Origin of the sequence: Cellulomonas sp. Root485, from assembly GCF_001426705.1 — a bacterium.
Taxonomy (GTDB): Bacteria; Actinomycetota; Actinomycetes; order Actinomycetales; family Cellulomonadaceae; genus Cellulomonas.
Genome location: NZ_LMFC01000001.1, coordinates 1022285 through 1077394, shown reverse-complemented (window position 1 = coordinate 1077394; position 55110 = coordinate 1022285). Strand labels below are relative to the sequence as shown.

Annotated in this window: 58 protein-coding genes, 2 tRNA genes and 1 riboswitch (2 of these 61 only partly in view); of the genes, 38 read left to right on the top strand and 22 right to left on the bottom strand. The window is 72.4% G+C overall.

Going from position 1 to position 55110, the window contains the following annotated elements:
- From ASD16_RS04960 to ASD16_RS04940, 5 genes are all read left to right on the top strand, one after another.
- A protein-coding gene (locus ASD16_RS04960; protein WP_055913601.1) for an ACP S-malonyltransferase crosses the window boundary here: on the top strand, positions 1-640 show its 3' portion. The gene continues 338 nt to the left of window position 1, outside the view; only the last 640 of its 978 coding nucleotides appear in the window; its start codon lies beyond the left edge, outside the window; its stop codon occupies positions 638-640.
- On the top strand, positions 637-1641 hold the full coding sequence (locus tag ASD16_RS04955) for a beta-ketoacyl-ACP synthase III (RefSeq protein WP_055913598.1): 1005 nt from the start codon (positions 637-639) through the stop codon (positions 1639-1641). The genes ASD16_RS04960 and ASD16_RS04955 overlap by 4 nt, the downstream gene beginning before the upstream one ends.
- A 76-nt stretch (positions 1642-1717) precedes the next feature.
- A complete protein-coding gene (locus ASD16_RS04950) occupies positions 1718-1966 on the top strand; it encodes an acyl carrier protein (protein WP_055913595.1) in 249 nt (82 codons plus the stop codon).
- A 76-nt stretch (positions 1967-2042) separates the two neighbouring features.
- Positions 2043-3290, top strand: coding sequence for a beta-ketoacyl synthase (locus ASD16_RS04945; RefSeq protein ID WP_055913592.1), 1248 nt, complete (start codon positions 2043-2045; stop codon positions 3288-3290).
- A gap of 48 nt (positions 3291-3338) precedes the next feature.
- Positions 3339-3623 (top strand): hypothetical protein, encoded by a 285-nt coding sequence (locus tag ASD16_RS04940; RefSeq protein WP_055913589.1) that lies wholly within the window; start codon positions 3339-3341, stop codon positions 3621-3623.
- 12 nt (positions 3624-3635) lie between these two features.
- Here ASD16_RS04940 and ASD16_RS04935 read toward each other — a convergent pair whose 3' ends face one another.
- The 5 genes from ASD16_RS04935 to def all read right to left on the bottom strand — a co-directional run bounded on the left by ASD16_RS04935 (position 3636) and on the right by def (position 7703).
- On the bottom strand, positions 3636-5153 hold the full coding sequence (locus tag ASD16_RS04935; RefSeq protein WP_055913586.1) for an FAD-dependent oxidoreductase: 1518 nt from the start codon (positions 5151-5153) through the stop codon (positions 3636-3638).
- Complete coding sequence (locus tag ASD16_RS04930; RefSeq protein ID WP_055913583.1) at positions 5150-6013, bottom strand: FAD:protein FMN transferase; 864 nt, start codon at positions 6011-6013, stop codon at positions 5150-5152. The genes ASD16_RS04935 and ASD16_RS04930 overlap by 4 nt, the downstream gene beginning before the upstream one ends.
- On the bottom strand, positions 6000-6440 hold the full coding sequence (locus ASD16_RS04925; protein ID WP_055913580.1) for an FMN-binding protein: 441 nt from the start codon (positions 6438-6440) through the stop codon (positions 6000-6002). The genes ASD16_RS04930 and ASD16_RS04925 overlap by 14 nt, the downstream gene beginning before the upstream one ends.
- 136 nt (positions 6441-6576) lie before the next feature.
- Positions 6577-7077 (bottom strand): DUF3145 domain-containing protein, encoded by a 501-nt coding sequence (locus tag ASD16_RS04920; protein ID WP_055913577.1) that lies wholly within the window; start codon positions 7075-7077, stop codon positions 6577-6579.
- Between the two features lie 137 nt (positions 7078-7214).
- The gene (gene def, locus ASD16_RS04915; protein ID WP_055913574.1) at positions 7215-7703 is read right to left on the bottom strand and encodes a peptide deformylase; all 489 of its coding nucleotides are present in this window, start codon (positions 7701-7703) and stop codon (positions 7215-7217) included.
- Between the two features lie 157 nt (positions 7704-7860).
- On the opposite strand from def, the gene ASD16_RS04910 reads away from it, so the two are divergent.
- The 4 genes from ASD16_RS04910 to ASD16_RS04895 are packed head-to-tail and all read left to right on the top strand — an operon-like array spanning position 7861 to position 12369.
- Entirely contained in the window at positions 7861-8544 is a 684-nt protein-coding gene (locus tag ASD16_RS04910) for an ATP-binding cassette domain-containing protein (RefSeq protein WP_082570594.1), read from the top strand.
- 9 nt (positions 8545-8553) lie between these two features.
- The gene (locus ASD16_RS04905) at positions 8554-10554 is read left to right on the top strand and encodes a YhgE/Pip domain-containing protein (RefSeq protein ID WP_055913571.1); all 2001 of its coding nucleotides are present in this window, start codon (positions 8554-8556) and stop codon (positions 10552-10554) included.
- 13 nt (positions 10555-10567) lie between these two features.
- Entirely contained in the window at positions 10568-11110 is a 543-nt protein-coding gene (locus tag ASD16_RS04900) for a TetR/AcrR family transcriptional regulator (protein WP_055913570.1), read from the top strand.
- 20 nt (positions 11111-11130) lie between these two features.
- Positions 11131-12369, top strand: coding sequence for an arginine deiminase (locus ASD16_RS04895; protein WP_055913565.1), 1239 nt, complete (start codon positions 11131-11133; stop codon positions 12367-12369).
- Between the two features lie 67 nt (positions 12370-12436).
- On the opposite strand, the gene ASD16_RS04890 is transcribed toward ASD16_RS04895, so the two are convergent.
- The 3 genes from ASD16_RS04890 to ASD16_RS04880 all read right to left on the bottom strand — a co-directional run bounded on the left by ASD16_RS04890 (position 12437) and on the right by ASD16_RS04880 (position 13767).
- Complete coding sequence (locus ASD16_RS04890; RefSeq protein WP_055913562.1) at positions 12437-12655, bottom strand: BldC family transcriptional regulator; 219 nt, start codon at positions 12653-12655, stop codon at positions 12437-12439.
- Positions 12656-12671: 16 nt separating this feature from the next.
- Positions 12672-12746, bottom strand: a riboswitch (cyclic di-GMP riboswitch).
- Between the two features lie 75 nt (positions 12747-12821).
- A complete protein-coding gene (locus ASD16_RS04885; protein ID WP_162250280.1) occupies positions 12822-13610 on the bottom strand; it encodes a DUF1206 domain-containing protein in 789 nt (262 codons plus the stop codon).
- An 80-nt stretch (positions 13611-13690) separates the two neighbouring features.
- Positions 13691-13767: transfer RNA gene (locus ASD16_RS04880), tRNA-Ile, on the bottom strand.
- 266 nt (positions 13768-14033) lie between these two features.
- On the opposite strand from ASD16_RS04880, the gene ASD16_RS04875 reads away from it, so the two are divergent.
- The 3 genes from ASD16_RS04875 (at position 14034) to ASD16_RS04865 (ending at position 18874) form a co-directional block, all read left to right on the top strand.
- A complete protein-coding gene (locus ASD16_RS04875; protein WP_055913555.1) occupies positions 14034-18194 on the top strand; it encodes a S8 family serine peptidase in 4161 nt (1386 codons plus the stop codon).
- Positions 18195-18226: 32 nt separating this feature from the next.
- Positions 18227-18739, top strand: a complete 513-nt coding sequence (locus tag ASD16_RS04870) for a hypothetical protein (protein WP_055915720.1) — start codon at positions 18227-18229, stop codon at positions 18737-18739.
- A 59-nt stretch (positions 18740-18798) separates the two neighbouring features.
- Positions 18799-18874, top strand: a tRNA-Asn gene (locus tag ASD16_RS04865).
- Positions 18875-19004: 130 nt separating this feature from the next.
- On the opposite strand, the gene ASD16_RS04860 is transcribed toward ASD16_RS04865, so the two are convergent.
- The 3 genes from ASD16_RS04860 to ASD16_RS04855 form a co-directional block, all read right to left on the bottom strand.
- Positions 19005-20495 (bottom strand): HD-GYP domain-containing protein, encoded by a 1491-nt coding sequence (locus ASD16_RS04860; RefSeq protein ID WP_055913553.1) that lies wholly within the window; start codon positions 20493-20495, stop codon positions 19005-19007.
- A 90-nt stretch (positions 20496-20585) separates the two neighbouring features.
- The gene (locus ASD16_RS21670; RefSeq protein ID WP_157453794.1) at positions 20586-20732 is read right to left on the bottom strand and encodes a hypothetical protein; all 147 of its coding nucleotides are present in this window, start codon (positions 20730-20732) and stop codon (positions 20586-20588) included.
- A 39-nt stretch (positions 20733-20771) separates the two neighbouring features.
- Positions 20772-20960, bottom strand: coding sequence for a hypothetical protein (locus tag ASD16_RS04855; protein WP_055913551.1), 189 nt, complete (start codon positions 20958-20960; stop codon positions 20772-20774).
- Between the two features lie 219 nt (positions 20961-21179).
- Here ASD16_RS04855 and ASD16_RS04850 point away from each other — a divergent pair, with 219 nt between their 5' ends.
- The 15 genes from ASD16_RS04850 to ASD16_RS04785 all read left to right on the top strand — a co-directional run bounded on the left by ASD16_RS04850 (position 21180) and on the right by ASD16_RS04785 (position 34853).
- Complete coding sequence (locus tag ASD16_RS04850; RefSeq protein ID WP_055913548.1) at positions 21180-21953, top strand: histidine phosphatase family protein; 774 nt, start codon at positions 21180-21182, stop codon at positions 21951-21953.
- Complete coding sequence (locus tag ASD16_RS04845; RefSeq protein ID WP_200942839.1) at positions 21937-22800, top strand: NAD(P)H-hydrate dehydratase; 864 nt, start codon at positions 21937-21939, stop codon at positions 22798-22800. Before ASD16_RS04850 ends, ASD16_RS04845 begins: the two co-directional genes overlap by 17 nt.
- Positions 22801-22825: 25 nt before the next feature.
- On the top strand, positions 22826-23593 hold the full coding sequence (locus ASD16_RS04840) for a GAF and ANTAR domain-containing protein (protein WP_235523109.1): 768 nt from the start codon (positions 22826-22828) through the stop codon (positions 23591-23593).
- Positions 23594-23844: 251 nt separating this feature from the next.
- Entirely contained in the window at positions 23845-24525 is a 681-nt protein-coding gene (locus tag ASD16_RS04835) for a hypothetical protein (protein ID WP_055913543.1), read from the top strand.
- Positions 24522-24932, top strand: coding sequence for a phage holin family protein (locus ASD16_RS04830; RefSeq protein WP_055913541.1), 411 nt, complete (start codon positions 24522-24524; stop codon positions 24930-24932). The genes ASD16_RS04835 and ASD16_RS04830 overlap by 4 nt, the downstream gene beginning before the upstream one ends.
- Positions 24929-25555: a DUF3618 domain-containing protein gene (locus ASD16_RS04825; RefSeq protein WP_055913538.1), complete on the top strand. Its 627-nt coding sequence runs from the start codon at positions 24929-24931 to the stop codon at positions 25553-25555. Before ASD16_RS04830 ends, ASD16_RS04825 begins: the two co-directional genes overlap by 4 nt.
- A 71-nt stretch (positions 25556-25626) precedes the next feature.
- Complete coding sequence (locus tag ASD16_RS04820; protein WP_055913533.1) at positions 25627-26625, top strand: manganese catalase family protein; 999 nt, start codon at positions 25627-25629, stop codon at positions 26623-26625.
- Positions 26618-26770 (top strand): hypothetical protein, encoded by a 153-nt coding sequence (locus ASD16_RS21665; RefSeq protein WP_157453793.1) that lies wholly within the window; start codon positions 26618-26620, stop codon positions 26768-26770. Before ASD16_RS04820 ends, ASD16_RS21665 begins: the two co-directional genes overlap by 8 nt.
- 37 nt (positions 26771-26807) lie before the next feature.
- Positions 26808-28007, top strand: a complete 1200-nt coding sequence (locus ASD16_RS04815; protein WP_055913529.1) for a zinc-dependent alcohol dehydrogenase — start codon at positions 26808-26810, stop codon at positions 28005-28007.
- Positions 28008-28207: 200 nt separating this feature from the next.
- A complete protein-coding gene (locus ASD16_RS04810) occupies positions 28208-29317 on the top strand; it encodes a YihY/virulence factor BrkB family protein (protein WP_055913526.1) in 1110 nt (369 codons plus the stop codon).
- A gap of 217 nt (positions 29318-29534) precedes the next feature.
- Positions 29535-30716: a PP2C family protein-serine/threonine phosphatase gene (locus ASD16_RS04805; protein WP_162250279.1), complete on the top strand. Its 1182-nt coding sequence runs from the start codon at positions 29535-29537 to the stop codon at positions 30714-30716.
- 167 nt (positions 30717-30883) lie between these two features.
- Positions 30884-31675: a creatininase family protein gene (locus tag ASD16_RS04800; protein WP_162250278.1), complete on the top strand. Its 792-nt coding sequence runs from the start codon at positions 30884-30886 to the stop codon at positions 31673-31675.
- A gap of 77 nt (positions 31676-31752) precedes the next feature.
- Complete coding sequence (locus ASD16_RS04795) at positions 31753-32781, top strand: hypothetical protein (RefSeq protein WP_157453792.1); 1029 nt, start codon at positions 31753-31755, stop codon at positions 32779-32781.
- A 5-nt stretch (positions 32782-32786) separates the two neighbouring features.
- Positions 32787-34478, top strand: a complete 1692-nt coding sequence (locus tag ASD16_RS04790) for a carbamoyltransferase C-terminal domain-containing protein (RefSeq protein ID WP_055913514.1) — start codon at positions 32787-32789, stop codon at positions 34476-34478.
- Between the two features lie 144 nt (positions 34479-34622).
- On the top strand, positions 34623-34853 hold the full coding sequence (locus ASD16_RS04785; RefSeq protein ID WP_055913510.1) for a LuxR C-terminal-related transcriptional regulator: 231 nt from the start codon (positions 34623-34625) through the stop codon (positions 34851-34853).
- A 4-nt stretch (positions 34854-34857) separates the two neighbouring features.
- On the opposite strand, the gene ASD16_RS04780 is transcribed toward ASD16_RS04785, so the two are convergent.
- The 3 genes from ASD16_RS04780 to ASD16_RS04770 form a co-directional block, all read right to left on the bottom strand.
- The gene (locus tag ASD16_RS04780; RefSeq protein WP_055913507.1) at positions 34858-36531 is read right to left on the bottom strand and encodes a cation:proton antiporter family protein; all 1674 of its coding nucleotides are present in this window, start codon (positions 36529-36531) and stop codon (positions 34858-34860) included.
- Between the two features lie 61 nt (positions 36532-36592).
- Positions 36593-37291 (bottom strand): GAF and ANTAR domain-containing protein, encoded by a 699-nt coding sequence (locus ASD16_RS04775; RefSeq protein ID WP_055913504.1) that lies wholly within the window; start codon positions 37289-37291, stop codon positions 36593-36595.
- The gene (locus ASD16_RS04770) at positions 37288-38034 is read right to left on the bottom strand and encodes a GAF and ANTAR domain-containing protein (RefSeq protein WP_055913500.1); all 747 of its coding nucleotides are present in this window, start codon (positions 38032-38034) and stop codon (positions 37288-37290) included. The genes ASD16_RS04775 and ASD16_RS04770 overlap by 4 nt, the downstream gene beginning before the upstream one ends.
- A gap of 175 nt (positions 38035-38209) precedes the next feature.
- Between ASD16_RS04770 and ASD16_RS04765 the strand changes: the two genes are divergently transcribed.
- Entirely contained in the window at positions 38210-39142 is a 933-nt protein-coding gene (locus ASD16_RS04765) for an ANTAR domain-containing protein (RefSeq protein ID WP_055913497.1), read from the top strand.
- A gap of 74 nt (positions 39143-39216) precedes the next feature.
- Positions 39217-39579, top strand: coding sequence for a VOC family protein (locus ASD16_RS04760; RefSeq protein ID WP_055913494.1), 363 nt, complete (start codon positions 39217-39219; stop codon positions 39577-39579).
- On the opposite strand, the gene ASD16_RS04755 is transcribed toward ASD16_RS04760, so the two are convergent.
- Positions 39576-39926: a hypothetical protein gene (locus tag ASD16_RS04755; RefSeq protein ID WP_055913491.1), complete on the bottom strand. Its 351-nt coding sequence runs from the start codon at positions 39924-39926 to the stop codon at positions 39576-39578. The two genes, ASD16_RS04760 and ASD16_RS04755, sit on opposite strands and share 4 nt — an antisense overlap.
- Positions 39927-39947: 21 nt before the next feature.
- Entirely contained in the window at positions 39948-40391 is a 444-nt protein-coding gene (locus ASD16_RS04750) for a hypothetical protein (protein WP_055913487.1), read from the bottom strand.
- A 31-nt stretch (positions 40392-40422) separates the two neighbouring features.
- On the opposite strand from ASD16_RS04750, the gene ASD16_RS04745 reads away from it, so the two are divergent.
- Positions 40423-41184 carry a class I SAM-dependent methyltransferase gene (locus tag ASD16_RS04745; protein ID WP_055913484.1) on the top strand — a complete coding sequence of 254 codons (762 nt, stop codon included), beginning with the start codon at positions 40423-40425 and terminating at the stop codon, positions 41182-41184.
- A gap of 45 nt (positions 41185-41229) precedes the next feature.
- Here the strand turns inward: ASD16_RS04745 and ASD16_RS04740 are convergent, their stop codons facing one another.
- On the bottom strand, positions 41230-42129 hold the full coding sequence (locus ASD16_RS04740) for an alpha/beta fold hydrolase (protein ID WP_055913481.1): 900 nt from the start codon (positions 42127-42129) through the stop codon (positions 41230-41232).
- Positions 42130-42191: 62 nt separating this feature from the next.
- On the opposite strand from ASD16_RS04740, the gene ASD16_RS04735 reads away from it, so the two are divergent.
- Complete coding sequence (locus tag ASD16_RS04735; RefSeq protein ID WP_055913478.1) at positions 42192-42872, top strand: TetR/AcrR family transcriptional regulator; 681 nt, start codon at positions 42192-42194, stop codon at positions 42870-42872.
- 13 nt (positions 42873-42885) lie between these two features.
- On the opposite strand, the gene ASD16_RS04730 is transcribed toward ASD16_RS04735, so the two are convergent.
- Complete coding sequence (locus ASD16_RS04730) at positions 42886-43314, bottom strand: hypothetical protein (RefSeq protein ID WP_055913476.1); 429 nt, start codon at positions 43312-43314, stop codon at positions 42886-42888.
- Between the two features lie 106 nt (positions 43315-43420).
- On the opposite strand from ASD16_RS04730, the gene ASD16_RS04725 reads away from it, so the two are divergent.
- Complete coding sequence (locus ASD16_RS04725; protein WP_055913473.1) at positions 43421-44050, top strand: 4'-phosphopantetheinyl transferase; 630 nt, start codon at positions 43421-43423, stop codon at positions 44048-44050.
- A gap of 9 nt (positions 44051-44059) precedes the next feature.
- Here ASD16_RS04725 and ASD16_RS04720 read toward each other — a convergent pair whose 3' ends face one another.
- On the bottom strand, positions 44060-45079 hold the full coding sequence (locus tag ASD16_RS04720; protein WP_055913470.1) for an ABC transporter substrate-binding protein: 1020 nt from the start codon (positions 45077-45079) through the stop codon (positions 44060-44062).
- Between the two features lie 285 nt (positions 45080-45364).
- On the opposite strand from ASD16_RS04720, the gene ASD16_RS04715 reads away from it, so the two are divergent.
- The 6 genes from ASD16_RS04715 (at position 45365) to ASD16_RS04690 (ending at position 51729) form a co-directional block, all read left to right on the top strand.
- Positions 45365-46417 carry a LacI family DNA-binding transcriptional regulator gene (locus tag ASD16_RS04715; protein WP_055913467.1) on the top strand — a complete coding sequence of 351 codons (1053 nt, stop codon included), beginning with the start codon at positions 45365-45367 and terminating at the stop codon, positions 46415-46417.
- A 206-nt stretch (positions 46418-46623) separates the two neighbouring features.
- Positions 46624-47790: an extracellular solute-binding protein gene (locus ASD16_RS04710; protein WP_235523108.1), complete on the top strand. Its 1167-nt coding sequence runs from the start codon at positions 46624-46626 to the stop codon at positions 47788-47790.
- Between the two features lie 58 nt (positions 47791-47848).
- On the top strand, positions 47849-48799 hold the full coding sequence (locus ASD16_RS04705; RefSeq protein ID WP_055913461.1) for a carbohydrate ABC transporter permease: 951 nt from the start codon (positions 47849-47851) through the stop codon (positions 48797-48799).
- Between the two features lie 3 nt (positions 48800-48802).
- The gene (locus tag ASD16_RS04700) at positions 48803-49717 is read left to right on the top strand and encodes a carbohydrate ABC transporter permease (RefSeq protein ID WP_055913458.1); all 915 of its coding nucleotides are present in this window, start codon (positions 48803-48805) and stop codon (positions 49715-49717) included.
- A 50-nt stretch (positions 49718-49767) separates the two neighbouring features.
- A complete protein-coding gene (locus ASD16_RS04695; protein ID WP_055913456.1) occupies positions 49768-50736 on the top strand; it encodes a glycoside hydrolase family 68 protein in 969 nt (322 codons plus the stop codon).
- A 195-nt stretch (positions 50737-50931) separates the two neighbouring features.
- Positions 50932-51729: a transglutaminase family protein gene (locus tag ASD16_RS04690; protein ID WP_055913454.1), complete on the top strand. Its 798-nt coding sequence runs from the start codon at positions 50932-50934 to the stop codon at positions 51727-51729.
- Here the strand turns inward: ASD16_RS04690 and ASD16_RS04685 are convergent, their stop codons facing one another.
- The 3 genes from ASD16_RS04685 to ASD16_RS04675 all read right to left on the bottom strand — a co-directional run.
- Entirely contained in the window at positions 51730-52302 is a 573-nt protein-coding gene (locus ASD16_RS04685) for a VIT1/CCC1 transporter family protein (RefSeq protein WP_055913451.1), read from the bottom strand.
- Between the two features lie 86 nt (positions 52303-52388).
- Positions 52389-54335, bottom strand: a complete 1947-nt coding sequence (gene dnaG, locus ASD16_RS04680; protein WP_055913448.1) for a DNA primase — start codon at positions 54333-54335, stop codon at positions 52389-52391.
- A 42-nt stretch (positions 54336-54377) separates the two neighbouring features.
- Positions 54378-55110 carry the 3' portion of a deoxyguanosinetriphosphate triphosphohydrolase gene (locus tag ASD16_RS04675; protein WP_055913445.1) on the bottom strand. 575 nt of this gene lie beyond the right edge of the window, so only the last 733 of its 1308 coding nucleotides appear in the window; the start codon falls outside the window, past its right edge — the gene reads right to left on this strand; its stop codon occupies positions 54378-54380.

Genomic DNA, 55110 nt, shown 5'->3' with positions numbered 1-55110 from the left:
CGACGAGGCGCTGCGTCTCGTGGCGGTGCGCGGTGCCGCGATGGCTCGCGCCGCGGCGACGACCCCGACCGGCATGTGCGCGGTGCTCGGCGGAGACCCCGACGAGGTGCTCGCCGCCCTCGCCGAGCACGGCCTAGTCCCCGCGAACGTGAACGGCGGTGGCCAGGTGGTCGCCGCGGGCACGCTCGACGCCCTCGCCGCGTTCGCCGCCGCTCCCCCTGCCCGCGCCCGCGTCGTCGCGCTGCAGGTGGCGGGTGCGTTCCACACCGAGCACATGGCGCCGGCCGTCGCCGAGCTGCGCGCCGCCGCCGAGGACGTCACCCCGGGCGAGCCGATGGTCCCGCTGCTGACCAACTCCGACGGCACCGTCACCGCGTCCGGCGCCCGGGCGCTCGAACTGATCGTCGCGCAGGTCGCCAACCCTGTCCGCTGGGACCTGTGCCAGTCCACGCTGCAGGCGCTCGGCGTCACCGGGATGCTCGAGGTGGCCCCAGGAGGGGTGCTCACCGGCCTGGCCCGGCGTACGCTGCCCGGGGTCGAGACGGTCGCCGTCAAGACCCCCGCCGACCTGGACGCCGCGCGCGACCTCGTCCGTCGGCACACCGGAGCCCCCGAGAGCCACCAGGAGAAGTCGTCGTGACCCGTCCCACTCTCACGCAGGCCACCGGCCCGGCCCACACCCGGATCCTGGGCGTCGGAGGCGTCCGCGGCGAGCGGGTCGTCCCCAACGACGAGCTGGTCGGCCCCATCGACTCCTCGGACGAGTGGATCCGTCAGCGGACCGGCATCGTGACGCGTCGCCGCGCCGAGGCGGGCACGGACGTGCTCGACCTCGCCGAGGGTGCCGCGCGGGCCGCGCTCGAGCACGCCGGTCTCACGGGGGCGGACATCGACGCGGTGATCCTGTCGACGGTCACCTACTTCCACCAGACGCCCGCGGGTGCGGCCATCATCGCCGACCGCATCGGCGCCACCCCGGCGGCCGCGTTCGACATCTCCGCGGCGTGCGCCGGGTACTGCTACGGCATCGGGCAGGCCGACGCGCTGGTCCGTGCAGGTACCGCCCGCAACGTGCTGGTCATCGGCGCCGAGAAGATGAGCGAGCTGGTCGACCCGACCGACCGGTCGATCTCGTTCCTGCTGGGCGACGGCGCCGGAGCGGTCGTGATCGGCCCGTCCGACACCCCCGGCATCGGCCCGACCATCTGGGGCTCGGACGGCAGCCAGGCCCAGGCCATCCGCCAGACGCACTCGTGGCTCGCCACCCGCGACGAGGGCCTCGGCTGGCCCACGCTGCGCCAGGAGGGTCAGAGCGTCTACAAGTGGGCCGTCTGGCAGATGGCCCCGGTGGCGCAGAAGGCGATGGACGCCGCCGGTGTGACCGCCGACGAGATCGAGGCGTTCATCCCGCACCAGGCGAACATGCGGATCATCGACCAGATGATCAAGACCCTCAAGCTCCCCGACTCGGTCGTCGTCGCCCGTGACATCGCCGAGACCGGCAACACGTCCGCCGCGTCGATCCCGCTGGCGACCGAGCGGCTGCTGCGCGAGGGTCAGGTGAGCAGCGGTGCGCTGGCCCTGCAGATCGGCTTCGGCGCCGGTCTGGTCTACGCGGCGCAGGTCGTCGTCCTGCCCTGAAACCCCTGAGGTACGACCCCCGGTTGTACCGTTCGTCCGACCCCACACCGCAGGAACAGACACGAGGAGAAAACCGATGGCGTACAGCGAGCAGGAGATCCTGGCCGGGCTGGCCGAGATCGTCAGCGAGGAGACCGGTCTGCCCACGGACTCCGTCCTGCCCGAGAAGTCCTTCACCGACGACCTCGACATCGACTCGCTGTCGATGATGACGATCGTCACGCTCGCCGAGGAGAAGTTCGACGTGCGCATCCCCGACGACGAGGTCAAGAACCTCGCCACCGTCGGTGACGCCGTCACGTTCATCACGGGCGCGCAGGCCTGATCCTGCGCGACCTGGTTGGTCCCGGGCCTGCGTGCCCGGGACCGACCACCCTCTCGACCGCAGATCTGGAGCACCGATGAGCCACGTACCCGACGTCGTCGTCACCGGACTGGGAGCCACCACGCCTCTCGGCGGTGACGTCCCCAGCACCTGGGCCGCCGCACTGAACGGCGAGTCCGGCGCGCGGCGCTTCGACAACGACTGGGTCGAGAAGTTCAGCCTGCCCGTCGAGTTCGCGGCCACCATCAAGGTCGACCCCTCCGAGGCCCTGACGCGGCCCGAGATGAAGAAGATGGACCCGTCCGCGCAGTACGCGGTCATCGCCGCCCGCGAGGCCTGGGCCGACGCCGGCTCGCCCGAGGTGGACAACGACCGGCTGGGCTCCGTCGTGTCTTCCGGCATCGGCGGCATCCGCACGATCCTGGACGCCTGGGAGGGCCTGCTCGCGAGCGGCAACGCACGCCGGGTGCTGCCCATGACGGTGCCGATGCTCATGCCCAACTCCCCGACGGCCTACGTGTCTCTCGAGTTCGGCGCTCGCGCCGGAGCCCACGCGGTCGTGTCCGCCTGTGCCTCGGGCGCCGAGGCCATCGGCTACGGCGTCGACATGATCCGCAGCGGCCGCGCCGACATCGTCATCGCCGGCGGCACCGAGGCGTCGATCCACCCGATGAACGTGGCCGCCTTCGCCGCGTCGCGCACGCTCTCGCTGCGCAACGGCGACCCCGAGGGCGCCTCGCGCCCCTACGACGTCGACCGCGACGGCTTCGTGATGGGCGACGGCGCCGGTGTGGTCGTGCTGGAGAGCGCCGAGCACGCTGCCGCTCGAGGCGCCCGCGTGTACGCACGCATCGCCGGTGTCGGCCTCTCCGCCGACGGGTACCACATGACCTCTCCCGAGCCGTCCGGCGAGGGCCAGATCCGCGCGATGCGCGCCGCGCTCGAGGAGTCCGGGATCGCCCGCATCGACGTGGTGCACGTCAACGCCCACGCGACGTCGACGGTGGTGGGTGACCTCATCGAGGCTCGCTCGATCCGCGGCCTGCTGGGCGACGAGGCCGACCACGTGGCCCTCTCCGCCACCAAGTCGATGACCGGCCACCTGCTCGGCGGCGCCGGTGCGCTGGAGACGATCTTCGCCATCCTCGCGCTGCGCGACCGGCAGGCTCCGCCCACCATCAACGTCGAGAACCCCGACCCCGAGCTGGTCCTCGACCTGGTCCGCGACAAGCCCCGCACCCTGCGCGACGGCGACATCGCTGCGATCAACAACTCGTTCGGCTTCGGCGGCCACAACGTCGCCCTCGTCGTCGCCTCGGTCTGACCGCACGGCCGGGCTCAGGTCCGTCGTCGTCCCGACCGATGCCGTGACATGACCAAGACACCTGGCGGCCCCGCCCGCCCGAGCCCGCTGGTGGCGCTGGCGGGGCTGGCGGCGCTGCTCGCGCTGATGGCGGCGGGACTGGTCCTCGCGGTCGACGGGGTTGCCGACGTCCCCTCCGGGCTCGTCTCCGGAGCCCTGGTCGTCGCGGCGGTCGGGCTCGGCGCGGTCGTGGTGCTGAGCTGGCGGGCGTCGCGACGGTCGGGTGTCGGGGTGTTCCGCTCCATCGGCCGGGCGATCAGAGCCGCAGGTCGCCTGATCGCCGACCTGTTCTGACGCGCGCCTCGCTCAGTAACCGGTGAACGCGTCCGTGCGGATGCGGCGGACGCCCGAGCGGCGCAGGACGCGACGCGAGTGGTCGACCATGCCCGGTCCCCCGGAGACGTAGGCGACACGTCGGCCGGCGTCGGGCACCGTCGCGTGCAGGATCGTCCCGTCGATCGTCGGGCCGGTGGCGAACACCCACGACTCCGGCATCGCGGGCGGCAACTCCGGGCTCACGACGACCACGCGGGCCCCGGAGTCGAGGAGCACCTCGGCGTACGGCGCCTCGTCGCCCGGAGGGAGCAGCAGGACCACGACGACGTCACGCTGGTCTCCGGACCGGGCGAGGTCGGCCAGCTGGCTCACGAACGGGGTGATGCCGATGCCGCCCGCGACCAGCAGCAGCGGGACGGCTGGGTCCTTGGGGAGGACGAAGTCGCCGCCGACGCCGGTCGCGCGCACGAGACCACCCTCGGGAAGCGCGCTGAGCGCCTGCTTGAACGAGCTGAGGGTCTCGGTCACCCGGAACGCGACCGCGACCCCGTCCGCATGGTCGGGTGGCGTGGCCAGCGAGAACACACGGCGTGACCCGCGGGCGTCTGCGCTGGTGTGCGGGACGTGGAGCTCGATCCACTGCCCGGGCCGGAACCGCACGGCGGACTCGGACGCGAACGCGACCTCGCGGATGCCCGGGGTGACCATCCGCTGGGCGCGCACCCGCAGGTGGACGGCACGGCGCTGGCCCACCAGGAACGCCAGGACGTTGCCGACGACGAGCGCGAGCTCCGGTGAGGCGTACAGGACGCCGAGGCTGAAGGGTACGACCGTCAGCGCGCCCACCAGGGCGGCCTCGGACAGCTGCTGCCACCGGCGCGGCGGCAGGGTGAGCGGCTCGGTGAGCATGAAGCCGGCCGCGAAGACGAGCGGGTAGGACTGCAGGGCGGTCAGGAGGGCGTCGAGGGGCGCGGCTCCGGCGGCGACGAGCCGCGGCAGGAGCACGGCGAGCGCGGCGGCGAGGTAGGTGGCCACGAGCGCGAGCCGACGGGTACGCAGGACGACCGTCAGCGCGGCCAGGGCGACGACGGGCAGCAGCGCGGGGGTCGCCACCCACCAGGTGGCCCCGAAGCCTCCGAAGGCCGGCGCCAGCAGGCCCGCCGCGAGGGCGCCCGCGGCGGCGGGGTTGAGCACGTGCCTCGCGCGGACCGCCACCACGAACTTGGAGAGTGCCGCGAGGGCGGCCCCCAGCGCGACGACGCCCAGCCCGGCGGTTGTGGTCTCCGGCCAGAACAGCAGCGCCAGGATCAGGCCGGTGATGACGGCGGACTCCGTGTGCACGCGGGTGCGCCAGAGGGCGCCGCACGCGCGACTGGCCAGCACGCTGACCCCCACCGCGACAGCCGTGCTGAGCGCGACAGCGACGGGGTCCTGCTGCACCGGTCCGAGGACGGAGAGCACCAGGGCCGCCAGGAGCACGCCGGCGAGCGCCAGCGTGACCAGCCGGTACATCGTCACCCGGCCGAGAACCTTGTCGACGGCGCTCATCCGAACAGCTCCCCAGGCAGGCCGAGCGAGTAGCGGACGCGACCGTCCGCGTGCACGCGCACGTAGGTGTGGTCGAACGCCGCCTCCAGCCGGTCGGGGTCCCCGAAGAAGTGCGCGGTGCTCAGCCCGTCGGCGACCATCGCGGTGTCCGCGACCACCCAGGTGGCGACGACGTCCTGCGTCGGCCGCCCGGTGCGCGCGTCGAGGACGTGGTGCAGCCCGTCGCCCCACGCCCGGCGGTCGACGGCCGACCCGCACAGCGCGGCACCGTCGAGCTCCACGACGCCGAGAGCACGCGTCGGGTCGCCGGGCTGCTGGAGGGCAACCCGGAAGGCAGCCCCGCCGTGGTGCACCAGGTCCCCGCCTGCGTCGACGACGTACTCCTCGATCCCGCAGTCCCGCAGCTCGGCTGCGACGAGGTCCACCAGCTGACCCTTGCCCGCAGCGCCGACGTCGAGCAGGACGGGCTCGCGGACGACGAGGGTGCACCCGTCGCGCTCGAGCACGTCGTCCCACGCCGGAGCCGGCTCGGGCTCCCCTGCCGGTCGCAACGAGTAGCCGGCGTCGTACCCGAGCCGGACCAGGCTGCGCGCGACCAGCGGGGAGACGGCGCCGTCGGTGCACCGACCGAGCGTCGCGTACAGGTCGAGCAGCGGGCCGGCCTCCGCGGGCAGGCGGTACGTTCCCGGTTCGCGAGACATCCGGGCGACCACGGAGTCGTCGCGGAACCGCGACCAGACGGCGTCGTACGCCGCTATCCGGGACCGGACGCGGGCGAGCGTGACGACGTCCAGCGGCCCGTCGACGTGGATCGACCACCGGGTCCCGATCGCATCGAACGAGACCTCAGGCGTGCGCATCCGCGGCGATCTCCACGAGCGCCGCGTTGAACCCGTCGGGGGTCAGCGACGAGCCGGAGACGGTGTCGACCGTGAGCCCTTCGATCGGCTTTCCCATGACGACGTCGGCCACTCCTGAGGCGAACTGGGTCTGGAACTTCTGCGACGCGGGGTTGGTCGCCTCCGGGGTGACCTCGACGCCCATCACCATGCCGTCCTCGAGGGTGATGGAGACACCAACCGTCTCCGGTCCGGCCGGCGACTCGTACGAGCCGGTCGCGGTGTAGGTCCCGTCGGCGTACTCCGGCTCAGCAGGTGCTGCGGAGGTATCGGCGACGGCCTCGTCCGCGGTGTCCTGGCTCGCGGCTCCGCTGCTGCAGGAGGCGAGCGCAGCGACTGCGGATACCCCCGAGACGAGCGCGATCGTGGTCCGGTGTGGCGTCTTCATGCGTGGTGTCCCCTCATCGTGTCCCCCTGGCCCCGACCTGCACGGCCGCAGCGGCAACAGGTCAGGACGCTAGGGTCCACGGCTGGACGCACGCTGTGAACGTCCAGCGGGTGAGCGAACCGATTAGGCGTACGGGTCAGCCGACGCGGTGCAGCCAGCGGACCGGGGCCCCTGCTCCGGCGTACCGGAAGGGTTCGAGCTCGTCGTCCCAGGCCTGCCCGAGAGCGAGGTCGAGCTCGCTCCGCAGCCGGACGGGGTCGGCGCTGTGCTCCAGGGCGGCGCGGATGCGGTCCTCGGGCACGACGATGTTGCCGTGCACGTCGGTGGCGGCGTGGAAGATCCCGAGCTCGGGCGTGTGGCTCCAGCGGGAGCCGTCGACGCCGTGACTGGCTTCCTCGGTGATCTCGTAGCGCAGGTGAGCCCAGCCCCGGAGCGCCGACGCCAGGCGCGCACCGGTGCCCTGGGCGCCCTGCCACGAGTGCTCAGCACGGTAGAACCCCGGACCGGCCGGCTGCGCCGTCCAGTCGAACGTGGTGCGTGAACCCAGCACGTTGCCTGCCGCCCACTCCACGTGGGGGCACAGCGCGCGCGGTGCAGAGTGCACGAAAAGTACACCGCGGGTGATCGCACCAGCCATGTCGTCCTCCTGAACGGGCTCGAGGTTCGCCTTCCCCAACGACCTCAGTCACGTTCCCAGGAGCACGCATGCCGGACAGAGAGCTTCGCGGCGTGCTGGGGACAGCATGCCGGACGTTCCTCCAGCACGCCAGCGATCTACAGCGTGTCGCGGATGGCGCGCATGGCTTTCTTGCGCACGGACCGCTCCAGGCGGTCGAGGTAGAGCATGCCGTCGAGGTGGTCCACCTCGTGCTGGAGGCAGCGGGCCATGAGCTCGACGCCCTCGACGACGACCTCCTTGCCGTCCAGGTCCGTGCCGACGACCCGCGCGTACCAGGACCGGTGGGTCGGGTACCAGAGGCCGGGAACCGACAGGCAGCCCTCGTCGCCGTCCTGGTACTCGTCCTCGGACAGCTCGACGATCACGGGGTTGAGCACGTAGCCGACCTCGTCGTCGATGTTCCAGGAGAACGCCCGCAGGCTGACACCGATCTGGTTCGCGGCCAGGCCGGCGCGCCCCTCGGTGTCGACGGTCTCCAGAAGGTCGTCGACGAGACCGCGCACGCGGTCGTCGATCGTCGTGATCGGGTCGCAGGGGGTGCGCAGGACGGGGTCCCCGACGGTCCGGATCTCTCGCATGGCCATGCGGACGATCCTCGCACGGCGTGCCCGCCGGCGAGGCGGGGACGGGACCCCGCGCCCCGTCCCGACGGCCCAGTGTGAGCAGGACGACAGCCCCGGCAGGTGCACCGGACCCGCTCCAGGCGTACTTTGTACTGACCAGTCAGTTTAAGGAGACGTCGTGACCGCACCCGCCGTGACCGCGCTCGCCCTGCAGCTGCACGGCGAGCGGGGACCCGTCTTCGGGCCGGTCGACCTCGAGATCGCCGCCGGGACCCTCACCCTGGTCCAGGGACCGCAGGGCGCCGGGCGGACCAGCCTGCTGCTCACCCTCGCGGGTCGGATGGTGCCGGACCCGGCGTCCGACCTCGTCGTCCTGGGCCACCGGCTGCCGGCGCAGCGGACGCTCACGCAGCGCCAGGTCGCGCTGGCCGGCTTCACGGGCATCGACGAGCTCGACGACTCGGTGACGGTCGGCGACCACGTACGCGAGCGCCTCGCCTGGCTCGCACCCTGGTACCGGCGGGCACCCCGCGCCGACCAGGCGGTCGTCGACCGCGTGCTCGCTCCGGTCTTCGGCGACCTGCCGCTCCCCAGCGTCGACACGGTCGTCTGGCATCTGGACGAGGTCGAGGCGCTCCTGCTGCGGATCGCGCTGGCGATGGCGCAGCGACCCCGGCTGCTCGTCGTCGACGACGTGGACCAGGTGCACGACCGCGCCCGACGCCGCACCGTCTGGGACCGGCTCGACGCACTCGCCGGGAACGCCGGGACCGACCTCACGGTCGTCGCCTCGTGCGCCGACCCCGACGAGGCCGTCGGCACCCGCTGGACCGTCCTGCCCGTCTCCGCCCCCACCCTCTGAAGGTTCGTCATGCTCTCGCTCACCTCCGGCACCGAGCTGCGCCGGTTCGGCCGCGGACGCCTCCCCCGGCTCGCCGTCGCCGCGATGCTGCTGGTCCCGCTCCTGTACGGCGCCTTGTACCTCTGGGCGTTCTGGGACCCGACCGGGCACCTGGACGCGATGCCCGTCGCCCTGGTGAACGCCGACGCCGGCGCCGACCGCGACGGCACCCCGGTCACCGCGGGCCAGGACCTCACCGACGAGCTGACCGACGGCGCCGCGCTCGACTGGGTGGTCACCGACGCCGCCGACGCAGCCGAGGGCGTGCGCGACGGCGACTACTACTTCGCGGTGACGATCCCCGCCGACTTCTCCGCCGCGCTCGTGTCGGCGGGCGGCGACGAGCCGACCGCCGCGCAGATCGACGTGACCTACAACGACGCCAACTCCTTCATCGGCACCACCCTCGGCCGCTCTGCCATGGACCACGTCCGTGAGGGTGTCGCGGCGACCGCCGGCGAGCAGGCCGTGGACCAGGTGCTGGTCGGGCTCGGGTCGGCGCGCGACGGCATGCTGCAGGCCGCCGACGGCGCGGTGTCCCTGCGCGACGCGTCCGAGCAGCTCGGGGACGGCGCCGACCAGGTGGCCGACGGCGCGACCGACGCCCGGGACGGCGCCGCTCAGCTCGCCGCCGGGGCGGCGACGCTCGATGACGGGGTCCGAGCGGTGGCGGGCGGAGCGGACCGGCTGTCGTCGGGAACCGCGCAGCTGTCGGACGGCGCGCACACCGCAGCGGATGCGAGCAGCTCCCTGGCCACGGGCACGCAGGCCGTCGCCGACGGGGTGCACGCCGCGACCCAGCAGGTCGACGCCCTGGCAGGAGAGCTGCCCGCACTCACCGACGGTCTGTCGCAGGTCGGTGCGTACCTCACCGCTCGCGCGACCGCGGGCGACCCGGACGCTGCGGCGCTCCTGGCGGGGCTGGGCGGCGCGGACCTGCCCGACGCAGCGGCGATCTCTGCCATGACGGACCAGCTCCACGCGCTCGACGCCGGCTCCGCGCAGGCCGCCGCGGGCGCGCAGACGCTTCGTACCGGGCTCGCCACGCTCGCCGACTCCTCGGCCACGGCGGCCTCCGGCGCGTCGGCCCTCGCCTCGGGCGCCGGCGAGGCTGCCGCCGGTGCCGACACCCTCGCCGCGGGTTCGGCGTCGCTGGCGACCGGCACCGCGACGCTCGCCGACGGAGCCGCCCAGGTGGCCGACGGCACCGGCCGGCTCGGCGGCGGCGCCCAGCAGCTCGCCGACGGGCTGACCGACGGCGCGTCGCAGATCCCGGACGACACCGCCGCCCAGCGCACCGCGCGTGCCGACGCCCTGGCCACCCCGGTGGCGATCGACGACGACGACGTCGCCCCCGCAGCGAGCCTCGGCGAAGGGTTCGCCCCTCTGTTCATCCCGCTGGCGCTCTTCGTCGGGGGTCTGATCACGTGGCTGCTCCTGCGCCCGCTGCCCACCCGCGCGCTCGCGACACCCGCGTCCGGGTGGCGGGTCACGCTCGCCGGCTACCTCCCGTCGCTCGTCATCGGTGCAGGTCAGGTGCTGCTCCTGGTCGGCGTCGTGGGGTTCGGGCTGGGCCTGAGCATCGGGCACCCGGTGGGGACCGTCGCGTTCCTGCTCCTCGTCACGGCGACGTTCCTGGCCGTGCAGCAGATGCTCCTGTCGGTGCTCGGCTCCGCGGCGGGCAAGGTCGCCGCGATCGCGCTGCTCATGATGCAGATCACGTCGGCGAGCGGCACCTACCCCGTCGAGACCACGCCCGCCTTCTTCCAGGCGATCCACCACGTGCTGCCCATGACCTACGCCGTCGGCGGCCTGCGCAGCCTGATCACGGGCACGCCGGACGCGCGGCTGTGGACCGCCGTCGCCTACCTGGTGGGTGTCTCGGTGGCGTCGCTGGCGGTGACCGCGTGGAAGGCGGGGCGCCTGCGGACCTGGACCGTGGCGCGTCTGCACCCCGCGCTGAGCATCTGAGAGGCTGACGGCCATGCGTACGACCGCCACGCGGGACCACATCGTCGAGGCCGCGCTCTCGCTGGTCGCCGACCGCGGGTTCACGGCCACGTCCGTCGACGACATCGCGTCGGCGGCCGGGGTGGCCAAAGGCAGCGTGTTCTACAACTTCGGGTCGAAGTCGGGCCTGTTCGAGGCGATCATCACCGAGGGCGTCGCCCGGCTCACCGCGGCGCTGCGCGCAGCCTCGGACGGCCTGCACGGCCGCGACGCGCTCGAGGCGCTGGTCAGCGAGCTGCTCACCCAGATCCGTGCGCACCCCGACTTCGCGAAGCTCATGGTCGCCGAGACGTTCCGGACCGGCCGCAGCTGGCAGGACTCCATCCGGCTCGTGCGCGAGGAGTCGATGGGCACGTTCGCCGTCGTCGTCGCCGAGACCTGGCCGGACCGCGATGCGTCCCTGACAGCTGCCGCCCTGTTCGGCGCAGCCCTCCTGGCGGGGCTCGAGTGGCTGGTCTTCCAGCCCGAGCGCACCCTGGAGGACGTGAGGGCAGCCGTACTCGCCACCGTGCACTGAGCCGACCGGGAGCCGCCGCGATGCCCACCGACCCACCGAACGGCGTGCACTCCGAGGTCGGTCGCCTACGCCGGGTGCTCGTCTGCGAGCCCGGGCTGGCGCACCGGCGGCTCACCCCGACCAACGCCTCCGACCTCCTGTTCGACGACGTGCTCTGGGTCGAGAACGCGATCCGTGACCACCGCGCGTTCGTCGCGGAGCTGCGGGCGCGCGGCGTCGAGGTGCTGGAGCTGCACGACGTACTGGCCGAGACGATGGCGGTCCCGGGCGCGCGCGACTGGCTGCTGGACCGCAAGATCGTGCCCGACGACGTCGGCCTGGAGCTTCTCGACGACACCCGCGAGTTCCTCGAGCGGCTCGAACCCCGCCGGCTCGCCGAGTTCCTCATCGGCGGCCTGGCGACCGTCGACATCACCGGCGGGTTCGACGACGACCACTTCGCACTCGCCGAGTACTCGCCCGACGCCCGCGAGTACGTCATGCCCCCGCTGCCCAACACCCTGTACACGCGCGACACCACCTGCTGGCTGTACGGAGGCGTCACTCTCAACCCGCTGTACTTCCCGGCACGGCACGACGAGACGCTGCTCATGAAGGCCGTCTACCGGTTCCACCCGGCGTTCGTCGACTCCACCGTGTGGTGGGGCGACCCGGAGCAGCACTGGGGCCGCTCGACCATCGAGGGCGGCGACGTCATGCCCGTCGGCAACGGAACCGTGCTCGTCGGGATGAGCGAACGGACCTCACGGCAGGGCATCACCCAGCTGGCGGCGGCGCTGTTCGCCCAGGGGGCCGCCGAGCAGGTCGTCGTCGCCGGGATGCCCCGGCTGCGTTCGGCGATGCACCTCGACACGGTGTTCACGTTCGCGGACCGCGACGTGGTGACCCTCTACCCGAAGATCGTCGACGCCATCCACTCGTTCACCCTGCGCCCGGCCGACGGTGGTCGTGTGCACCTGACCGACGAGGGCTCGGCCCGGTTCGTGGATGTCGTCGCCGGCGCGCTCGGGCTGCCCGGGTTGCGGGCGATCGAGACCGGTGGGGACGTGTACGCGTCCGAGCGCCAGCAGTGGGACAGCGGCAACAACGCGGTCGCCGTCGAGCCGGGCGTCGTGTTCACGTACGACCGCAACACGACCACGAACTCCCTGCTGCGGGCCGCCGGCATCGAGGTGCTGGAGATCCGCGGGGCGGAGCTGGGCCGCGGGCGCGGCGGTGGCCACTGCATGACCTGCCCGATCAGCCGCGACGCCGTCTGAAGAATGCAGAAAGCCCCCCGTGCTCAATGAGCGCGGAGGGCTTTCTTCGATGCTGTGGAGAGTGAGCTCACTCCGCCGTGCGCTGCGTGGGAACGCCGGTGAGGAGCGAACGCACCTCGGACTCGTGGAAACGGCGGTGGCCGCCGAGGGTGCGGACGGCGGAGAGCTTGCCGGCCTGGGCCCAGCGGGTGACCGTCTTCGGGTCGACGCGGAACAGAACGGCGACCTCGCCCGGCGTGAGCAGGGCACCCTGCGAGAGGGGGGCGTCCGTGGTGGTAACAGCCATGATGAATCTCCTGTCGTTCGGTAGCTCGGCTGGCCCTGTAGGCCCCGTGGCTTTGCGTCCCCGCCTTGCAGCGGGTTTGCCGTTGTCGCTGACAAAAGGAACTATGCCCGAAACTGGACGTCTGTGCAACAACCTCCGCCGCACGATTCGCGCGCAAACGGGTGATTTAGATACGGCCATATCGGGCACGGACGAACGAGTACACACCGTATGCAACGAACCCCAAAGCGACGATGACCAGCAGGATGACCCCTGCGGGCTGTGCGCGCAGGGTGTGCAGGGCCCCGTCCAGACCCGTCGACTTCGACGGATCGGCGGTGACCGCGGCGGTGACGAAGAGCACACCGACGATGCCGAGCGCCACGCCCTTGGCCACATAGCCGAGCATCCCGAGCCGCGTGACGACGGGCCCCGCCGTCCCGGACGGCAGCCGCTGGAGGTCCTCCAGGAACTTCTTCTTCCACCCCTTGTAGACGTGGTAGATGCCGACGCCGATGATCGCGAGACCGACCGCGCCGACGAGCACCCGACCGAACGGGGCCCCCATCAGCTTCGCGGTCATGTCCGCCGTCTGCGTCGACGCGTCGGAGCCACCACCGCGCGCGAAGCTGAGGGCCGCGAAGGCGAGCGCGACGTAGACGGCCGCCCGCCCGACGGCCTTGGCGCGCTCCCCCGTGTCGTTCGAGCCGAAGCTCCCGTGGATCGCCTTCGCCACCTGCCACGCGCCGAGCGCGAGGAACGCGACCACCGAGAACCACAGGACCAGTGCGCCGAACGGGGTGCTGGAGATCGTGCTCAGCGCACCGGACTGGTCTGCCTGCTCCCCGCCGTTCCCGAAGGCCACCCGCAGGGCCAGCACACCGATCAGGATGTGCAGCACACCGCTGACCGCGTACCCCGCCCGCGCCGCCAGCTCCCAGGACCGTTGGGCGTTCGCCGTGCCACTCGTCGTCACCGTCGTCATCTCCTCGCGTCGACCCCCGGCGCTGATCGTGACAGGAGAGGGGCGCTCCGGCGACCGGAGCGCTCGGGAGGTGGTGGGGCAGGTGGGGCTTGAACCCACGACCGACGGATTATGAGTCCGCTGCTCTGACCGGCTGAGCTACTGCCCCGAGGCACCGCACACCCTACCGAGGCACTCCGGGTGGCGTCCGGCCACACCGGCAGGCCACTGCTCGAGCGCGCGGTCGACCGTCGACCTCGGCCGGGACTGCGCCGTTCGGGGGGCAGAAGGCGGGCGTAACGGTCACCCGTTCGGAGGAGACCTTCAGGCTCAGGTACCGTCGCGCGGCACTTTCCTGTCCGAGCACCATGCTCGTTGCCTCGGCGGCCTCGCCCGACGGTTCACGGAGTGCACGTCCGAGCACTCAGGAGAGTCGTGCGCCGCCCTCACGCACCCGTCATCATCGCCGCCACCGCGTTCGTCGCCCTGGTCGGGGCCGGCGTCGGCCCCGCGGGTGCTGCGACACCGGCACCCCAGCCTTCGGAGACAGCCGCGCCGGGCTCTGACCGGTACGGGCTCGACGAGGTCGAGCTGCCTGCGCCGAGCGACCACGACTACTCCACCGACCACGTGCTGGTGCGCTTCGCGGACCGGACGAGTCCGTCGGACCGGCGATCGGCGATCGAGAGCGCGGGCGCGTCCGGGCAGTCCACGATCGCGGGTACCGGGTTCCTCGCGGTCGAGGTCGAGGGCGCCGACCCGTCGACGGTCGTCGCCCAGCTCGAGGCCGACCCCGCGATCGCGGACGTCCAGCTCGACCCGATCCGCCGGGCGAGCGGGCCGGCCTACCCGGTGAGGGACTACAGCCGCGAGCCGTACCTCGACCTCATGCGACTCGCGCGAGCCTGGGACGAGAGCACCGGGGCGGGCGCCACGATCGCGATCCTCGACACGGGAGTCACCGCGAACAGCGAGTTCGATGGTCGCCTTCTCGCCGGCACCGACCTCGTGGACGGCGACACGGACGTGATCGACTCCGTCGGCCACGGCACCGTCGTCGCGGGGGTGGCGGCCGCCGCCGACGACTTCCGCGGTTCCGTCGGTGCAGCCCCCGGCGCCTCCGTCCTCCCGGTCCGGATCCTCGATACCGACGGAGAGGCGCCGGACTCTCGTGTGGTCGCGGGCATCACCTGGGCCGTCGCCCACGGCGCCGACGTGATCAACCTGTCCCTGGGCGGCCCCGCGCCCTCGCCGATGCTGCGGGACGCGATCGCTGCGGCCGTCTCCGCCGGCGTCGTCGTCGTGGCCGCGGCGGGCGACGAGGGGACGGACGCACCTCAGTACCCCGCGGCGTACGCGCCGGAGATCGACGGTCTGCTCTCCGTGTCCGCGACCGACGACTTCGGGGCGCTCACCGACTTCTCCAGCTGGGGCGACTCCGTCTCGCTGGCGGCACCCGGGTTCATGATCGTCGGGCCGCGCGGCTACTACACCTGGGAGGCCGGTTCCGGGACGTCGTTCGCGGCACCCTCCGTCAGCGGCACCGCCGCACTCGTCGCGGCCCAGGACCCACGTCTGACGCCCGCCCAGATCGAGGACCGGCTGACGACGACCGCGCGCGACGCCGGGCCGAAGGGACTCGATCCCTACTACGGCGCCGGCATCGTGGACGCCGCGTCAGCCGTCACGGCGGCTCTGCCGTCCCGGGCCGCGGTCGCGGTCGCGGTCGACCGCGCACCCGCCGATCCTGGGCCTGACGACGACACCTCCTCGAACGCGCAGCCGCTGCCCGTCGACGGCGCAGAGGCGACGCTCAGCCCGGAGGGTGATGTCGACTGGTACACGTTCACCGCGCCGGAACGAGGCTGGTACCGGTTCACGGCGGAGGCCGAGGAGGCCGACCACAGCTCCTACGTCGCCACCTCCCTCGCCCCCCTCATCGAGGTCCGGGACGCCGACGGCAACGTGCTGCCCACTTACGACCCGTCGGTGTATCCGCCCGCGGCGCGGGTCGTCGTCGCCGCGCAGCACGCCGGTGCCGAGCTCGTCGTGGGCGTGTCCAACGCCAACGGCTCAGCAGCCGTCGAGCACTACGAGCTCCGAGCAACCGCTGACCCAGGCGCTCTCTTCGAGTCCACCACCATGAGCGTGTCTCCCAACCCCGGAGCGCTCGCAGTGGGCGACGTCGACGGCGACGAGGTCCCCGACGCAGTCACCATCGCCGACGCCGGCTACATCAGAGACGTTCCCGTCCTGCTGGTGCTGCGCGGCCTCGGAGACGGGCACCTGGCGGCACCCGAACAGCTCGCCGTCCCGGGGGGAGTCGCGAGGGCGGGCAACGTGCAGCTGGCCGACCTGGACGGCGACGTCGACGCCGATCTGCTTGCCCCGAGCACGCAGGGGTACGAGGTGTTCCTGCAGAGCGACGGCCGGCTCGTCCACGCCCTGACGATCCCGACCCAGGGGGCGGGGACGATCGGCCGCGCGCACGATGTCGACGGGGACGCCGACATCGATCTGGTGCTCGACGAACCGGGAACCGCGCGCATGCTCGTCATGCTCAACGATGGCACCGGTACGTTCGCTGCGGGTCCGCCCGTGCCTCGCACCCTCGGCGACTTCGCCGTCGGTGACCTGACCGGCGACGGGCTCGCCGACGTCGCCGCCTACGACGAGCTGATCGTCCAGCAGCCCGGTGGCACCTGGGCGGAATCGTTGACCCTGTCCTGGCTGGTGAGCGGGGGGCCGATCGCGATCGGTGACGTCACGGGCGACGGTCTGGCCGACCTGGTGCGGAGCTCGCACTTCGATGTCGTCGTCGAGCCCCAGCTCGCTGGCGGTGGCTTCGGGAGCCCGCAGAAGTACCGGTTCAGCAACGACGAGCTCGTGATCGCGGACATCGACGCGGACGGCCGACTGGACGTTGTGGCACGCGACGCCGGCGCGAGCAAGCTTGGGGTGCTCTTCCAGCAGGCAGACGGCTCGCTGGGTACGCCGGTCGAGTCGTGGTGGTCCGGCTGGCCCAGCTACGGGACCGACAATCTGCAGATCGCCGACCTCGACAGTGACGGTGACCTCGACGTCGCCGCAACGGGTTGGAACAGCATCGCGACGCTGCGCCAGAACCGACTCGACGCACCCCCGCTCAGCACCGCCTGGGTGAACGGGATCACGCCGACGGCACACACCGCCGGTGTCGACACCCGCCCGACCGTGCAGATCGCGTTCGACCGCGACCTCGACCCCGCGTCGATGACGCCCACCTCCGTGCGGCTGATCGACGCGGTGAGCACGCTCGACGCCCCGGCGACGCGCACCTACGACGCTGCGACGAGGACGGTCAGCGTCGTGCCCTCAGCCCCTCTCACCGCCGGATCGCACTACGCGGTCACCCTCTCCGGCGTGCGGGACACGTCGGGCGCGTCGATGACCGGAGCCGCCCGCACGTGGTTCACCGTCGCAGCCGGAGCGGACCGCTACACCCCGATCGATCCCGTGCGCGTGCTCGACACCCGGTACGGGACCGGGCTCGAGTGGCCGGGCCCGGCGGAGTCGGGTGAGCAGCTCGAGCTGGACCTGTCCTACCTGCCGGCCGACACGACGGCGGTCGTGCTGAACGTCACCGCCGCTAGCCCGTCGTCGTTCGGCAACGTCCGGGTGTTCCCGTCAGGCACCGGCACGATCCCCCGCGTGTCGAACCTCAACGTCGTCCCGGGCGTCGACCAGCCCAACCTCGTCACCGTCGCGGTCGGGCCCGAGCTGTCCGTGACGCTCCTCGCCGAAGCGACCGCGACCGACCTGATCGCGGACCTGGCGGGCTACTACTCGCCCGGCGGCGCGACCGCGTTCGAACCCGTGGCGCCCGTGCGCGTGATGGACACGCGCGACGGGACGGGCGCGCCACGGGGCGCGCTCGGCGGCGGGCAGTGGGTGGATCTGCAGGTCACCGGCTCGCACGGTGTCCCCTCCGACGCCGCGGCAGTGGTTCTCAACGTGACGGGCACCCAGGTCACCGGTGCAACGCACGTCCGGGTGTACCCAGCGCCCGGCGCCGGTGAGGATCAGATCCCGCCGGACGTCTCGAACCTCAACCTGACCCCGGGTCGCGACCAACCCAACCTCGTGACCGTGAAGGTGGGCGACGGTGGCCGGATCCGGTTCTTCACGCCGGTGGCGTCGACGTTCCTCATCGCAGACCTGGCCGGCTACTACACCTCGACCGCCGATCACGGGTTCGTCGCGATTGCACCCATCCGACTCGCCGACACCCGCACCGGGCTGGGCATCGGGTCCACCCTCACCAAGGGGTCGACGTCGACGCTCGCCGTCGGCGGGACCGCCGGTGTGCCGGCCGACGCGGTCGCGGCGGTGCTCAACGTGACAGGCGTGCACCCGCGCGGGATCACCCACGTGCGCACGTTCCCCACGACCGTCCCCGCGACCGTTCCCGACATCTCGACCATCAATCTCGTGCCGGGCCGCGACGAGGCGAACCTCGCGGTGGTCAAGCTGGGCGCCGCGGGCAAGGTCGGCTTCTTCCCTGCGACTGCCGACGTCGATCTCGTCGTGGACGTCGGCGGCTACTTCCGTCGGTAGGGCCGACCGTGGCTCGCGGGTACCGTGAGGCGGTGGCCCTGTTCTCCCGTCGTCGACTCCCCACGACCGACCGCTCCCGGCTCGACCTGCGGCCCGGCGACGCCGTGCTGGTCAGCACCGAGCTGTCCGACGGCCGGTGGGCCGTCGCGTCCCGGCGCGCACTGCACCTCGTACCCCCTGACGGTCCCGTCGTCCGGCACCCCTGGTCCGACGTCGACCACGGCTCCCTGGACCCGGCGACGCGCACGATGACGCTGCGCTGGGTGTGGGGAGAGTCGGAGCGGCTGACCTTCGCCGAGGTGCCGGGGTCGTTCGCGTTCTCCCAGACGTTCCGCGAGCGGGTGCAGCAGTCCGTCGTGCATGCGGTGGCCGTCACCCTCCCCCGCGGCCAGCGTGCGCGCGTCGTCCTGCGCCGCGACGAGGCCGGGACGATGTTCACGCAGGTCCTCGGGGACGCGTCGATCGACCTGTCCGACCCGGCCGTCGCGGCTGTCCTGGACGCCGCCGAGGACGAGGTGCGCGACGCCGTCGGCCTCCCCCGATGACGACCCGCTGAGCTGTCCGGGGCACCCTCCGACGGCTGCTAGAGTTTCTTCCCGCACGATCCCTCGTAGCTCAATTGGCAGAGCATCCGACTGTTAATCGGACGGTTACTGGTTCGAGTCCAGTCGAGGGAGCCAGAGTCACCGCAGGTCGGGCCCCCTTTCGAGGGGGCCTTCGTGCTGTCCGGCCAGAGCCGTGTGCGCTGGCTCCTGCCGAGCTGTCGGGACTGCGCGGGCCGCGGCACCCGGCCGGAGAACCACGAGGCTCTCAGCCGTTCGGGCTGCCCTTGCCGCCGCCGCCGTTCGTGCTCCCCTCGCCCTTGTTGCTGTTCACCGCGTCGGTGTCGTCGTCCTGGGGCAACGGAGCGGCTGCGGACGGCAGGACCGGGAGGGCAGCGGGCGGGTCGGGAACAGGCTTGGGTGCGCTGGTCTCCGCCGGCGACGGAGCCACCGGGAGCGCGACGACTGGGTCCGTGGGTGTCGGAGCCACCGGGAGCGCGACGGCTGGGTCCGGCGTCGACCTCGCCACGACGCCGGGCACCGCGGAGGGGGCCGGGTCAGGTCGAGGCGGCGCGGCTACCTCGCCCTGGCCGGTCGGTGCCGACGGGGACGGGTCCGGCGACCCTGCACCGCCCGCCAGGGCGCCGCCGGCTGCGGTCACCGACAGGACGAGGCCGATCGCTCCCGCGCTCTGCAGAGCACCAGCGCTCGTCAGCCGCTGCACGGCGGACGGCAGGTCGGCGGTGAGCGGCACACCGGGTAGCGCCGAGAGCACGCCCAGGGGCCCGGCGACCCGTCGCAGGCTGCCGAGCCCGATCTCGAGGAACGCCCGGACCACCTGCGGGTCGAACTGCTCGCCGGCGCACTGCGCGAGCTCGGCGCGCGCAGCGGCTGCGGGCAGGGGCTTCTTGTACGACCGCGCCGAGGTGATCACGTCGTAGGCGTCGGCGACGGCGACGATGCGGGCGCCTCGACTGATGGCGGTGCCCGCCAGTCCGGCGGGGTAGCCACCGCCGTCCCACCGCTCGTGGTGCTGACCGATCACGTCGAGCCACGGGCCGAGCCACTCCCGCAGGGGCTCGGCGATCTCCATCCCGGCCTCCGGGTGGCCCGCCAGGACGGTCCACTCCGTGGGTGTCGGCTCCCCCGGCTTGCTCAGGACGCCGGCCGGGACGCGCAGCTTGCCGACATCGTGCAGGAGCGCCGCCCAGCTCAGCTTGGCGGCGTCCTCCTCGGACAGTCCCAGCTCGGTGCCGATCAGCGCCGAGTAGGCCTGGACCCGCTCGGAGTGGCCGCGGGTGAGCGGGTCGTGATCGCTGATGGCCGCGACGAGTCGCAGGATCTCGCCGGCGTGCTCGCCGTCCGGAGGCACCGCACGCGCGCTGCCCGGCCGGCCCCCTCGCCCGTGCAGGATGTGCGGCGAGTAGTGGCGCATGGCGACGGCGAGCCGCGACGGAGCGCGGTCGGGGAAGTACGACGTCAGTCGCAGCAACGTCGTCAGCGGCACCAGCTTGCGCACCGACCGGGTGGCCACGACCAGCACGACGGTCGCGCAGACGAGCTCAACCAGCAGCCAGACCCACGGGTTGACGCCGAGACGGTGCGGCGGGAACCAGTGCACCGCGGCGATGCCCAACCCTACGGACAGCAGGACGGGGACGACCGCGATCAGCGTCCGGACCACCGCCGCGAGGATCGGGCGGCCCTTCCAGACGCCGAGACTCACGTCGTCGTAGTTCTGCGTAGGACCGAAGGCCACACCACTGCTTCGACACCGTGCCCCTCCACCTTGATAGAGCGGCCGTGTGACCTGCGGTCACCCGAACGGGCTACGTCGTGACCTCCGTGGTCACGCTTGGATGATCGGCCCGTGCGCGTCGGGGTTCCCCGGGTCCTCGGTCGCGGGCGGCGAGTCCGAGGGCTCGTCGTGGGGCAGCCCGTCCAGGTCGTCGGGCAGGTCGGGGACGTCGTTCGTCGGAACCGGTTCGATGCTCATCGTTCCTCCATCTCGACAGGGGTGGTCGTGGTCGCGACCTCAGCGGAGGAACGACCGTGCGCGGTGCGCGGTCGACTCCACGAGCCGCAGCCCGCGGGAGCCCAGGGTGGGACCGGCGTGGCGACGCTCCGACCGGTCCGCCAGGCGCCGCGACACCGCGGCGATCACGGGCAGCAGGACGGCGAGCATGACGAGCAGCCGCAGCCGTCGGAAGATCAGGGCCCACATGAGCGACTCCAGGGCGGTTCCACAGGACCGGCGCCACTGCCCGACGCCGCCACCATCGTGAGCCGATCTGCCGCGTGCCGCACGTCGTCGCACCCGGTTGCGAGGCGCCGGGGCCGGGGCTACGTTCGCCGCCACGTGGCTCCGGCCACCTGAGGCGGTCAAGTCGCGGCCCCGACTCGGATCTGGCAGCTCCCCTGCTGCAGGCGAGCGGAGGTGCGCATGACGCAGCGCGACACGGTGCACACGCATCCCCACGGTTCAGGCGTACGCGAGCTCGTCCTCGTCCGGCACGGCGAGAGCGTGGGGAACGTCGCGGCCGCCGAGGCGGAACGCGCGGGTCTCGAGCTCATCGACCTGGAGACCCGGGACGCCGACACCCCGCTGTCGGACCTGGGCGCCGAGCAGGCGGCTGCCCTCGGCACGTGGCTCGGCACGCAGGCCGGCGACGACGCGCCCGACGTCGTCTGGTCCTCGCCGTACGTCCGCGCGCTGCAGACGGCGGAGATCGCACTGCAGGAGGCCGGCTCGGCGATGGACCTCCGCCAGGACGAACGGCTGCGCGACCGCGAGCTGGGCATCCTCGACCTGCTCACCAGGACCGGGGTCGCGGCCCGGTACCCGGACGAGGATGCGCGGCGGCACCACCTGGGCAAGTTCTACTACCGGCCACCCGGTGGGGAGTCGTGGGCGGACCTGGCCCTGCGCGTCCGCAGCTTCCTCGGCGACCTCGACCGTGCCGAGCCGGGCCGCTGCGTGCTCGTCGTCGCGCACGACGCCGTCATCTCGTCGATCCGCTACGTGTGCGAGGCGCTGTCCGAGCGAGAGGTCCTCGACCTCGCCCGACGGTGGCCGGTCCGCAACGCCGCCGTCACCCGGCTCGCCCGTCGCCCGACGGGCTGGGTCGCCACCGTGGTCAACGACGACGCGCACCTCCGCCACGACGAGACCCCCGTGACCGAGCACCCCGGAGACCGCGATGCCCTCCCGCACTGAGGCGCTGACCCCCGCCCTGCTGCGCGAGTGGCCGCTGCCGGAGCCTGCCGGGTCGAAGTACGGACGCGGTCAGGTGGTCGTCGTCGGGGGTGCTCGGACCAGTCCCGGCGCTGCCGTCCTGGCCGGCGTCGCGGCGCTCCGGGTCGGAGCCGGCCGGCTGACGCTCGGCGTCGCACGCTCGGTGTCCGTCGCCACGGCGGTGGCGGTGCTCGAGGCCGGCGTGCACGGGCTGCCCGAGTCGGAGGCGGGTGCGCTCGACGGGACCGGCACGGAGGTCCTCGGGCCCGACCTCGACGACGCGGACGCCGTGCTCGTCGGGCCCGGTCTGGACGACCCCGACCGCACGGCCGCCCTGCTGCGCGCGCTCGCGCCCCGGCTCGGCACGAGTGCTCCGGTCCTCCTCGACGCCTTCGCCCTCGGGGTCCTCACCGACGTGCCGGACGTGTCGGAGCCACTGCGGGGGCGGCTCGTCCTCACCCCGAACGCCAAGGAGGCGAGCGCCCTGCTCGACGGCGATGACGTCGACGACACCGCGAGCGCTCGGATCGCCCACCGGTACGACGCCGTGGTCAGCTGCGCCGGCACGGTCGCCGCGCCGGACGGCCGGACGTGGGCCGTGTCGACCGGCGAGAACGGGCTCGCGACGTCCGGCAGCGGCGACGTGCTCGCCGGCGCCCTGGTCGGTCTCCTCGCGCGCGGCGCCGACCCCGCGCAGGCGGCGTGCTGGGCGACGCACCTGCACGCCGCTGCAGGCGACCGTCTGGCGGCGCGGGTGGGGCGGGTCGGATACCTGGCGCGCGAGCTCGTCGACGAGCTCCCTGCCGTGCTGACGGAGCTCTCACCATGACGTCCGACGGGGGAAGGGGACCATGATGAACGACGGGACGAAGGCGCAGGTCGCGGCTCTCCTGCAGCTCCAGTCGATCCTGCTGGACGCGGACAGCGTGGAGGACCTGGCCGGGGCGGTCGCGCGGGCGGCCGCGGTGCACGTCGGCCCGGCGACGTCGGCGACGTTCACCCTGCGACGGGACGGTCGACCGACCCTCATGAGCGCGAGCGACCCGGCCGCCGCCGCCTGCGACGAGGTCGAGTACGCGACGGGCGACGGACCCTGCCTCGAGGCCATCGACACCGGTCGTCTCATCCACGTCGCCGACGTCGCACGGGAGACCCGCTGGCCGCGCTGGCGGTCGGCGGCGACGGACCATGGGTTCGCCTCAGCGGCTGCGCTCCCCCGCGCGGTGCGGCCGGGAGTCGAGATCGCCCTGAACCTGTACGCACCCGAGCCGCGTGCGTGGACCGAGGCGGCGCTCTCGGTCGCCGACGTCTACGCGGACCAGGTGGCGTGCGGGCTGACGTTCTTCCTGCGGACCGCGGACCAGGCCGAGCTGAACGCCGACCTCCGGGCCGCCCTCGTCTCGCGTGCCGTGATCGACCAGGCCATCGGCGTGATCATGGCCGAGAACCGCTGCACGTCGGCGGAGGCGATGTCGATCCTGCGCAGCGCCTCGCGGCACCGCAAGACCAAGCTGCGCGACATGGCGGGGGCGGTGGTCGAGGGCGTCGCAGGCAGCCCGCCGTGCCACGCGGACACCTTCGTCGAACGCGCTCGAGTGGCGGACCGGGTGCACCGCGCCTAACGTCCGAGTCACCGGCCGGAGAACCTCGGCCGGCAGACCGTCGCCCGGGACAGGACACGTCGCCGGGCATGGGACAGATGTCGGAGCGGAGCCGCTCGGGCATCACGACAGAGCAGCTCGAGGGCGCCCACGGCGCGCCTCGGCCCCCATGCGGACGGCGCCGCGGCAGAAGGCCCGCGACCAGGTCACCCCGATCCGGGTGACCCTCCCCTGCGCCCCTCCGTGCCCGCACCCCTGCAAGCGAGGACACCATGACCGACCAGTACACGACCAGTACCTACCCCCAGACCCCCGCGGAGACCCCCACCGCGACACAGACGGCCAAGGACGAGACCGCCCAGCTCAAGGACAAGGCCGCCGACGCCGGCGGACGCCTGGTCGACGAGGCCAAGGGCGAGGCTGCCGCCGTCACCCAGGAGGCGCGCCGCCAGCTCGGCGACCTGTGGTCGCAGGCACGCTCGGAGCTCTCCGACCAGGCCGGCAGCCAGCAGAGCCGGCTCGCGTCCGGCCTCACGTCGGTGGGCGGCCAGCTCACGCAGATGGCCGCCGCGCCGTCCGAGCAGAACCTGGCCACCGACATCGTGCGCGAGGTGGGCGACCGGGTCGACGCGCTCGGCGGCTGGCTCGAGTCGCACGGCCCCGACGACGTGCTCGACGAGGTCCGCAGCTTCGCGCGCAGGCGGCCCGGCACCTTCCTGCTCATCGCCGCCGGCGCCGGTGTGGTGCTGGGTCGGCTGACCCGCGGGCTCAAGGACGCACCGAGCACCTCCACGAGCACCCCGAGGACTGCTCCCGTGGCGACCCGCCGGACGATGTCCACCGAGCCGCTGCCGGTCTACGACGACGCGGTCGAGCGCCGCCCGCGCTTCACCGACGAGCTGGCGTCGCCGGTGCCCGGCGCGCCTGCGACGACGTCGTGGGAGGAGCGATGACCGACCCGGTCGACTCGCCCCCGCGCCAGTCGGTCGGGGACCTGCTGGGCGACGTCACCCGTGACCTCTCGACGTTGCTGCGGCAGGAGGTCGAGCTGGCCAAGGCCGAGGCCCGACAGTCGGCCAAGCAGGCGGCCAAGGGCGGGTCCATGTTCGCCGGGGCCGCCGTCGCGGGCCACTTCGTCCTGCTGTTCCTGTCGGTCGCGCTGTGGTGGGCGCTCGGCGACGCCATGGACTCCTGGGCGTGGTCGGCGGTCGTCGTCGCCGTGCTCTGGGCGGTCGTCGCCGCGGTGCTCGCGCTGCGGGGCCGGGCCGAGTCCCGGCGCGTCCGCGGCCTGACCCAGACGACCGACTCCGTGAAGAAGATCCCGAACGCTCTGCAAGGCCACGAGGAGAAGAACCGATGAGCACCGACCCCGACCAGATCCGCGACGACATCGAGCGCACCCGCGCCGAGCTGAGCTCGGACGTGGACGCCCTCACCGACAAGGTCAGCCCCACGCAGGCGGCCCAGCGCCAGGCGGACCGCGTCCGCGCCACCGCCACCGACGTCAAGGAGCGCATCATGGGCGGCGTCTCCGACGGCGCGGACACCGTGGGCTCCGCCGCGTCCGCGGTCGGCGACACGGCGTCGAACCTGCCGACCGCCGCCCGGACCAGGACGAGGGGCAACCCGCTCGCCGCGGGCCTGGTCGCCTTCGGCATCGGCTGGCTCGCCTCGTCCCTGCTGCCCAGCACGCGCCAGGAGCAGCAGCTCGCGCAGTCGGCGAAGGAGCAGGCCGAACCCCTGGTGCAGGGGGCGAAGGACGCCGCCCAGGACGTCGCCGAGCACCTGCGCCAGCCGGCACAGGAGGCGGTCGCGGCGGTCAAGGACCGGGCCACCGAGGCGGGTTCGACGTTGAAGGACGAGGGCAGGTCCGCAGCTCAGGACCTCCGCTCGGACACCAGGGACGCCGCGGAGAACATCCGAGGCACCGGCACCGGCACCGGCACCTCCGCCCCGACCTCACCGGGCGGCACCGGCTTCTAGCAGGGCGGCGCGGCGGGGTCACATCGTGCCCCGCCGCGCCGACCACGACCCGGCTTCGACGAGGAGGACGCATGTACCTGCACGTGCAACGACTGATCAACGAGATCGAGGCCGACGAGCCGGATCCCGCTGCGGCCAACGCCCTGCAAGAAGGGCTCGGGGGCCAGTTCGGCGAGATGCGCACGATGATGCAGTACCTGTTCCAGAGCATCAACTTCCGCGGGCCGACGGGGAAGCCGTACCGCGACCTGCTCCAGGGCATCGGCACCGAGGAGATCAGTCACGTCGAGCTCATCGGCACCACGATCGCCCGGCTGCTCGACGGGTCACCGCGGTACAACGGCACGACCTCGGATCCCCTGGACACGCCCGGTGCGGTGGGCGCCACGCCGCTGGAGTCGGCGCTGGACCAGGGCAACATCCACCACTACCTCGTCGCCGCCCAGGGCGCGCTGCCCGTCGACGCCGCGGGCAACCCGTGGTCCGGCTCGTACGTGTACAACTCCGGCAACCTCGTTCTCGACCTGCTGTACAACCTCATGCTCGAGTCCACGGGTCGGCTGCAGAAGTGCCGGATCTACGAGATGACAGCCAACAAGACCGCGCGGTCGACGATCGCCTACCTGATCGTGCGAGACCAGGCGCACGAGAACGCCTACGCGAAGGCCCTGGAGACCCTGGGGGTGGAGTGGAACAAGGTCCTGCCGATCCCGAAGACGAGCGCGGAGAAGTTCCCGGAGGTCAAGAAGCTGCTGGACCTGGGGCTGCAGAGCAAGCAGTACAGCTTCGACCTCACCGCCGCGTCGGAGGCGGGCAAGATCTTCCGGGGCATGTCGCCGTCGAAGGACGGGACCGAGCTCGACGCCAGCGAGCAGGCGCCGGCGGGTGTCCCGTCGACCATCGCCGAGGAGCGGTTCGAGGAGTTCTCCCCCGGGCTGGACCCGGACCTGCTCGCCCTGATCCAGGCCACCGCCGACCTCGAGCTGGCCGAGGTCCAACCGATCTACGGCCCCGTCACGCCGACCTCGGGCTCGGGCTCTGGCTCGAAGAAGGGAACGTCCGATGAGTGAGCAACCCGTCCCGCGCGACGGCGACGACACCCCGCCTCTCCCGTCGACCACGCCGGGCTCCGGCGACCCGGACCAGGGCGACAACCAGGACGTGCCGGCGGAGCGGATCTACCCCTCCGACCCGACCGGCGAGGCACCCGCGTGAGCGGGCGTCCGACCGCGACGACCTCGAGGAGATCCCCGTGCACGCACTGACATGGCAGGGACGCGAGAAGGTCAGCGTCGAGCAGGTGCCCGACCCGACGATCCAGGAGGCCACCGACGCGATCGTGCGGGTCACGTCGACGGCCATCTGCGGCTCCGACCTGCACCTGTACTCCGTGCTCGGTGCCTTCCTCGACGCGGGCGACATCCTCGGGCACGAGGCGATGGGGGTCGTCGAGGAGGTCGGTCCCGACGCAGGGTCGCTCCGGGTGGGCGACCGTGTCGTGATCCCCTTCGGCATCGCGTGCGGCACCTGCTGGATGTGCGGTCGGGGCCTGTACTCGCAGTGCGAGACCACGCAGGTGCGCCCGCAGGGCAAGGGTGCGGCCCTGTTCGGCTACACGAAGCTGTACGGCCAGGTGCCCGGCGGGCAGGCGCAGTACCTCCGCGTCCCGCAGGCGCAGTTCGGCCCCGTCGTCGTTCCGGACGACGGGAGCCCCGACGAGCGGTACCTCTTCCTGTCCGACGTCCTGCCGACGGCGTGGCAGGCCGTCGAGTACGCCGACGTCGCCGCGGGCGGCACCGTGGCCGTGCTGGGGCTCGGGCCGATCGGCCAGATGTCGGCGCGCATCGCCGCTCACCGTGGCGCGTCACGGGTGATCGGGATCGACCTCGTCCCCGAGCGCCTCGCGATGGCGCGGCGCCACGGCATCGACGTCATCGACCTGGCCGGCACCGACGACGTGGTGGCCGCCGTGCAGGACCTGACCGACGGGCGCGGGGTCGACGCGGCGATCGACGCGGTCGGCATGGAGGCACACGGCTCACGCGTCGCCGCACTCGGGCAGAAGGCGGCCGGTCTCCTGCCCGACGCGCTCGCCGCGCCGCTCGTCGAGAAGGCGGGCATCGACCGGCTCGACGCCCTGCGCTCCGCGATCGACGTCACGCGCCGCGGCGGCACCGTCTCGATCTCCGGCGTGTACGGAGGGGCGGTCGACCCGCTGCCGATGATGACGATGTTCGACAAGGGCCTCACCCTGCGCATGGGGCAGGCGAACGTCCGGCGCTGGGTCGACGACCTCCTGCCGCTGCTGACCGGCGAGGGCGACCCGCTCGGCGTCCTCGACCTGCGCACCCACCGTGTCCCCCTGCAGGACGCGCCGGCGGCGTACGAGATGTTCCAGAAGAAGCAGGACGGGTGCATCAAGGTGGTGCTCGACCCGCAGGTGGCGACATGACGGCCGGCCGACGCCCCCGAGGGTGGCGGTCCTGGCTGGCCGCCGCCCGGGCCCTGTGCCGGTCGCAGAGCGTGCGCGCCCTCCGGAACCACTGATGGCAGCGACCGAGCCCGGCCCGCTCACGGCGGTCGTCCTCGTCGGCACCCTCGCCGCCTCACTCGTGACTCCTACCCAGTGACCACCCGAGGGAGGTCGACCTCATGACCACGCACGACACCTCCAGCACCCGCAGCACCGAGAAGGCCGCAGCCCCGGCGCCGGAGGATCCCCGCAAGCCGGACTCCCCCGACGACATCACCAAGCGCTCGTGGCTGTACGTCGTGCGCAAGACGCTGCGGGAGTTCGGCAAGGACCAGTGCACCGACCTCGCGGCGGCGCTCACGTACTACGCGGTCCTCGCGATCGCCCCGGCACTCCTGGCCGTCGTCTCGGTCCTGGGCCTCGTCGGCGACCCGGAGAAGATGGTCAGGGACGTCCTGACGATCGCCTCGGACGTCGGTGTCTCCTCGGTCGACGAGACGCTGGAGCCGATCCTCACCCAGCTCACGCAGGCGCCCGCGGCCGGACTCGCGCTGGTCCTCGGCCTGGTCCTGGCCCTGTGGTCGGCGTCCGGCTACGTCGCAGCCTTCAGCCGGGGCATGAACCGGGTGTACGAGATCGACGAGGGGCGCCCGATCTGGAAGCTGCGACCGACGCTGCTCGCCGTCACCGTGGTCCTGGTGCTGATCGCCGTCGTGATCGTCACCGCCGTCGTCCTGTCCGGCGAGGTCGCCCGCGCGGTCGGCGGCGCCGTCGGGCTGAGCGACGTCACGGTCACCGTCTGGAGCATCGTGAAGTGGCCGGTCATCGTGGCCCTCGTGGTCGTCGCGATCGCGGTCCTCTACTACGCCACGCCGAACGTGCGGCAGCCGAAGTTCCGGTGGATCAGCATCGGGGCGATCGTCGCGCTGGTCGTGTGGGTGCTCGCCTCGCTCGGCTTCGGCTTCTACGTCGCGAACTTCGGCAGCTACGGCGACACGTACGGCTCGCTGGCCGGCGTGATCGTGTTCCTGCTCTGGCTGTGGATCACCAACCTGGCGCTGCTGTTCGGCGCGGAGCTCGACGCCGAGGTCGAGCGCGGCCGCCAGCTCCAGGGGGGCATCGAGGCCGAGCGGACCATTCAGCTCCCGCCACGGGACACGCGCGCGAGCGAGAAGAAGCAGGCCAAGCAGGAGGAGGACGTGCGCCTCGGTCGCGCTCTGCGCCGGGCGCGCGGCACCGAGGCGCACGCGACGACGGACGAAGGACAGCGCGATGAGGGTCGCCACTGATCGGGTCCAATGAACACCGCAGGAACCGCTGGGCGCAGACCGGGCGCCCCGGGCCTCGTGACCACTCCGACGCGCCGGCGCGCCTGCTCACCGTGCTGTACGACCGACCGTGAGGTCGTGGCAGGGTGACCCTGGGGGCACCGATCCCCTCGGGAGGCGCAGCGCGATGGACTGGAACCACCACAACGGTCCGGGTGTCAGGCGTCCGCTGGCAGCGATGACCTCACTGTTGCGACGCACCCACCTGACGCCACCCGACCTGCTCGCCGATGCCGTCGACGAGGCGGTCGCGCACCTCGGCGCTCAGGCCACGGTGTACCTCGCGGACTACACGCAGACGGTGCTCGTCGCGATGGCACGCCCCTCGATCGAGCCTGCGCCGAACCTGACCATCGACGGCACCCTGGGCGGTCGGGCGTACCGGATGCTGGCGGTGCAGACGGCCGTGGTCGACGGTGAGGCACAGCTGTGGATGCCGATCATCGACGGCGTCGAACGTGTGGGCGTGCTGAAGATCGTCGTCGAGGACGGCGGCTCGCTCGAGGACCGCGCGTTCCGGCGGCAGTGCTGGTGGTTCGCCCACTACCTCGGGCACCTGGTCACGATGATGGACACCTACGGAGACGGGATCGACGCGGTACGCCGCCGGCAGCCACGGACCCTGTCCGCCGAGCTGATCTGGCAGCTCCTCCCACCGCTGACCTCCGGGACCGACAAGGTGATCGTGAGCGGGCGGCTCGAGCCGTCCAGCAGCGTCGGCGGCGACGTCTTCGACTACGCCCTGTCCGACACGGCCGCGCAGTTCGCGATCTTCGACGCCACCGGCCATGACCTGCACTCCGGGCTCGCCGCGGCGGCGGCCCTCGCCGCGTACCGTAACGCCCGTCGTCAGGGGCACGGACTCTTCGAGCAGACCGAGTCCGTCCACCGTGCGGTCCAGGACGCCTTCGGGGGTCGCATGTACGCGACCGGAGTCCTGGCCACGCTCGACCTCGACACCGGTCGGCTGCGCTACCTGTCGGCCGGTCACCCACCGCCGCTGCTCCTGCGCGCCGGCAAGATCGTCAAGACGCTGGATGCGGGACGCCGTCCCCTGCTCGGCCTCGACATGCGCGAGGGCAACATCGCCGAGGAGATGCTCGAACCCGACGACACCGTCGTCCTGTACACCGACGGCATCACCGAGGCTCGCGACGAGCAGCACCAGTTCTTCGGCATCGACCGCCTCGCGGACTTCATCGAGCGCGAGGTGTCGGCGGGCACCCCGATGCCGGAAATGGTGCGACGGGTGTGCCGGCGGATCCTCGACCACCAGGGCGGCGTGCTCCAGGACGACGCGACGATGCTGCTCGTCCAGTGGACCACCACCGGCCAGGCGTACCTGGAGCCCACCCGCTGACCGCTCGACGCCCTTGCGCCGCGCGCGCGAGCGCGAGGAACATGGCCGGGAGCCGACGCCCTTCCGCGACGCGCTACCAGTCGTCGTGGGAGGCACCAGGTCGCCGTGCCGGGCGACCGTACGAGTCCGAACGACCAAGGCGGCGACCGGTGGTCCGGTACGAGCTGATGCGTCCTGACGAGGTCGCCGACGCACGCCGCAGGACGCCCGTCGCCTACGTGCCCCTGGGGCCGCTCGAGTGGCACGGCCCGCACCTGCCGCTCGGGCTCGACCCCCTGCACGCGCACGAGGTCGCCCTCAGGGCGGCGCGCGAGGTAGGCGGGGTCGTGCTCCCGGCGCTCTTCGCCGGCACGGAGACCGTGCGGCCGGCCGGACCCGGTCCGCAGTCGCTCGCGACGCTCGGCCTGCCCCCGGACGTGCGCGTCGTGGGGATGGACTTCCCGGGCAACCCCGTGAGCAGCACGTACATCGAGGAGAGCGCGTTCGGCGTCATCGTGCGCGAGCTGGTGCGCAACCTCCTGGAGGCCGAGTTCCGCGTCGTCGTGCTGGTGAACGGTCACGGCGCCGTGAACCACCAGGCGGCGCTGCGCCGGATCGCCGCCGAGACGGACCGGCCTCCCTCGCAGCGCGTGGTCTACCACCTGGCGTTCCTCCCCGACCCGGACGCCCGAGGTCCCGGTCATGCCGCACGCGAAGAGACCGCCATCGCGCTGGGCCTGTTCCCCGAGCGGGTCCGGACCGACCTCCTGCCCCCGCCCGGCGCACCCCTGTACTACGCCGAGCACGGCATCGTCGACGCGCCGGCGTTCGACGGCCACCCGTCCCCGGACTTCGCACTGCCGCAGGACGAGCACCCGCGGACGGCCACGCCGGAACAGGGCGCCTCGATCCTCGAGGCCGAGGGCCGCGCCCTGGCCCGGTCGGTGCGCGAGCTCGTGACCTCCCTCCCGACGGGATAGCTCCGCGCTCGGCACCTTCGGGCACCGTTGTTGACACCGGTGGTCCGCTCAGGGGTAACGTCCGATCGCAGGCCGCGATGGGTCATTTCGCGCCCGGCGCGCTCGACACCCGCACCTGGTGCGGCCTGCGTGAGGGGGCGGCGAGAGTGGCACCGATCGACACCAACGCGGTTCTCAAGGACGCGGTCAAGGGGGCGTCGACCGTCCCGGCGTACGCGCTCGTCATCGTCTGCCTCGTCATCGTCTTCGCGGTCTCCACCCAGGTCCCGTTCGCCGCCATGATCGTCGTGGACCTGACCGTCCTGATCCTGTGCGGCTACGTCATCTGGGTCATCGAGCTCCGGTCACGCAGGTCCGTCGCCACGCCGCTGCCCGGGCAGACCCAGCGAATCCTGGAGATGCGGGACCTGGACATCCCGATCCAGGGCGTCCTCGAGGACCTGGTCGGCGAGGACGACGTCTACGTCGTCTACTCGAGCACCGAGCAGAGAGAGTTCGTGGACCAGCTCGGGAACGTCGTCCGACCGGAGGGCGACCCGGCGTACGGCGGCGCACCGGAGAAGCGCGCGACGACCATCCCTGACGCCGTCGGAGCCAGCCGGCTCCAAAACCTCCTGTACCTCGGCGGCAAACGCTCCCGGCTGAAGTCGATCACGTCGTGGAAGGACGACTTCAAGTCGGAGTACTGGGACTCCAGCCTCATCCTGATCGGCAGCGGGAAGTCCAACGCGATCACCCCCCAGGTGCTCAAGGAGTTCGACTCCCCGTACGACTTCACGCCGAACTTCAACGCGATCATCGACCGCACCGAGCCGGAGATCTTCTGGCCCGCGGACGGCACCCACCTGAAGGACGTCGACTACGGCATCGTCGTCAAGCTCAAGGTGACGCACGGCGACAGGACCACGGTCTACCTGGTGGTCGCGGGCGTCGGGCCGTACGGGACCCTGGCGGGCTGCAAGTTCGTCGAGCGTGAGATCCAGCGGATCCACACCGACTTCGGCTCGGAGCCGTTCGCCTACCTGCTCAGCGTGACCCGCGACAGCACGAGGTCGTTCACGCCCGTCGTCGAGCGGCAGCGGGCGCTGCCCGTCATCCGCCGGTAGCCGCCGTGTACGTGCTCGGGCTGAGCGGGGGCTACGGCCACGACCCCGCGGCGGCCCTGGTCCGCGACTCCGAGGTCCTCGCCGCCGTCGAGGAGGAACGCTTCACCCGGCGCAAGCACGCGTTCGGCCAGGTGCCGGTGCACGCGGCGGCGTACTGCCTGGCAGCGGCCGGGATCACGATGTCCGACGTCGACGCCATCGCCCTCGCGTGGCAGCCGGAGCACCCACCCCCGTGGCCGACGAGGCTGCACGAGGACCTCCTCGCGCACCCGTTCTTCGCCGGTGCGCGTCGGCCCCCGATCGAGGTGGTGCCGCACCCCGTCGCGCACGCGACCGCCGCTCTGCGGTACTGCGGGTTCGACGAGGCGGCCGTCCTCATCGTCGACGGGCAGGGCGACGGGATCTCCACGACCCTGGCGCACGGGACCTCCGGCGGCATCGACGTGCTCGACCAGTACGAGATCGAGGACTCCCTCGGCTTCTTCTACTGGGCGCTCACCACCTACCTCGGCTGGGACTGGGGCGAGGAGGGCAAGGTGATGGGCCTCGCCCCGTACGGGCTGCGCAACGGTGCCCCTGCCGCCTTCGACCTGCGCCCCGACGGCTACGACACCCGGATCACCGTCGAGCCCTCCGACGGTCACTGGCGGCGCGGCCGCGCGACCTTCGCCGCATGGCGGCACCTGCTGGAGGACCAGTTCGGCCCCGCGGTCGACGTCCGGTTCAGCATCGACCCCCTGACCCAGCGTCCTCGCCGATCGATCGCGCCGAGCGACAGGGAGCGCGCAGTCGCCGCCTGGGGTCAGCAGCAGCTCGAGAGCGTGATGTGCCACCTCGCCCGGGTCGTCGTTCAGCAGACCGGGTGCCGCACGCTGGTGGTCGGCGGCGGCTCCGCCTACAACTGCTCGGTCAACGGCCTGCTGCGGGGTCTGCCCGAGGTCGACGACGTCTTCGTGTTCCCCGCGAGCGGAGATGCCGGCACGAGCCTGGGCGCAGCGCTCACCGTCGCCGGCGCCCATGCCGGACCGCCTGGTTCACCTCCCCTGGACCACGCCGCCTTCGGGCCGGGCTTCGACGACGACGACATCGCGACGCTCCTGCGGGACAGCGGCGTGCCGGCGCACCGCTCGCCCGACGTGGCGGCCGAGGCAGCCGAGCTCCTCGCCGCCGGACGCGTCATCGGGTGGTTCCAGGGCCGCACGGAGCTCGGACCCCGAGCGCTCGGTAACCGGTCGATCCTCGCGACACCGTCCAGTCGCGATGTCCGTGACCGGGTGAACGCGATCAAGGGGCGGGAGGCCTGGCGTCCGCTGGCACCGTCCCTGCTGGTCGAGTCGGCCCGCACCTACCTCGCCGACCCCCGGCCCGCCCCCTTCATGCTCACCGCGACCACCGTCCGCGAGGAGGTCCGGGACCTGGTCCCCGGTATCGTCCACGTCGACGGCTCCTGCCGACCGCAGACGGTGGAGCGGAGCGCCGGCACGCGCTACGCCGACCTGCTCGCCCGCCTGGACGAGCTGTCCGGGATCCCGGTCGTCCTGAACACCTCGTTCAACATCGGCGACGAGCCGATCGTCCTGTCCCCCCGGGACGCCGTCCGGTCGTTCGCCGTCAGCGGCCTGGACGCCCTCGTCATCGGTGACTCGGTCGTGGTGAAGGAGCCGCGACGGATCCCAGCGGCCGACGCGGACCGTTAGCACCCGGCGGAAAGTTCGAGGGGCATCCACCGTAATATTCACCCGTTCGCGTGCCGATAGAGCGGGTGAGGTCGACGTCAGGCACCCCCGCCGGACGGAACGACCTCCCGAGCGCAACCGACGTCACACCGCAGGAGGCACCCCGTGACCAGCCAGCAGACCATCCAGACCCCCACCACCGGCGTGAACGCGCTGACCCAGCGCGAGCGGGTCGTGCTCGGGGAGATCGGCGACAACATCACGCTCGAGGAGATCGCCGCCCGCCTCTGGGTCACCCGCAACACGGTGAAGACCCAGCTGCGCAGCGCGTACCGCAAGATCGGCGTGTCCACGCGTGCCGAGGCCGTCGCCTGGGCGCGGGCGCACGGGATCTGACCGGCTACGCCGGCTCCGCCCGGCGTTCGAGCGGGTCGAGGACGTCCCGCTCGTCGCCCGGCCTGGCCGGTGGGTGCGGTCCGGGGGCTGTCCCGCCGCGACCCTGCAGCAGGACCTCGGCCGCGTGGTCCGCGAGCGCGAACCCCGCGGAGCCGTACAGGTGGAACACCGCGTCCGCGCCGTGACGCTCCAGCTCGGCGACGTCGTCGTCGTACCGGGCGACGGCCGCGACCTTGCCCGTGAACCCGGCGGCCTGGAGCCGTGCGAGGGCGATGAGGTTGGCGTTGTGGAACGGCATCGCGAGCACGGCCATCTTGACCCGGCCGGCGCGTTGGACCCGGTTCCAGAACTCCAGGTCGGTGGCGTCCGCGCGCACGACGTCGAACCCTTCGTCCTCGAGCGCGAGGACGCGGGTCTGGTCGTGCTCGACACCGACGACGGACAGCCCGTACTCGTCGCGCAGGCGTGCGTAGGTCGCGGAGCCGACCCGGCCGAGCCCGAGGACCAGCGCGTCCGCGTCGCCGACGTCCACCAGCCGGTCGTCGGGGTGCAGGCGGTCGCTGTCCCGCGCGGGGAGCAGGCGGGACAGCCGTGAGGCGAGCTCGACGCCCCGGCGGTTCACGATCGCGGACAGACCGAAGCTGAACGCGACGGCGAGCGAGACGACGACGACCCACTGCTCGTCGAGGAGGCCGGTGCTCGCCCCGACGGCGACGACGATGATCCCGAACTCGGAGTAGTTCGACAGGACCAGGCCGGCGAGGAACGAGGTGCGCCGACGCAGCCGCATCAGCCACAGCACGACCGCGTAGGCGGCGACCTGGAGCGGCAGGAGCAGCAGCAGGAGGAGCGCGAGGCCGACCTCGAGCATGTGCGGCGTGCCGTGCAGGCCGATCTGCACGAAGAACGCGACCAGCATGAGGTCCTTGAACGTCATGAGGGACCGTGAGAGCTCGCCCGCCTGCGGGTGGGACGCGAGGAGCACCCCCACGACGAGCGCGCCGACGTCGCCCGCGATGCCGACGAGCTCGAACAACCCGAACCCGAGCACCACCGCGACGCTGACCCCGAACAACGCCTGGAGCTCGCCGTGGCCGACGCGGTCCCAGATCCGGTACAGGATGCGCCGGCCGGGGACCAGCAGGACGAGCAGCAGCGCCCAGGGGCTCGGCGGCTCGCCGCTGGACAGCGACAGGAAGATCACGGCCGCCACGTCCTGCATGACGAGCACACCGACGGCGATGCGCCCGTACAGCGCGGTGGTGTCGGAGCGGTCGTCGAGCACCTTGACGACGAACACGGTCGAGGAGAAGCACAGGGCGAACCCGACGAGCGCCAGCGCGCCGAACGACTCGCCGCCGAGGAAGCCGAACCCGATCACGGCGAGCAGGCCGAGGAAGCCGAGCGCGATCGCGACACTGATCCCCAGGTGCACGAGCGTGGTCAGCCAGATCTCGCGGCGCAGCAGGCTGCGGACGTCGAGCTTCAGCCCGATCGCGAAGAGCAGCAGGACGACCCCGAAGTTCGCGATCGGCTCCAGGTAGGGCAGCTCCGGTGCACCCAGGGCGCCGAGGGCGAAGCCGGCGGCGAGGAAGCCGACCAACGGCGGGAGACGCAGGAGGACGGCCAGGAACCCGCCGAGCAGTGCGGCGCCGAGGTACAGGGCAGCTGCTGCCATGAGGTTCCTCTCGCCCGCGCGGTGGTGAGGTCCCCTATCTTGCCTGGTCCGCGGGACCGCCTCAGCGGGCCTGGGCGGACCGGACCACGTTCTGTGCGACCTGCGCGAGCGTGGACCCGTTCGCGGTGGACCGCGTGACCAGCTCGTCGTAGGCCCCCGCCATGTCCAGCCCCAGCTGGTACGCGAGCACACCCTTGGCCTGCTCGACGACGACGCGTCCCTCCAGCGCCGCGGTGATCCGCTCCGCGAGGTCGTCGTCCCCGAGCGAGGCCGGCTGCACGATCGCGAGGGTCGCGAAGTCGGCGAAGCTCTGCGCGAGGACCGTCGACGCCGCGGAGAGCTCCGTCTCGGCGACGGCGAAGAGGTTGAGGCCTCCGATCGCGCGCCCGCGCCAGTGCATCGGGAAGGCGTGGACGGATCCGAACCCGGCGTCGACGATCTCCTGGCCGACGTCGGACCAGCGCGCGACGATCTGCGGGCGACCGACCGTGCAGGACGGTTCTCCGGTGCGGGCCGCCTCCACGCACGGCCCGGTCTCCTGCTGCGCCTGGTACAGCTGCAGCTCGTCGACACGGTGCGAGGTGGCGCTCAACAGCTCGAACCCGCCGTCGGCGGTCCGCACCAGGAGGGCGGCGGCGTCGGCCGGGAGCAGCTGCGCGCAGTCGGACACCAGGCGCGCGAGCAGCCCGGTGATCTCGTGGTCCTCGACCAGCGCGCTCGCCACGTCCGCGAGCGCCTGCGCCGACGTGCGTGCGGTCATCGTCCACCACTCTCCGTGCTGTGGTCGGGGGGTGCCTCGTCGTGCGAGACGCCCTGCTGCGTGTCCGTGAAGTTCAGCTCCCGGTCGACGACCGCCCGGGCGATCTGGTCGAGCGACGCGTTCTCGGCGAACGCGTGCGCCCGCAGGATCGCGAGCGCGTCCTCGGGGGCGATGGCGAGCTGCGCCACGACCATGCCGGTCGCCTGGTGCACGCGCGCGCGGTCGGTCCATGCGGCGAAGGGCGTGTGCCCGGTCGTGGTCGTGTCGTCGAGGAGCGCAGCCCCCACCGCGTCCGCGAGGAACTGTGCGTCGTCGAGGCTCTCGTCGAGCGTGCCGCCGGAGCGGTACAGCGTGATCACGCCGATCGTCGCGCCACCGGGGTGCATCGGGATCGCCCACACGGTGAGCGGACCGGCGATGTCCCCGGCGAGCTCGGTGAACATCGGGAACGGGCCGCCGCGTGCGCCGTCGACGTGCGTGACGACGATCCGGCCCTCGCGGTACGCCTCCTGGCCGGGTCCTTCACCGAGGACGTCCTGCAGGTCCTCGATCCGCGCCGACGTGCCGTTGGACGTGCTGACGGTGAGCCGTTCGGGTCGGGTCGACGCGAGCGTGATCGCGCCACCGTCGGCGCCGAGGATGGTCACGCACGCGACGCACAGGCGGACGGCGAGGGGCTGGTCGCGCGCTCCGGTGGCGACCGAGCCGGCCAGCCGCGCCAGGACCGTGCTGCGGTTGGTCACGATCCCTCCCCCATCCGGTGCATGCGCCCATCCTCCTCCGCAGATCGGTGAACGTCAGGCCGCTGGAGGCATAACCTAGGAGCCAACCGTCGACGGCGACGCGACGGGCGTCCTGGAGGTTCAGGAACGAGCCTCCAGCGCGGGGCCCTTCACGGCGCCACCTCTGGGGGTTCCGATGACGGCGACCAGCACCCACGTGGGGCGCTTCCGGTTCGCGGCGGCCACCGATCGGTGGTGGTGGTCCGACCACATGTTCCTCATCCACGGCATGCAACCAGGCGATGTCGTACCCACCCGCGAGCTCCTGCTCACCCATGTCCGGCGCGACGACCGAGCGGTCGTCGTCGAGGCTCTGGAGGGATGCTTCGCGGAGCCCGACCCGCGCGCGGCCGACTACTGCCTCGTGGACATGTCGGGAAACCCGCACCGTGTCGTGCTCGCCGTCGCCGGGGACGGGGACGGCGACCTGACCGGGTTCCTGGTCGACGTGACCGCGGCCTACGACGCGTTCCTGGCCGAGCACGTGAACACGGAGCTGACGCTCGCGCTCGAGTCGCACGCGGCGATCGACCAGGCGAAGGGCATCCTGATGCTCACCTACGGTGTCGACGAGGAGGCGGCGTTCGGCATCCTCAAGCAGAGCTCGCAGCGGCACAACACCCGACTGCGCGAGCTCGCGGGCCGGGTGGTCCAGACCGCGGCCGTCGGCCTGGAGTCGATCACCCGGGAGCTGGTCGACGAGGCGCTGTGCTCGGTGTCCGCGCCGGACGTGCCGGGCTCGGGCGCGCGCCGACGGCACCTCGACCTGCATGCCGAGCACACCGCCGACGCGTCGATCCTGCGCGTCTCGGGTGCGGTCGACCTGTCGAACCGGGACGAGCTGGCCGACGCGATCTCCCTGGCGATGCTCGGCGCGGGGGACCTCGGGCGGGTCACCGTGGACCTGCGCGGGCTGGGCAGGATCGGGCCTGCTGCCGTCGACGTGCTCACGGCGGCCCTGCGCCGGAGCGCCGCGCACGGCATCACGCTGACGATCGTCGGCGGCTGTCCCGGCGACGCCGCAGTCTCCGCGAACTCGCACCGGTCGACGATCGCCTCTCGGAGCTGACCCGACCTCCCGCACCGCTAGCGCCCGACCGGCATCGTCGCCAGACTGGGCCGGTGCGATCACGGATGCCAGGTATGTGGTGGGGACCCGCCATCGAGGCGCCAGACCCGTCGGCACTGGCTGCGTTCTACTCGCAGCTGCTCGGGTGGCCGGTCGTCCACGAGGAGCCGGGCACAGCCGTCATGGGAGCCCCGGGCGGGTCGACGTTCTTCGTGTTCCAGCAGGCGGACGGGTACCGACCTCCGGTGTGGCCGCCCGTGGACGGCGAGCAGCGCCCGATGATGCACCTCGACTTCCAGGTGGGTGACCTCGACGCCGCGGTCGAGGACGCCGTCGCGCTGGGCGCCACCGTGGCGACCTCCCAGTTCCGGGAGAACGTGCGCGTGCTGCTCGACCCGGTGGGACACCCGTTCTGCCTCTGCCTCGACGAGGACTAGCCGCTCACCCGGTCCAGGTGCTGCAGCAGGTCGTGCGCGGCGAGCTCGACGTCCTTGTGCCGCCACTCCGACGCCCGGTAGACGCACGCGATGAGCGCCGTGCGGTGCACCCGACGGAAGTCGCCCGCGACGAACGCGTACCGTGCCTTCGTCTCGTCGGTGGCCCCCACGGTCAGCCCGAGGTGCCACGACGCGTACTGCTCCCAGGTGTGCGTCTCCAGGTACGCGTTCTGCGCAGCCGCGTCCGGCTGCGTCTCACCCCAGTCGCTGTCCAGCACGTACTGCCGCGCGTCGATGAGCTCACGCACGTGCCGGACGGCCTCCGCGTTGACCGTGTACTCCGCCATGGACCGATCCTGCACCGACCGTCACACGGTGCGCAGCACGAGCAGGAACTGACCCCCGCCCGGTTCGACGTCGACCGACACGCGCAGGCCGGGCGCGAACCGGGAGAGGCGGTCGACCAACCAGACCGCGGCCGCCTCGCCGTCCGCGCGCGTCGGGCAGCGGCCGACCACCTCACGGCCGCCCTTGCGCGTCAGCCGTTCGACGGTCGCGACGATGGGGGCGGGGTCGACGACGAACAGGTCCGGCGACCAGGCGACGACGGGCTTGACCGCGCCCTTCTTCGTGTTGCAGGCGCGGTGCGCGAGCCGTTCGGCGCCCGGGACCGGCTTCTTGCCCTTGGGGGTCGCGCCGCCGTCGATGCTCGGGCCGCGGTCGGCGTTGACGGACGCGTCCGGGTCGACGGGCTCGTCGCACAGCCAGCATCGCCAACCGTCGCGCTCGCCGACCTCGTGAAGGGTGCTCATGGCCCGGAGACTACGGCGCTACCGTCGGTGGATGGGATTCGAGGTCACCCCGGAGGTGTACTTCCGGTTCATGGGCCGGTTCTCCGAGCCGCTCGCCGCACGGTTCGCGGCGGCGCTGGAGATCCCCGCCGGTGCACGGGCGCTCGACGTCGGCTGCGGTCCCGGAGCCCTGACCGCCCAGCTGGTCGCCCGCCTCGGCGTCGATGCCGTCACCGCGGTGGACCCCTCCGAGTCGTTCGTCGCGGCGGTCCGCGCCCGGTTCCCCGGTCTGCGGGTCGCCCTCGGTGTCGCCGAGTCGCTTCCCCTCCCCGACGACGCCGTCGACCTGGCGGTCGCCCAGCTCGTCGTCCACTTCCTGTCCGACCCCGTGGCCGGGCTCACCGAGATGGCCCGCGTGACCCGACCGGGCGGGACGGTCGCGGCGAACGTGTGGGACCACGCGGGCAACGGCGGACCTCTCGACGCGTTCTGGCGCGCGGCGCACGACCTCGACCCCGCCGCCCCCGGCGAGGCGGCGCTGCCGGGGACGCGGGAGGGGCACCTCACCGAGCTCCTCGGCGCGGCAGGACTCGACGACGTCGTGTCCTGGAGCGAGGCGGTCGGCGCGCGGTACGAGTCCGTCGACGAGTGGTGGGCGACCTTCACCCTCGGCGTCGGGCCTGCCGGTGCCTACGTCGCCTCGCTCGGCGACGCCGAGCGGGACGCGCTCCGGGCCCGGTGCGCGGAGCTGCTCCCGCCGGCGCCGTTCGAGATCCCCGCCGTCGCGTGGTGCGCCCGAGGCTCGGTCGCCTGAGCTCGCGCGAGCTCCGAGGCCTCCGCAGACCGGTCGGCTGACCGCTCAGACCGCAGCAGCCTGCCTCGCGAGGTCCCCGACCTCTCGCGCGACCATCGGCCAGAGCTCGGCGGGCAGGTCGTGCCCGACCCCGGGAAGGGTCACGAGACGCGCCCCGCTGACGGCCTCCGCGGTCGCCCGGCCGGCCTCGAGGCGCAGGATCGGGTCCGCCTCGCCGTGCAGCACGAGGGTCGGCCGGTGCAGGTCCCGCAGCCGGGGGCCGTGCCACTGGGCGCCGATCTGGCGGCTCTGGGCCTTGGTGTCTCGCGGGCCGGTGTCGACCGCGCGCGCGATCCACTCCCGGGCCGCCGTCTCGTCGAACGGGTAGGCCGGCGACGCCACCCCGCGCGCGACCGCGAGGCTCGCCTCGATGTCCCCCTCACGGCCGTCCGGGAACTTGGTGCGCGCCAGCCTGGCGAGCAGCCCGACGCGCAGGTAGCGGGCGACCCTGAGGCCCGAGACGTCGCTGGGCAGGGCCGCAGAGGACACCACGCTCAGGACCCGGTCGGGATGCCGGAGCGCGAGACGCTGAGCGACGACGCCGCCCATGGAGTGGCCGAAGACGTGCGCCCTCGGCCAGCCCAGCTCGTCGAGCACCGCGACGGCATCGTCGACCATGTCCTCGGCGGTGTAGGCGTCGCCCTTCTTCGCGAACAGCGCCCGGAACGGGTTGGACCCGGCGACGTCGGGCAGCCGGGTGGACTCGCCGGCGTCGCGCTGGTCGTAGCGGGCCACGGCGAAGCCCTCGCGGGCGAACGCGTCGCACAGTCCCGTGGGCCACCAGAACCGCGAGGTCGCCAGCCCCATGACCAGCAGCAACGGCATCCCGTCGGAGCCCGTGAGGCAGTCGTAGGCGATCTCGACGTCGCCGTTGCGGGCGCGCTGCGTGGGGGTCCAGGTGGTCATCGACGGCTCCTCAATTGCGATCAGTGTTCGCTATTCTAGACCACGAATGAGAGGGTGACCGCATGGAGACGGAGCGCACGAGCATCTGGCTGCGTCCCGAGCGCGGCAGCCGCGGCCGCGCACCGGAGCACACCCGCGACGGCATCGCCGCGGTCGCCGTGCGGCTGGCGGACTCCGCCGGGCTCGATGCCGTGACGATGCGGTCCGTGGCTGGGGCGCTCGGGGGCGGTTCCGCATCGCTCTACCGGTACGTCGAGTCCCGGGACGAGCTCGTCGCGCTCATGGTCGACCAGGTCAACGGCGAGCTCGACTACACGGTCCTGCAGCACACCGACTGGCTCGCGGACCTCCTCGCCCTGGGCCGGCAGAGCCGCGACGTCTACCTGCGGCACCCCTGGCTCACCGACGCCCCTGCCGCGACAGGCGACCTCGGGCCGAACGCCGTCGCGTACCTCGAGCACGCGCTCGGTGCGATGCGCGACCTCGACGTCGACGGCCACCGCAAGCTCGAGGCCGTCGGCGTCTTCAATGCCGTCGTCCGGCTCCTGGCCCGCAACGAGATCGAGCAGCGCGGCACCGACCCGCTCGACCGGCGCCGCCAGCTCGCCGCGGCCGCGCAGCTCGCGCAGGGCGGTGCGCACCCGCACCTCGCCGCCGCGCTGTCAGCCCCACCCGTCGAGCCCGACGTGGACCAGACCGAGCGGCTGCTCACACGCGTCCTGCGCGGGCTGCTCGGGGCCTAGGTCGTCGGTCGCGCTACGCCGCGCGTCCGTAGCCGGAGCGCCGCCCTCGGCCGGACGCGGCGACCGTCGCGCCGTCCGGCACCACCTGGTCGGCGTGCACCGACGCTCGCTCCTGGATCGAGACTCGCGCGCCGATCCGAGCACCTGCACCGACGTGAGCGCCGGCGCCCACGCGCGTCCCCGCCCCCACGTGCACGTTGCTCCCGACGACCGCTCCCGCGCCGACCACGACGTCCACGTCGACCCAGCTGCCCGGTCCGACCCGGGCTCCGTCGTGGACGACCGCACCCGCCTCGACGTACGTGGTCTCCGCCAGCCACGCGCCCTCGTGCACGTGCGCACCCGGGGAGACCAGCCCGCCTCCGTGCGGGTGCCGCAGGTAGCGCACGACCGCACCACGGTCGTCCTCGAACTCCACCAGGCCCTTGATCCGTCGCGACATGCCTCTCCTTCGTCGATGCTCCTGCATGACATAACGATGTTGCGGCGATGGAGTTTCCCGGAACCGCTCAGCCCGCGGCGAACACACCCTTTGACAGACTCGCCGCATGATCGAACGGGTGCTGCCGACGGGTGTCGAGGCAGCCGAGCACGCCGGTCCCCCGCTCCCCGCCCCGCTGCACCCGTCGGAGGAAGCCGGCGTCGCGGACGCGGTGCCCACCCGCCGCGCCGAGTACGCGGCCGTCCGCGAGTGCGCTCGCACCGCTCTGCGTCGGCTCGGCCTCGCGGACGTCGCGGTTCCCGCCGGCCCCGACCGGGCGCCGGTGTGGCCCGCGGGGATCGTCGGGAGCATGACGCACGTCGACGGGTACCGCGCGGCCGTGGTCGGGCGCGCTGCGACGTGGGCGGGCCTCGGGATCGATGCGGAGGTGCACGCTCCGCTGCCGCCCGGGGTCGCGTCCGTCGTCCTGAGCGAGGGCGAGCGGGCGGCCCTCGCGCGCACCGACCCGGCGCGGTGCCTCGACCGGGTGCTGTTCTCGGCCAAGGAGTCGGTCTACAAGGTCTGGTACCCGCTGACGCGGTCGTGGCTGGGGTTCGAGGACGTCGACGTCCGCCTCGGCGACGACACGTTCGTGGCGCGGATCGGACGGACCGGGCTCGGCACCGACGTGCTGCACGGCCGGTGGGCGGTCGGCGACGGCCTGGTGGTCACCGCGGTCGCGCTGGCCCGGGCCTGAGCCCTGCCGTCAGCCGGAGCCGACGGCACCCTCGAGCACGGGCAGGAGACGCTCGAGCACCCACGTCTGGCTCAGCGGCGTCGGGTTCGCGAGCGGTGGGACGACGTCGTCCTCGACGACCGCGTAGTGACCGGCGGCGACCGCGGGGATCTTCACGAAGGTCTTGTCGGTCTCGAGCGCGGCGCGACCGACCAGGCCCTGGTCGCCGAACGGGTAGGCGACGAGCAGGACGTCGGCGTCCAGGAGGCCGATGCTCTGGGGGGTGAGCGCGCTGGTGGTCCCGTCGAGCTGCGTCGCCGTCGGGGGCAGCGTGAAGCCCAGGTCGGTGAAGAAGCTGACGTCGCTGCCCGCGACCGAGACGTACGAGATCTGGTCGGGTCGGACCACCGCGTACGTGATGCTCCTGCCCGCGAACTGCGGGTGGGCGGCGCGCGCGTCGGCGAACCGCTGCTGGACCCCGGCGATCGCGGCGGCGCCCTGCTCAGGTACGCCCAGGGCGGCGGCGGCGACAGTGGTCCTGTCCGCCCAGGTCATCGCGGCGAGTCCGTCGGCACCCCGGAAGGACACGACCGGTGCGATCGCAGCCAGCGGCTCGTAGTCCTCGGCGAGGGTCCAGCCGCTGGTCGCCAGGATGACGTCGGGCTCCGCGGCGGCGATGGCGGCGTAGTCGGTGCCGTCCGTCGCGTCGTAGAAGTCGACCTCCTCCTCGGCGTCGGCGAGCGCGTTCTGCGTCCACGGGTCCGGCGGCAGGTCGCCGAGCCTCGGCGCCGTGACCGGCACGATCCCGAGGGCGAGCGCGATGTCGAGGTCGACGGCAGAGACGACGGCGACGCGCTCCGGCTGCGCGTCGAGCTCGGTGGAACCGAACGGGCTGTCGAGCGTGACCGGGTAGACACCGCTGCTCTCCACGGTCGCCGGCGGCTGCGTCGGCTCGGTCGGGGGGCTCGCGGCGTCGCTGCACGCCGAGAGCACGGCGACCAGAGCCGCGACGCCGACAGCGGCGAGGGCGCGGGTCCGGGAAGAGGTCATCAGTCGTCCTTCTGCTCTGCTGGGGCCGCGAGACGGTGCCGGGCGTGCGGGCCCCTCGCCGGCTCTCGTGCTGCCGTTCCCCGTGCGGTGACCGGAACGACCGTAATGCCCGCTTCGCAGCGCCCGCCACACAGAGCGACGGGTCTCACGTGTCGGGACGATCGGGCCGGACCCACAGGTCGTTGCAGTCGGCACGAGACCGCACTTGACGCCCGACGCCATCGGGGGCATCCTGGGCACAGGCGGTTAATCGATTTAGCAACTCACGAGGAAGTGGGGTGTGACGTGGCACGGGTGCGGATCTCCGACGTCGCGACCGCGGCGGGTGTGTCCACCGCCACCGTGTCGCTGGTGCTCAACGACCGGACCGCCAGGATCTCCGACGCCACGCGCGACCGGGTCCGGCAGGCGGCCGCCGAGGTGGGGTACACCCCCAACTCCGTGGCGCGGGGACTGCGGACGCAGCGCAGCCACACGATCGGCCTGATCTCCGACCGCATCGCGACGACCCCGTTCGCCGGCCGCATGCTCGCGGGGGCCCAGGACGTCGCCCGCGAGCACGGCTACCTCGTGTTCCTGGTGGACACGGACGCGGACGAGACGGTGGAGCGCGAGGCGATCCGCGCCCTGGCCGACCAGCAGGTCGACGCCATGATCTACGCCTGCATGTGGCACCGGGTGGTCGACGTCCCCGCCTCGCTCCCCCGCGGCACCGTGTTCCTCGACTGCCGCCCGGCGGGCGGTGGCTTCCCGGCGGTCGTCCCCGACGACCGTGCCGGAGGGGTCTCGGCCGTGCGCGCGCTCGTCGCCGCGGGGCACCGCCGGATCGCCTACCTGGACGTGGACGAGCCGCACCCGCCCGTCGCCTCCGACCTGCGCCACCAGGGCTACCTCCAGGTGCTCGCCGAGGCCGGGATCGAGCCGGACCCCGCGCTGCACGTGCGCGGCGACACGTCGTCCGCGGGCGGACGCCAGGCCACGGACCGCCTGCTCGACCTGCCGGACGACCGCCGGCCCACGGCGCTGTTCTGCTTCAACGACCGCATGGCCGCCGGGGCGTACGTCGCGGCGCACCGTCGCGGGCTCGCGATCCCCCAGGACCTCTCGATCGTCGGCTACGACGACCAGCAGCTCGTCGCGGCGGAGCTCGACCCCCCGCTGACCACCGTGGCGCTGCCGCACTACGAGATGGGCCGGTGGGCGATGGAGGTCGCCCTCGGCATCCGGACGCCGGACGACCTCGGCGCCCCACACCTCATGCCCTGCCCGATCGTCGATCGGGACTCGGTGGGTCCGCCGCCGGCCACAGCTGCGAGCGACAGCCGGCGACGGACCTGACACGCAATCCCCAAGCGGCCACCGTCGGTGGCCGTGGAGCGGTGACCCGACTTGCCGGTCGGGCACCAGGAAAGGAACCCCCGATGAAGCGCAGGTCCCTTGTCACGATCGTATCGGTGTCGGCGGCGTCAGCCCTGGCACTCTCCGCCTGCGGACAGGCAGGTCAGGGCGACGGCGGGTCCGGTGACGGCCCCCAGGAGCTCACCATGTGGACGCACTCGGCAGGCAACCCGGCCGAGCTCGAGGTCTACAGCAAGATCATCGACGAGTTCAACGCGTCGCAGGACAAGTACACGGTGGTCGAGGAGTCCTTCCCCCAGGGCGCCTACAACGACGCCATCGTCGCGGCGGCGGCCGCCGGCGACCTGCCGTGCCTGCTCGACATGGACGGCCCGATCGTCCCCAACTGGGCCTGGGCGGAGTACATCCAGCCCCTCGGCCTGCCCACGAGCATCACCGACAACCTGCTCCCGACGGCCGTCGGGACGTACCAGGACGAGATCTACGCGGCCGGCTACTGGGACGCGGCGCTGTCGATCTTCGCCCGCAAGTCGGTGCTCGACGCCAACGGCATCCGCATCCCCACCATCGACCAGCCCTGGACGATCGACGAGTTCGACGCGGCTCTGACCACGCTGAAGGCCGCCGGCTACGACACCCCGCTGGACATAGGAGCCGAGGACAAGGGCGAGTGGTGGTCCTACGCCTACTCCCCCATGCTGCAGAGCGCAGGCGGCGACCTCATCGACCGCGACACCATGCTCACGGCCGACGGCGCGCTCAACGGTCCGGAAGCGGTCACGTTCTTCACGTGGTTCCAGGACGCCTTCGCCAACGGCTGGGCCAGCAACTCGGGCACGATCGGCAACCAGGAGTTCAACGACGACGTCGTCGCGCTGAGCTACACGGGCGTCTGGAACGCGATGGACTCCCTCGAGGCGGTCGGCGACGACCTGCTGATCCTCCCGCCGCCGGACTTCGGCGACGGCCCGAAGATCGGTGGCGGCTCCTGGCAGTGGGGCATCTCGTCCAGCTGCGACGCCGCGGACGGTGCGCGCGAGTACCTGGAGTTCAGCTTCCAGGACAAGTACATCGCCGAGTTCAGCGACAAGCAGGTGGTCATCCCCGCGACCGCTGCCGCCGAGGAGCTCTCCGCCAACTTCGGTGAGGGCGACCCGCTGCGCCCCTTCGTCGAGCTCTCCCAGGCCTACGCGCTCGCCCGTCCCGCCACCCCGGCGTACCCCGTCATCTCCAGCACGTTCGAGAAGGCGGCCAAGGACATCATGAGCGGCTCCGACGTCCAGTCGACCCTCGACGGAGCGGTCCAGGAGATCGACACCAACATCAAGTCCAACGACGGCTACGGCTTCTGAGCCGTCCTGACCGGCGGGGGCAGCACCGCTGCTGCCCCCGCCCGATCGGACACCTGCCATGACCTCTTCCACCACGTCCGTCGCGCCTCCGCGACCGCCGGACGCCCCCGTGCGTCGGCGTCGGACCTCTGCCGGTGCCCGCGGCGAACGCCGCTCCGGGCTCGCGATGGCCGCGCCGGCCGCCGTCCTGCTCGGCCTGTTCCTCATCGTCCCCGTGCTGCTGGCGTTCGCCCTGTCGTTCACCAACGCCCGGCTCATCTCGCCCAACCCGCCCCGATTCGTCGGGCTCGACAACTTCGTCCGGGCGTTCACGCAGGACCCCGTCTTCCTGCGGTCGGTCCTCAACACGTTCCTGTTCGCGATCGTCGTCGTCCCGGTGCAGGCCGGGCTCGGCCTGCTGCTCGCGGTGCTGGTCAACCAGAAGCTGCGCGGCGTGACGTTCTTCCGGATCGTCTACTTCATCCCGGTGGTCACGTCGATCGTCGTGGTGTCGATCCTCTGGAAGTTCATGTACCAGCCGACCGGGCTGATCAACTCGTTCATCGACACGGTCACGTTCGGGGCGCTGCAAGGCGCCGACTGGCTGAACAACCCGAGCACCGCGCTGCCGGCGATCATCGTGCTGTCGATCTGGCAGGCGGTCGGTTTCCACATGCTCATCTGGCTGTCGGGGCTGCAGACCATCCCCGACGAGCTCTACGAGGCGGCGCGGATGGACGGCGCCGACGCCTGGGCGCAGTTCAAGAACGTCACCTGGCCGGGCCTGCGCTCCACCATGATCTTCGTCCTGGTCACCATCACGATCGCGGCCCTGGGCCTGTTCGTGCAGATCGACGTGATGACGCAGGGCGGCCCGCAGGACTCGACGACGACGATCGTCTACCACGCCGTCCGCAAGGGGTACCGGGAGCAGGAGACCGGCTACGGCGCCGCGATCTCGCTGATCTTCTTCGTCCTCGTGCTCGTGATCGCCCTCGTGCAGCGCTTCGTCACCCGAGAGAAGGACTGAGCCATGACCGCCGTCACCGTCTCCCGGCAGGACCGCACGGAGCACCAGCAGCGTCGCCGCCGCCGGATCTTCTCCTACGTCGCGATGGGCATCTTCGCGGTCGTCTTCCTGTTCCCGCTCGTGTTCATGTTCGTGTCCAGCCTCAAGCCGGACGGCCAGATCCTGTCCGACGTGCGCTCGCTGCGGGCCTTCCTGCCCGTCGGCGACATCAGCCTGGACAACTACGTCGGGGTGTTCGACCGCGTCCCGGTCGCCCGCTTCATGTTCAACTCGGTGCTGGTCACCACGTTGATCGTCGGGCTCGGCCTGGTGGTCAACAGCATGTGCGGGTTCGCGCTGTCCCGGCTGGAGTGGAAGGGCCGCGGGGTGGTGCTCGCGGTCATCATCGCGACGCTCATCGTGCCCTTCGAGACGATCGCGATCCCGATGGTCTACTGGGTGTCCAAGCTGCCGACCCTCGTGTTCGAGGGTGCCGTCCCGAAGTACGACTTCGGCTGGCTGAACACCTACCAGGTACAGATCATCCCGTTCATCGCGAACGCGTTCTCGATCTTCCTGTTCACCCAGTACTTCTCGACGATCCCGAAGTCCCTCGACGAGGCCGCACGGATCGACGGCGCCGGCTGGTTCACGATCTACCGCAAGATCGTCGTCCCCCTGGCCGGTCCGGCCTTCGCGACGGTCGCGATCCTCACGTTCCTGCCCGCCTGGAACTCCTACCTGTGGCCGCTCATGGTCGTGCAGGAGGAGAGCCTGCGCCCGGTCATGGTCGGGATGCAGTACTTCTTCCAGCTGAACACCGCCTGGGGCGAGGTCATGGCGTACACGTCGCTGATCACGCTGCCCGTGCTCATCGTGTTCCTCTCGTTCCAGCGGGCCTTCGTCAGCAGCGTCGCCGCCAGCGGCGTCAAGGGCTGACCCCGTCGAACCCCTCGGACCCCTCGCCGGCAACGGCGTGAAAGGCACACATGTTCACCCTTCCCGAGTCCTGGGTGTGGGACTTCTGGCTCGCCGACGACGGCGACCAGTACCACCTCTTCTTCCTCTACGCGTCGCGGGCCCTGCACGACCCGGACCGCCGGCACTACCGGGCCTCCATCGGGCACGCGGTGTCGTCGGACCTGCAGGACTGGACCCGCGTGACCGACGCACTCGTGCGCAGCGACGCGCCGGCGTTCGACGACCTGGCCACGTGGACCGGCTCGGTCGTGCGGCACCCCGACGGCACGTGGTTCCTCTTCTACACGGGTTCGACGCTCACCCCCGCGGGCAACGTGCAGACGATCGGGTACGCCACCTCGGACGACCTGATGACGTGGGACAAGTCCCCGGACAACCCCGTGCTGCGCGCCGACGGCGTCTGGTACGAGGTGCTGGCCGACGGGCAGTGGCACGACGAGGCGTTCCGCGACCCGTGGGTGTTCCCCGACCCGGTCGGCGACGGGTGGCACATGCTGATCACCGCCCGGGCGCGCACGGGTCCCGCCGACGACCGCGGTGTCGTCGGGCACGCCTGGTCGCCCGACCTGCGCACGTGGGAGCTCCGGCCGCCGCTGAGCGAGCCCGGTCAGGGATTCGGCCAGCTCGAGGTCATGCAGGTCGAGATCGTCGACGGCGCCCCGGTTCTGCTGTTCTCGTGCCTGGCGACGGACATGTCCGCCGCCGGGGTCGCCACCGGCTCGACCGGGGGCGTGTGGGCGACCCCTGCGGCGAGCCTGCTCGGGCCGTTCGACGTCTCCGCCGCCCACCAGGCGACGGACGACACCCTGTACAGCGGGCGGCTGGTGCGCCGCCGGTCCGACGACCGGTGGGTGCTGCTCGCCTTCCATCACACCGGACCGGAGGGGGGCTTCGTCGGCGGGGTGAGCGACCCCGTGCCGGTGCACTGGGACGGCCGTCGGATGGACCTCGCGGACCCCGCGGAGCAGCTCGGCTGACGGACCGGACGAGGGCGCGGCGCGGAGGTCGGCTACCGGTCGGTAACCCGGCGCGCCGCGGGGGTGGAGCAGGCGTCTGACCTGCAGGTTCATCGGGTGCCGTCCGCGGGCTGGACGGATGGCCCCGCGAGCCTCACACTTGCGCCTGCCCCCCTGATGGTCCGGCCGCCGATGGCCGGGAAAGGACCCCCGGCCGTGCTGCGCACCGTCACCTCGCACCTGTCCTTGGACGTGCGCAACCCGCTCGAGATCCTCCTCTCCGTCGCCGTCGCGGACGGGGCCTACGACCGCTCCGAGATCCTGTCGGTGCGCCACGAGGACGGCCCCCTGGACGTCGCCGAGATCAAGATGGCGCACGGGGGTCGCATGCACCGCGTGCTGTCCCCCGTGGGCCGTCTGGTCGTCGACTACCAGGCGACCATCACCGGCCAGAGTGACGTGCCGACCGTCGAGGACGTCGACCTCGTCGAGTACCGCCGGCCCAGCCGCTACGCCGACTCGGACCGCCTCCTGGCGTTCGCCCGGGACCAGTTCCGCGGCATCGAGGGCCCCGAGCTGCTCGACGCCGTCGTCGCGTGGGTCACCGGGCACGTCACCTACCTGTCGGGCTCCAGCCTGCCCACCGACGGCGCCACGGACACCCTCCTGAAGCGCCGTGGCGTGTGCCGCGACTTCGCGCACCTCGTCGTCGCGCTGCTGCGGGCCAAGGACGTACCCGCCCGCCTGGCGTCCGTCTACGCGCCTGGGCTCAAGCCGATGGACTTCCACGCGGTCGCCGAGGCCTACGTCGACGGTGCCTGGCACGTCGTCGACGCGACCCGGCTGGCCCCGCGCGAGTCGTTGGTCCGGATCGCCACCGGTCGCGACGCCACGGACACGGCGTTCCTGTCCTACTACGGGGGCCAGCTCTCCATCCGGGCCATGACGGTGACGGCTGCCGTGCACGCCGTGCTCCCGGTCGACGACGGCACGGGTCTCGCCACGCTCCGCTGACTAGATCGAGAGTCCGACCAGCGACCCGACCGCGTACGTCACGGCCATCGCGATCGAGCCGCCGAGCACGTTGCGCAGCACGGCCCTGCGGGGCTCGGCGTCGCTGAACCGCGCCGCGACCAGCCCTGTGACGACCAGCGCGACGACGACCGCGGCGAACGTGGCCGGCGCCCGGACGGCACCCCACGGGGCCAGCACGACGAGCAGCGGGACGAGGCCGCCGACGAGGAACGCGCCGAGCGACGCGACGGCGGCGTGCCACGGGTTGGTGTACTCCTCGGGGCCCGTCACGACGAGCGTCGGCAGCACCCGGCCCCGCCGGACGGCGGACCGCTCGGCATCGCGCTGGCTGCTCACCGACACGTACTCCCCCGCCGCCATGGACAGCGCGCCGGCGACGAGTGCGGCGATCCCGGCGAGGGCGATCGTGCCCACCGGCGTCGATGCGCCGGCGACGCCGAGCACGGTCGCGGCAACGGAGACGATGCCGTCGTTGGCGCCCAGCACACCGGCGCGCAACCAGTTCAGGCTCCGCAACGTGGGGGCAGGTCGGTGCGTCTGGAGAACGGTCATACCTCTACGGTAGGCACCCGGGCATGCCTTGTCATCGAAGCAAAGCCTGTCCTGACCTGCGGCGATGCAGGTTTGCCTTGCCTCAGTCAGGCGCTCTCGCGCAGGTTGCGGCGGCGGCCCTCGACCTCGACCAGCTCCGCGAACGCGGCCTGGTAGGCGGCCGGGTCCGCCTCGGCGTCCATCCGCTGGAGGCGGCCGCGCAGGTCGGCGATGTGCCGCGTGAACCCGATCTCGACCAGGCGCAGGACGACACCCTTGACGTAGCCCTCGAGCGACTCGGGACGGTCCTCGGGCAGCGGCGCGACGGCGAGCTCGGTGACCAGGGCGCGGACCGGCTCGGCGGCCTCCTCGATGACGGCCCCCACCCACCCGGTGGAGCCGCCGGACGCCTGCAGCAAGGGTCGCGCAGCGGTGAGCCCGCCGGCCGCCCGGATCGCCTCGTGCACCGCGCGGTAGGCGGGGGCACCGAACGCGTCGGACGGGAGCTCGTCGAAGTCGGCGGCCACCAGGTCCGGGCGCTGGAGGACCACCTCGAGGGCGGTCCGCTCGATCTGCGCGACCGGGTCCCGGCGGTCGGGGACGGGCATGCGCTGGACGGGCACGGGAGTCGGCCCGGAAGCTGCGGTGGGTCGCTCGTTGCTGGTCTGCGAGCGCCCGGCCGCCTGCGGGCGGGTGGACGCACCCTGCACGGCGCGGCGCACGGAGTCCTGGTCGTCGATGCCGAGCCAGCCGGACAGCAGCCGGGTGTACTCGGGGCGCAGCGCGGCGTCGCGGATGCCGGCGACGATGGGGGCGGCCGCGCGCAGTGCACCGATCCGGCCCTCGGCGGTGCGCAGGTCGTACGACGCGAGGGTCGAGCGGATGACGAACTCGTACAGCGGGGTCCGGCCGGCCACAAGGGCGCGCACGGCGTCGGGGCCCTTGGCCTGGCGCAGCTCGCACGGGTCCATGCCGGACTTCTCGACCGCGACGAACGTCTGCGCCGAGAACGACTGGTCCTCACCGAACGCCCGCAGCGCGGCCTTCTGACCGGCCGCGTCACCGTCGAACGTGAAGATGATCTCGCCGCCGACCGAGGCGCCGGACGCCAGCTGGACACCGCCGGAGGACCCCGAGTCGCCGATGAGCCGCCGCACGATGCGCGCGTGGTCCGACCCGAACGCCGTGCCGCAGGTGGCCACCGCGGTGCCGACCCCGGACAGGTGCATGGCCATGACGTCGGTGTACCCCTCGACGACGACCACCCGCTTGTCGCGCTGCAGGTCCCGCTTGGCGAGGTCGATCCCGTAGAGCACCTGCGACTTCTTGTAGAGCGGCGTCTCCGGAGTGTTCAGGTACTTGGGCCCCTGGTCCTCCTCGAACAGCCGCCGCGCCCCGAAGCCGACGGTCTCGCCGGTCACCTCGCGGATGGGCCACACGAGCCGCCCCCGGAACCGGTCGTACACGCCGCGCTGACCCTGGCTGACGAGCCCGGACAGCGTCAGCTCCGCCTCCGTGAACCCGCGGCCGCGCAGGTGGCGCATGAGCGAGTCCCACCCCTGCGGCGCGAACCCCACACCGAAGTCCGCCGCGGCGGTCCGGTCGAAGCCGCGCTCGGCGAGGAACTGGCGACCGGCCGCGGCGGCCGGAGTGCTCAGCTGCTCGCGGTAGAACTCCTCGGCCACCTTGTGCGCCTCGATGAGCCGACGTCGCTTGCCGGGCTCCTCGCCCGGGCGCGGGGCGCCGCCCTCCTCGTACCGGAGCTGCAGACCGACCTTGCCGGCGAGGTACTCGACCGCCTCGGAGAACCCGAGCCCGTCGACCTTCTGCACGAAGTCGATGACGTCGCCGCCCTCGCCGCAGCCGAAGCAGTGGTAGCGGCCGACCTGGGGGCGCACGTGGAAGGAGGGGGAACGCTCGTCGTGGAACGGGCACAGGCCCTTCATGGAGCCGACGCCCGCGGACCTCAGCGTGACGTGCTGGCCGACGATCTCCTCGATGTGGGCGCGCTCGCGGACCGCTTCCACGTCCTCCCGCCGGATGCGTCCTGCCACGCGAGGAGTCTAGGCGTCGGCACCCTCCGAGCCGGACCGATCTCAGACCAGGACGGGCGGTCCGCCGTGCCGGGGCGGGTGAACCAGGCGGGCGTGCAGCTCGGCCGCGGAGACGTCGGTGAGCGAGGCCACCTGGTCGATCACCACGCGCAGGCGGGCGGCGTCGTTCGCGGCCTCCACCCAGTCCGCCGCGAACGGCGGCTCGAGCGCGATCGGCGCCCGCTCGGACAGCACGTGCACCAGGTCGACGAGGACCTCGCGCTGCCGGTGGTAGAGCGGTTCGAGCTCGCGCGGTGCCATGACGTAGGTGACGGCGAGGCCCTTGAGCACGAGGATCTCGGCCAGGGTGTCGTGCGGCACGATCAGGTCGGCCGCGTACCGGGTGAGCGGTCCCGGGCCGTACTCCTCGCGCGTGGCCAGCTGCGACGCCTTGGCGAACCGGCCGATCAGCTGGCTGGTGGAGTCCTTGAGCGACGCCAGCGCGGCGCGGGAGCCGTCGAACCCCGGACGCCACAGCCGCGCTGCCACCAGCCGGTCGATCGCGTCCTGCAGCCCGTCGGCGCTGACAGCGTCTCCGTACCAGGTCTGGACGGCCTCGACCACGCGGTCGCGCTCCCCGGGCACGCCCAGGACCTCCAGGTCCAGGCGACCGCCGACGACCGCGTCCTCCACGTCGTGCACCGAGTAGGAGATGTCGTCGGCCAGGTCCATGACCTGCGCCTCGAGGCACTTGCGGCCGTCGGGCGCCTGCTCGCGCAGCCACTCGAAGACGGGC

Bases quoted from the DNA above. Each gene is read 5' to 3' on its own strand.
- ASD16_RS04820 (WP_055913533.1), top strand. From the start codon at position 25,627: ATGTACCTGCACGTGCAACGACTGATCAACGAGATCGAGGCCGACGAG.
- ASD16_RS04730 (WP_055913476.1), bottom strand. From the start codon at position 43,314: ATGTCGCGACGGATCAAGGGCCTGGTGGAGTTCGAGGACGACCGTGGT.
- ASD16_RS04700 (WP_055913458.1), top strand. From the start codon at position 48,803: ATGACCGCCGTCACCGTCTCCCGGCAGGACCGCACGGAGCACCAGCAG.
- ASD16_RS04745 (WP_055913484.1), top strand. From the start codon at position 40,423: ATGGGATTCGAGGTCACCCCGGAGGTGTACTTCCGGTTCATGGGCCGG.
- ASD16_RS04945 (WP_055913592.1), top strand. From the start codon at position 2,043: ATGAGCCACGTACCCGACGTCGTCGTCACCGGACTGGGAGCCACCACG.
- ASD16_RS04840 (WP_235523109.1), top strand. From the start codon at position 22,826: ATGAACGACGGGACGAAGGCGCAGGTCGCGGCTCTCCTGCAGCTCCAG.
- ASD16_RS04750 (WP_055913487.1), bottom strand. From the start codon at position 40,391: ATGAGCACCCTTCACGAGGTCGGCGAGCGCGACGGTTGGCGATGCTGG.
- ASD16_RS04685 (WP_055913451.1), bottom strand. From the start codon at position 52,302: ATGACCGTTCTCCAGACGCACCGACCTGCCCCCACGTTGCGGAGCCTG.
- ASD16_RS04720 (WP_055913470.1), bottom strand. From the start codon at position 45,079: ATGACCTCTTCCCGGACCCGCGCCCTCGCCGCTGTCGGCGTCGCGGCT.
- ASD16_RS04735 (WP_055913478.1), top strand. From the start codon at position 42,192: ATGGAGACGGAGCGCACGAGCATCTGGCTGCGTCCCGAGCGCGGCAGC.
- ASD16_RS04900 (WP_055913570.1), top strand. From the start codon at position 10,568: ATGCGTACGACCGCCACGCGGGACCACATCGTCGAGGCCGCGCTCTCG.
- ASD16_RS04760 (WP_055913494.1), top strand. From the start codon at position 39,217: ATGTGGTGGGGACCCGCCATCGAGGCGCCAGACCCGTCGGCACTGGCT.
- ASD16_RS04695 (WP_055913456.1), top strand. From the start codon at position 49,768: ATGTTCACCCTTCCCGAGTCCTGGGTGTGGGACTTCTGGCTCGCCGAC.
- ASD16_RS04810 (WP_055913526.1), top strand. From the start codon at position 28,208: ATGACCACGCACGACACCTCCAGCACCCGCAGCACCGAGAAGGCCGCA.
- ASD16_RS04940 (WP_055913589.1), top strand. From the start codon at position 3,339: ATGACCAAGACACCTGGCGGCCCCGCCCGCCCGAGCCCGCTGGTGGCG.
- ASD16_RS04925 (WP_055913580.1), bottom strand. From the start codon at position 6,440: ATGAAGACGCCACACCGGACCACGATCGCGCTCGTCTCGGGGGTATCC.
- ASD16_RS04775 (WP_055913504.1), bottom strand. From the start codon at position 37,291: ATGACCGCACGCACGTCGGCGCAGGCGCTCGCGGACGTGGCGAGCGCG.
- ASD16_RS04850 (WP_055913548.1), top strand. From the start codon at position 21,180: ATGACGCAGCGCGACACGGTGCACACGCATCCCCACGGTTCAGGCGTA.
- ASD16_RS04855 (WP_055913551.1), bottom strand. From the start codon at position 20,960: ATGTGGGCCCTGATCTTCCGACGGCTGCGGCTGCTCGTCATGCTCGCC.
- ASD16_RS04705 (WP_055913461.1), top strand. From the start codon at position 47,849: ATGACCTCTTCCACCACGTCCGTCGCGCCTCCGCGACCGCCGGACGCC.
- ASD16_RS04825 (WP_055913538.1), top strand. From the start codon at position 24,929: ATGAGCACCGACCCCGACCAGATCCGCGACGACATCGAGCGCACCCGC.
- ASD16_RS04780 (WP_055913507.1), bottom strand. From the start codon at position 36,531: ATGGCAGCAGCTGCCCTGTACCTCGGCGCCGCACTGCTCGGCGGGTTC.
- ASD16_RS04795 (WP_157453792.1), top strand. From the start codon at position 31,753: ATGGGTCATTTCGCGCCCGGCGCGCTCGACACCCGCACCTGGTGCGGC.
- ASD16_RS04765 (WP_055913497.1), top strand. From the start codon at position 38,210: ATGACGGCGACCAGCACCCACGTGGGGCGCTTCCGGTTCGCGGCGGCC.
- ASD16_RS04920 (WP_055913577.1), bottom strand. From the start codon at position 7,077: ATGGCTGGTGCGATCACCCGCGGTGTACTTTTCGTGCACTCTGCACCG.
- ASD16_RS04895 (WP_055913565.1), top strand. From the start codon at position 11,131: ATGCCCACCGACCCACCGAACGGCGTGCACTCCGAGGTCGGTCGCCTA.
- ASD16_RS04930 (WP_055913583.1), bottom strand. From the start codon at position 6,013: ATGCGCACGCCTGAGGTCTCGTTCGATGCGATCGGGACCCGGTGGTCG.
- ASD16_RS04830 (WP_055913541.1), top strand. From the start codon at position 24,522: ATGACCGACCCGGTCGACTCGCCCCCGCGCCAGTCGGTCGGGGACCTG.
- ASD16_RS04800 (WP_162250278.1), top strand. From the start codon at position 30,884: ATGCGTCCTGACGAGGTCGCCGACGCACGCCGCAGGACGCCCGTCGCC.
- ASD16_RS04890 (WP_055913562.1), bottom strand. From the start codon at position 12,655: ATGGCTGTTACCACCACGGACGCCCCCCTCTCGCAGGGTGCCCTGCTC.
- ASD16_RS04835 (WP_055913543.1), top strand. From the start codon at position 23,845: ATGACCGACCAGTACACGACCAGTACCTACCCCCAGACCCCCGCGGAG.
- ASD16_RS21665 (WP_157453793.1), top strand. From the start codon at position 26,618: ATGAGTGAGCAACCCGTCCCGCGCGACGGCGACGACACCCCGCCTCTC.
- ASD16_RS21670 (WP_157453794.1), bottom strand. From the start codon at position 20,732: ATGAGCATCGAACCGGTTCCGACGAACGACGTCCCCGACCTGCCCGAC.
- ASD16_RS04755 (WP_055913491.1), bottom strand. From the start codon at position 39,926: ATGGCGGAGTACACGGTCAACGCGGAGGCCGTCCGGCACGTGCGTGAG.
- ASD16_RS04710 (WP_235523108.1), top strand. From the start codon at position 46,624: ATGTGGACGCACTCGGCAGGCAACCCGGCCGAGCTCGAGGTCTACAGC.
- ASD16_RS04950 (WP_055913595.1), top strand. From the start codon at position 1,718: ATGGCGTACAGCGAGCAGGAGATCCTGGCCGGGCTGGCCGAGATCGTC.
- ASD16_RS04740 (WP_055913481.1), bottom strand. From the start codon at position 42,129: ATGACCACCTGGACCCCCACGCAGCGCGCCCGCAACGGCGACGTCGAG.
- ASD16_RS04845 (WP_200942839.1), top strand. From the start codon at position 21,937: ATGCCCTCCCGCACTGAGGCGCTGACCCCCGCCCTGCTGCGCGAGTGG.
- ASD16_RS04805 (WP_162250279.1), top strand. From the start codon at position 29,535: ATGACCTCACTGTTGCGACGCACCCACCTGACGCCACCCGACCTGCTC.
- ASD16_RS04725 (WP_055913473.1), top strand. From the start codon at position 43,421: ATGATCGAACGGGTGCTGCCGACGGGTGTCGAGGCAGCCGAGCACGCC.
- def (WP_055913574.1), bottom strand. From the start codon at position 7,703: ATGGCCATGCGAGAGATCCGGACCGTCGGGGACCCCGTCCTGCGCACC.
- ASD16_RS04935 (WP_055913586.1), bottom strand. From the start codon at position 5,153: ATGAGCGCCGTCGACAAGGTTCTCGGCCGGGTGACGATGTACCGGCTG.
- ASD16_RS04905 (WP_055913571.1), top strand. From the start codon at position 8,554: ATGCTCTCGCTCACCTCCGGCACCGAGCTGCGCCGGTTCGGCCGCGGA.